Here is a 57671-nt window from a genome sequence, read left to right as displayed (position 1 = left end):
TATAGGCCGTTGGTCCTATTTTTTCTATCATATTATATATCATACTATATATAATGACACAGTCGTAGTCGAATTTTGTAGAATAATCAAAAAAATTTTAGTATTTGCAGAAAAAATCTTAGACTTAGGTTCCTTATTGAGATCTGTCTTGGTTTTCTATCTATCTGTTTCTTTAACCAACTATGATGGATGTTTATTGTCAGTGAAATATGTCTATATTGATGGGAGAGGGTTTGATATTCAAAAAATGACTGAATTTTTTGAACTCACAAGCTATAATAGTATTAGCAGGCATGAAATTGCAAAATGGGATCAATTCGTGAGAAATGATTCTCGCCAGAGATCGCCATAGATTCACACTTTCAAGTTTGCCTGCATAAAAAGGGGGTTTTTTATGACATATCCGAAATTGGAAATTCATCTTCCGAAACTTCACCATAATGCAAAAATGTTGGTAGAGATGTGCAGAAAAAAGGGGATAGAGATTGTTGCTGTCACTAAGGTTTTTCTAGGGGACCCTGAAATTGCCCGCACCCTTGTGGAAGCTGGGATTCCTATGCTTGCAGATTCGAGGATAAGCAATATAAAAAAGCTCAAGGAGATTCCTGTTCCGAAGATGATGCTCAGAATACCCATGCTCAGTGAGATTGAAGAAGTGATAGAATATGCAGATATAAGTATCAATTCTGAGATCGAGGTTATGGAAAGAATCTCTCAGACAGCACTAAAAAAGGGGTGCCAGCATCAAGTGATTTTAATGATAGATCTAGGGGATCTGCGGGAAGGAATTTGGGAAGATGAAGCAGATGAAATAATAGAAAAGATCATCGCCCTAAGGGGAATTCGGCTCGTTGGGCTGGGTGCAAACTTCGGATGCTACGGGGGCGTCATTCCTGAGAAGCATACATTGGAAAAATTGGTTGAAATGAAAAAGAGGATAGAACAGAGATACGGGATTCAAATCCTATATCTTTCCGGAGGAAATTCCAACAGTCTCCATTTAATTTGGGAGAATCAAATGCCGGAGGAAATTAATCAACTGCGGCTCGGAGAACCGATTGTGTTGGGGAAGGAAGACGTATATGATAAGACCATAGAAGGACTATATGATGACGCTTTTTGTCTTTTTGGAGAAATCGTTGAAATTAAGACCAAGCCCTCCGTGCCTATCGGAAAGAGGGGTGTGGATGCCTTTGGACATATACCCCAGTTCGTTGAAAAAGGCATGCGGAAGCGGGCTATTTTGGCATTGGGAAGGCAGGATATTCTATTGGACGGCATCAAGCCGAAGGATGCAAATGTTACGGTTTTGGGTGCCAGCAGCGATCATTTGATTTTAGATATTACAGATGCACAGGAGGCCTATCGGGTTGGGGATATTGTGGAGTTGAAGATGAATTACGGTGCACTCTTGGCTGCCATGACTTCTGCCTATGTAGCCAAGGAAATCATAAGGCAGCCGGATAAAAAAGAAAAAGGCAAATTCCAATAGAGATGCAATGGAAAAGGCCAGTTTTGATAGGGAGGATTTTTATATGGAAAAGGAGAAGTTTGTGCCGGAAATCACCACGGAACTTCGAAAAAACATCATACAGGTTCCCCAGGTCATTTACAAGGCAAGTGGAATTCGAATACTGGGGAAAAGAGTAAAATCCATTTTGTTTTCTACGGATGTGGCCATTATTAAAAATACTAACGCCGATGCAATTATAGCGGTCTACCCTTTCACGCCCCAACCCTCCATTACTCAGGCGATCATGGAAGTTGCTCCTGTTCCTGTGTTTACCGGTGTTGGCGGCGGATTGACCACCGGGCAGCGTTCAATTAACATCGCCCTCCATGCCGAGTTTCAAGGAGCCATTGGCGTGGTACTCAATGCACCTACGCCAAATGAGGTCATTGCCGAAATGAAGGAGAGGATTGATATTCCCATTGTGGTAACAGTAGTTTCGGAGGATGACGACATTGACGGACGAATCAGGGCCGGAACGAATATTTTTAATGTCTCAGGGGGTTCCAATACAGCAGAGATTGTGAAACGAATACGCAGGGATTATCCGCAATTTCCTATTATTGCTACGGGAGGACCCACCGATGCATCGATTACGAAAACAATTGAAGCAGGGGCCAATGCCATCACCTATACCCCTCCATCTACGGCAGAAATATTTAGCAAAATCATGAATAAATATCGTGGCATGGAGGATATGTGAAACGTCCAGTTTATTTTATCTTTTGCGATATAGGATGGCGTCGATATAATCTTTGTCGAATCTTTGGGTGTAAAGAAAGTTAATGAAAGTTTTATCGGGTACTCCGTTGGGATCAATGATTCCCCGTTTGATAAATTCAGATAAAAATTCTTGTACATTTGTTGGATAGATGCTTAAATCCATAGGATGCCCTCCTAAGATACGATATAAAAAATAGGATTCTATATTCTATATGAATAATATCTGAAGTACATTCAGAAAATATTCTTAGGGAATATTCAAAAAAAGAGTGGACAGGTGGATGCAAAATCCCTGCATGGGATAGAAATAGAAAAGCAGAAAGGATGGGTATATATGGAGGATCGCAAAACAGTGGAGGAAGTCATGCATCAGATGACGGGAATAGAAAAGAATAATTTTCGCAATATGGAGCATATCTCCGGGATAGATTTGCTGCTAACCTCTGATAATAACGGAACTGTAAAAGATGCACAAATCTCAAGCAAATTTAACGAGTTGAAAAAAAAGCTTCAAGAAACAAATCAATTGACCAAGGAATTTATGGCGATGTTAAAGCAAAATCATAAATGAATCCAACAAGATGCTAAAGGTTCTGAAGAGAGGAAAAATGTCCTCTCTTTTTTATTTTGGTTAATGGAAAAAGGGATAAAACCGTCGATAATTTATTGAAAACACAAAAAATATTTGACAATCCAATGAAAAAATGATATAATTTGAATACGTTATTTTAACCATTTCTATTCATCGATATGTGTATTTTTATACAATTATGTCATCCTGTGTCACATCTTATAAATTGCTGCTTTTATGAAGTTTTTGTTCAAATGTTTCTCCTGTTTCTATTGCATTTCTTTACAGGGTTACCAAGTGTTCAGGTTCCGAGGGGATCATTCATGGGATTTCATATTTAAATTTGTTCTCATATAGAAATTATTTTCAAAATATGCTCCGGTAGATCGCAAGGGGGAAGGGCGTAGTTTTGCTTTATCATGGCTTGGCTCAACCCGTTGTTGTTATACCTTCCTTCGATTTTCCCATCAAAGGAGCAAAACACTTGTGAGAAAGGAGTGATGAGGGATGCTGAAAAATGTAAAAAAAGAGGAATGGGCAGCAAATCTTCTACAACAGGTAAATACAACGGTTTTTCTGGACTACGAAATAAAAATGATTGGCAGGGAATTTATGGATGATGTGATGAATTTACAGCATATTGTCTATGAAAGCCTAGAGAACAAAGAAATTTTTCATCCCAATACATTAAAGGACAACGTAACGATTTTAGATGCAGGAGGGCATATCCTAGGGGTATTTTTTGAGAGGCAGTTGATTGCCTTCCGGATTGTGGACATACCGGGACTGGAAAGGCCCAATCTGGGACGAGATTTAAATTTTGATGAAGAGGAATTGAAGAAGGTTGCCATTTTTGATACAACGGTTGTACACCCTGACTTTAGGGGACACGGACTTCAAAAGAAAACTCTTTTAAAGAGCAGGGAGATTCTTTTAGATCAAAACTATAGGCATGGTCTTGCCACGGTTTCTCCTAACAATTTGTACAGCGTGAGAAATCTTTTGAAGGCAGGATTCGTGATCAGACAGTTAAAAAAGAAATATGGAGAAATTGATGATGAAATTGACGGCAAGTTAAGATATATCCTATATATGGATATGCAACAAACATTGCCGAAAAAATATAAGCATATTGTGCATATAAAAAATCATCAGGTGGAAAAACAGAAAATGTTTTTGAACAATGGATATGAAGGTTTTGAAATCCCCATTTATCGCGGGATCCATGATTTTACCGTGGCTTATGGAAAAGTATAGAGAGAAGAGGGTATGTCATAGATGGATTATTTTTCATCTATGACTTTTTTATGCAGAAAACAATTTATGGCAAAATAAATTTCTGCAATTGTTGCCATAATAACTATAAAAGCCGGGGAGGGAGTGGATTTGGATCATCGAATTTGGGATTTTGTTTACTCTGCAGGTGCCATACTGTCGGTTTGGATTCTTTTCTTTCAACTGGCCCATCGAAGAAGGTGGAGAGAATATTATGTTGCCTTTGGTTTTTCGGGGTTGATCGCCATGGTCATCTGCATCTGGGCCTATGTATATAAATATTGGTATTATCCTTCCGGTTTTTATGATGATTTTTTTTCTATGATGATCAAAGATGTTGCCTTTTTTTCAGTATTTGGCATGCTTTATACCCATTTTATGAGAAAGGAATTGCATAAAAATATTTTGCTAGTGGCTGCCATGGCCCTTGTGAATACCGGTTTCGAGGCTGCAACCTTAAATTTTACAAATCTGGTAGGATATTATGACAAAATGAACTATTATATTACCTTTATTACCTACTGCATAGGCTATCTGTTTGTCATGATCCATAATTATATTTTTGGCAATACAAATCTGAAAAAATAAAAGAATGAAAATTAAAAATTTTGTTCTTTAAGGAGCATATTTAATACTTTGATGATCATATCATAGGCAAAGCCCTTGCTTTGCAGAAAGCTTCCCAGCTTTCGATATTGGGCTTTCCTATCATCATTTTTATAGGTTGTTTCCAGTTTTTTTCTTCCAAGGGCCAGGGCTGTTTCCAATTCTTTTTCAGAATCCATGTGTTCTGCCATAACCTTGTGAATGATGTTTTTTTCCACCCCTTTTTGGGATAGCTCCTGTTTCATTCTTATTTTGCCTATTTTTCGGAATTGCATTTTATCTTTTATGAAAGATTTGGCAAAATCTTCGTCATTGATATAGTTATGTTCTTTCAGCACTGACAGTGTATTTTCAATGACGGAGTCTTCATAACCCTTTTCTTTCATTTTCTGTTGAAGTTCCTTGGCAGTTCTGGGGCGGTAGGACAATAGCTTTATGGCATAATTGTCGGCTTTATTTTGTTCTTCATGGGCAATAATCCTTCCGATGGATGTCAGATCGATTTCTTTTCCCTTCAGCAAGCGATATCTGACCAAAAGATCCTCCGATATGCCAAAGGCAAATTGATCGTCGATATAGACAGAATAACGTTTTTTATTTTTGATTTGCTGCTCAATCTTTGTGATTTTTCCTTTGTACTCTTTAGACATACAAATCACCTCCATTGGGAGCGGAAAATTTTTATCCGATAATAAAATTGTATTATATTTTCCGTGGTTAGGGAATAATTGAAAATAGAAATTGATTTCCGTTTCATAATCTGGTACAATACTTTCAAGCGAATATTTGGGCTGAGAAGGGAAGCAGTAAGCCTTCCGACTGTTTATAGAGAGCCATCGGGTGGTGGAAGATGGCAACAGAGGCGGCTGAACTCGTCCCGGAGCTATTAAGGCGAAAGATGAGTAGCCTTAATCGGTGAAACCCGTTATCGTTGTTTGAGGGGACAGTCTTGATGACTGTCAAATAGAGTGGTACCGCGAGCCTTTCGTCTCTATAGCAGATGAAGGGCTTTTGTTTTTTTATAAAATTTTAGAAGAGGATGTGATGAAAGATGAAGGAGTATAACCCAAAAGAGATTGAGAAGAAATGGCAGGACATTTGGGAGGAAAGAGGAACCTTTTATGCTTCTGACGATAAGACGAAACCTAAATATTATGCGCTGGTGGAATTCCCTTATCCTTCGGGACAGGGACTTCATGTAGGCCATCCCAGATCCTATACGGCCTTGGATATTGTAGCAAGAAAGAGAAGAATGCAAGGCTATAATGTACTATATCCTATGGGCTGGGATGCCTTTGGGCTGCCTACAGAGAACTATGCCATAAAAAATAAGATTCATCCCAGAATTGTTACGGAAAGGAACATTGCACGCTTCAAAGCCCAACTGAAATCCATTGGACTTTCCTTTGACTGGTCCAGGGAAGTGGATACCACAGACCCTAAATATTATAAGTGGACCCAATGGATTTTCCTGAAGCTCTTTGAAAAGGGCCTGGCATATAAAAAAGAGGCATCCATCAATTGGTGTACAGCGTGCAAAATAGGTCTGGCCAACGAAGAAGTGGTAAACGGAGTTTGTGAGCGTTGCGGTGGAGAGGTGGTCAGAAAAGTAAAAAATCAATGGATGTTGAAGATTACGGAATATGCTGAGCGCTTGATTCAGGATTTGCAACTGGTTGATTATATCGAGCGGGTAAAAATTCAGCAGGAAAATTGGATTGGCCGCTCCACAGGAATGGAAATTGATTTTGCCGTAACGGGAGGCAAACAAATCAAGGTTTATACCACAAGGCCCGATACCTTGTTTGGTGCTACTTATATGGTAATTGCGCCGGAGCACCCCTTGATCGATGAATTAAAAGATTTTGTTGCAAATTTGGATGAAATCGAGGCCTATAAGGAACAGGCCAACAAAAAGTCGGATTTTGAAAGAACAGAGCTGGCAAAGGAAAAAACAGGGGTTGAAATCAAAGGCATCAAAGCCGTGAATCCGGCAACAGAAAAAGAAATTCCTATTTTTGTATCAGATTATGTGCTGATGTCCTATGGAACAGGGGCCATTATGGCAGTACCTGGCCATGATACGAGGGACTGGGAGTTTGCAAAGAAATTCAATCTCCCCATTGTGGAAGTTGTTGCCGGCGGCAATATTGAAGAGGCAGCCTATACGGATACGGAAAATGGCATCATGGTGAATTCCGGCTTCCTGAACGGCTTGGAAGTAAAAGAAGCCAAGGAAAAAATCAGTGACTGGCTGGAAGAAAAGGGAATCGGCAAGAGAAAAGTCAACTTTAAACTGAGGGACTGGGTATTCTCCCGTCAAAGATATTGGGGCGAACCGATTCCATTGATTTACTGTGAAAAGTGCGGCTGGGTTCCTGTTCCCGAGGAAGAACTGCCTGTGGTATTGCCGGAGGTGGAAAGCTATGAACCCACCGATACGGGGGAATCACCTTTGGCCAACATCCGTGAATGGGTGGAGACCACCTGTCCGAAATGCGGAGGCAAGGGAGAAAGGGAAACGGATACCATGCCCCAGTGGGCGGGATCGTCCTGGTATTTCTTAAGATATACGGATCCTCACAATGATAAGGAATTGGCCAGCAAAGAAAATCTTGATTACTGGCTGCCCATCGACTGGTACAATGGCGGCATGGAGCATACCACCCTGCACCTGCTGTATTCGAGATTCTGGCATAAATTCCTGTATGATTGCGGTGTGGTGCCTACACCGGAGCCCTATCAGAAGAGAACTTCCCATGGTATGATTTTAGGGGAAAACAGTGAGAAAATGTCCAAATCCAGGGGCAATGTGGTAAATCCCGATGAGATCATTGAAGAATACGGTGCAGATACGTTAAGGGTATATGAAATGTTTATCGGAGACTTTGAAAAGAGTGTTCCCTGGTCACAAAACGGCATCAAGGGATGTCGAAGATTCTTGGACCGTGTATGGAAGCTGCAGAGTATCCTGACAGATGGGGATGCCTTCTCAAAGGAATTGGAAACCAGCCTCCACAAGACCATCAAAAAAGTTAGCGAAGACTTTGAAAATTTGAAGTTTAATACAGCCATCGCTGCTTTGATGTCTTTACTGAATGAATTCAACGACCGGGGTCAAATCCATCGGGCAGAGTTTAAGACATTTTTAATGTTGTTGAATCCCATTGCCCCCCATATCACGGAAGAACTCTGGCAAATCAACGGCTATGAAGGCATGATTGCAGAACAGTCATGGCCCCGGTGGGATGAAGAAAAGACAAAGGATGCCATGGTTGAAATTGCCGTTCAGGTAAACGGCAAGGTAAGGGCTGCCATTGTCATTCCTGCGGAAGCTTCCCAGGAAGATGTAAAGAAAAAGGCTTTGGAAGATGAAAAGATCATCTGCTTTATCCAAGGGAAAAATATTGTCAAGGAGATTTATGTACCCGGCAAGATTTATAATATTGTAGTAAAATAAATTGTTTTTCTATCATCTATTGCTTCGTCTGAAAAGACGGAGCTGTTTTTTTGTCTTTTTATTTTCTTTCGCTTTCAGCTGTACCAGCGATGGAGAACAATGATAGGAGGATATATCCTTGAATAATTTATTAAAAATCAGTCAATACTCTACCATGGACAGAGGACAGAAAACATATGAACTATAAGCAAAAAAATTCTAAAAAATTGCAGTTGTATTGTCTATGGAGGGGAGCCGTGTGAAAATAACTTTTCCCCATATGGGAAATGTATATATTGCCTTAAAGGCTGTGTTTGAGGATTTGGGCGTAGAGGTAGTACCTCCGCCGAGGTGCAGCAAAAATACCCTTGAACTGGGTACCCGCCATGCACCGGAGCAGATTTGCATTCCTTTTAAAATTACCCTGGGAAACTATATGGAAAGTATTCAAAAAGGGGCAGATACCCTCTTCATGTGGGGAGGATGCGATGCATGCCGCATTAGTTATTATCATATGCTGCAGGAGGAGATATTGCATCAGTTGGGCTATCCTGTACAAATGATCTGTGCAGAACCCTTTAAAAATTTTCGGGAGATTAGCCGTTTTCTAAAGAAGCTGAAGCTGGTGGCAGGGAACAATCATTATGGAAAAATTTTTACAGCTTTCCTAAAAGCCCTCAAGATCTTAAATCAAATTGATCAACTGGATGACATGGTTTGCAAGATAAGGCCCAGAGAAGTTTGTCCCGGGGAAACAGATCAGCTGTACCATCAATTCCAGGAGGCAGTAGACCGAGCCAGAGGTTCCCGTGAAACCATCAAGGTTATTGAACATGCAGCAGAAAGACTGCAAAATATTGAAACAGATCAGAAGAAAGCGGTGATAAAAATAGGGATTGTTGGAGAGATTTATACTGTAGTGGAGCCCTTTATTAACTTGAATATTATCAAAAAATTAGGGAATATGGGTGTGGAAGTTCATCGTTCCGTCATCCCCAGCGAGTTTATAAGGGAACAGTTGGATTTTCTTCCCTTCGTTCATTCAGAAAAGAAAGAAGTTTACGGGGCAGCAGCACCCTATTTGAATAAGGAGATTGGAGGCCACGCCCTGCATACCATAGGAAATACGGTGCGTTATCAGGAGAAAAATTTTGATGGTGTGATTCACTTGCTGCCCTTTACCTGCATGCCGGAAATCGTGGCCCAAAGTATATTATCGGCCATAGAGACAGAAAAGGACATGCCCGTACTAAAGCTCGTATTGGATGAGATGACAGGTGAAGCCGGTTACCAGACGAGAATAGAGGCCTTTGTTGAATTGTTGCGAAAGAGAAAGGAGAAAAGTGAATATGAAGAAGTGTTATCTTGGAATTGACGTAGGTTCAGTGAGTACCAACGTGGTTGTAATGGATGCCGATGAAAAAATATTAGAGAAATTATATATCAGAACCCAAGGCAAACCCATTCAGGCTTTGAAACAAGGACTGCAGACGATGAAAGAAAAATTGGCTGAGGATGTTGAGATCCTGGGGGTGGGGACTACAGGAAGTGGTAGACAGTTGGCGGCTGTCATGGTGGGAGCTGATGTGGTGAAAAATGAAATTACTGCCCATGGCATTGCAGCTTTGCATTGTGTACCAGATGTAAAAACAATTATTGAAATCGGGGGTCAAGATTCGAAAATTATTCTTCTGCGGGATGGTATCATCTATGATTTTGCCATGAATACCGTTTGTGCTGCAGGAACAGGCTCCTTTTTAGATCGACAGGCAGAAAGGCTGAATATTCCCATTGAGGAATTTGGGGCCATGGCGCTGCAATCCAAAACAACAGTGCGAATTGCAGGGCGTTGCGCCGTCTTTGCAGAATCGGATATGATCCATAAGCAACAGTTGGGACACAATCAGGAGGACATTATTAATGGATTATGCCAAGCCTTGGCAAGGAACTATTTGAATAACCTTGGGAAAGGAAAAGACATCAAACCCCCTGTGATATTCCAAGGAGGTGTAGCGGCCAATATTGGTATCCGAAGAGCCTTTGAGGAGATGTTGGGCTGTGAAATCATCGTACCGCCCCATGCCAATGTCATGGGTGCCATTGGTGCATGCCTGTTGGCAAAGGATGAAGTAAGAAAGGCAGGAAAAACAAACTTCTTGGGCTTTGATGTGGCTGAGAGCAATTTCCATGTGAACAGCTTCGAATGTGATGGCTGCGCCAATATGTGTGAAGTAGTAGGATTTCACCGGGATGGAGAGCTCGTTGCCCACTGGGGTGATAAATGCGGCCGCTGGAGCAATCTGATGATTCCGAAAAGAGAAAAATTGGCTTAGGCAAGAGAGAAATCCATAAAGTCACCGGACAACGGTGACTTTGTTGTTTGCGACGAAGCTAAAATCCAAAACCTTGTTGATTTTGTGTTAATATATAATTAGGCGAAAACAATATCCGCAAAAATATAAAATGAAAAATACGGCATATACTGATTTGCAGCAGGAGGAGAAGCATGATAGAAACATATTGGGAAATATTAGACGAGCAGCAGGAATTTCGTTGTGTACACGAGAAGATCCATCCCATAATTCAGAAAATATTAATTCACAAAGGCATTACAGATCCTAGGGAAATGGAGGAATTTCTTTCTCCTAAACCCCAAAAAACCTATGATCCCTTTCTGATGAAAAATATGGATCGAGCGGTGGATGTGATTATTGAGCATATCCGAGAAAACAAAAGCATATGGATCTATGGTGATTATGATGTGGACGGCATCGCCAGTATTGCGGTGCTGATGGATTTTCTCAAACCCTTTACAAAAAATCTTCACTATTATATTCCCCTTCGCGCAGAGGAGGGCTACGGGTTAAACTGCGAAGCCATTGAGGATATCAAAAGCCGGGGGGCCGATTTGATTATTACCGTTGACTGTGGTTCCACTTCGGTCAGGGAAGTGCAACTGGCGAAGGAATTGGGCATGGAAATTATCGTTACGGATCATCATAATCTTTCCGATAGGGTGCCCGATTGTCTCATATTGAATCCCAAGCAAGAGGACTGTCCTTATCCTTTTAAACTGCTCTGCGGCTGTGGGGTGGCTTTCAAATTAGTCCAAGGAATACAAAAAAGACTCAATGCTCCCAAAAGCTGTCTAAATGATTTGCTGGATGTGGTGGGCTTAGCTACGGTTGCTGACGTAGTTCCTTTGATTGAGGAAAACAGAACCATATTAAAATACGGACTTAAAAAAATAAACAATTGTACAAGACCCGGATTGAAAAGGCTAATAGAAGCGGTCGGGCTGGCAGGAAAAAATATTACTGCAGCCCATATCGGATTTATTCTGGCGCCCCACTTCAATGCCAGCGGAAGAATCGATGATGCCAGGGCAGGTGTTGAGCTGCTTTTAGAGGAGGATCCCGAAAAGATCGAAGAACTGGTGGGCCATCTGGTGGCTTGCAATGAGGAAAGAAAATCGCTCCAAGATAAGGGATTGGAACTTTGTAAAGAAAAGGTAGAACAATCCTATAAAGACCATCTGTTTTTCGTCATCGATTCCCAGGGAACCCATGAAGGTGTTATTGGAATTATTGCAGGAAAAATCAGAGATTTATACTACAAACCCACCCTGATCGTCACGGAATCCCATGAGAAAGGAATTTTGAAGGGAAGTGGGCGGAGCATAGACGGGATTGATATCTATGAGGAAATGAAAAAGTGTGCCGATCTGTTTATTAAATTCGGGGGACATAAAAATGCCTGTGGCTTTTCCATGGAAAAGGACAAACTGGATATCTTGAGAAGGCGATTGAATGCACAGGCGAGGGAGATCAAGGAAAGGGCACCGGAAACCTACGTAAAGACCATAAAGGTGTATGGGGAGCTAAAACCTGCAGATATTACGGAAAAGCTGCTGCAGGAGCTGGAGAAAATTGAACCCTATGGCATGGGGAATGAAAAACCACAGTTTCTGCTGAGCCAGCTAAGGATAGAAAATTCTCCTGAGGCCGTAGCCATGGGCAAAAACCAAGAGCACTTGAGATTCAAAGGTTTGTCCTGCAAATTTGGAGATCTTACACCTATTCAAGCCATTGGCTTTGGACTGGCTGAATTTTATATTAAGCATCTGGGATGTCCGGAAAAGGTGGACATCGTAGGATTTCCCAGGTTGAATGAGTGGAACGGGTACAAGAATATGCAGTTTCTTATTTGTGATATCAAACAGTCATTCTTATAGAAATAAAACAGCATACCCACAGGGCTTAAGGCACCTGTGGGTATATATATTTAAGCTCTTTCTTCGTCTGTATTGTAAGCAGGTTCCAGCAGCAGAGAACGGCCTGTCATTTCCTCAGGCTTTGGCAGTCCCATCATATGGAGCAGGGTTGGCGCAATGTCCGCCAATCGTCCTTCACCGATGCCGCAATCCTCTGGGGCGTTAATCAACAGCAGAGGAACAGGGTTTTTGGAATGGGCCGTAATGACATTGCCCTCTGCATCCAGCATCTCGTCGGAGTTGCCGTGATCAGCGGTAAGAAGAATTTGTCCTTTCTTTGCAAGGACGGCTTCTACCACCCTTCCCACACACGCATCCACAGCTTCTACAGCTTTGATGGCTGCTTCCATGGAACCAGTATGGCCTACCATATCAGCATTGGCATAGTTTACGATAATAACGTCATATAGGTCTTTTTGAATTTCCTCAACCAAACGGTCCGTTACTTCATAGGCACTCATCTCCGGCTTTAAATCATAGGTAGCTACCTTTGGAGAAGGGACAAGAATACGGGTCTCTCCTTCGTAGGGAGGTTCAATACCCCCATTAAAGAAGAAGGTGACATGGGCATATTTTTCTGTTTCAGCAATTCGAAGCTGTTTTAAGCCCAACTTGGAGATATATTCCCCGAAGGTATTGGATAAAACCTGAGGTGCATAAGCTACATGGACGTTGGGCATAGTAGCGTCATAACTGGTCATGCAGACGTAATGAATAGGGAAGAAGCCCCTAGGTCTTTCAAAATCTTTAAAATCCGGGTCTACAAAAGCCCTGGTGATTTCTCGGGCACGGTCTGGTCTGAAGTTGAACATGATGATAGAATCATTGGGATTGACTGTGGCCACGGGCCTGTTATTTTCTAAGATCACTGTGGGCTTTACAAACTCATCCACGATATCCTTTTGATAGGAGTTTTCTACGGCTTCCCTTGCGGAAGACGCCTTCTCGCCAATACCTAAAGTGATGGCATCATAGGCTAATTTTACCCTTTCCCATCGTTTGTCCCGATCCATGGCATAGTATCTGCCTGAGACAGTGGCAATCTTTCCGACACCGATTTCCTTTATGACTTCTTCTAATTCATCAATGTATTGCAAGGCGCTGGAAGGAGGAACATCCCTTCCGTCTAAAAAGCAGTGGACAAATACATGCTCAAGGCCCACATTCTTTGCCAACTGCAGCAGGGCATAAAGATGGGTGTTGTGGCTGTGGACGCCGCCGTCAGACAGCAATCCCCAAAGATGGAGGGCTCCATTGTTTTTCTTTACATTTTCTATGGCGTCTAGAAATACAGGGTTGTGGAAAAAATCACCGTCTTCGATAGCCTTTGTAATCCGGGTGAGCTCTTGGTAGACGATGCGACCGGCACCAATATTCAAATGGCCTACCTCCGAATTGCCCATTTGCCCCTTGGGAAGTCCCACATCCAAGCCGCTGGCGTGGGCCATATTGTGGGGATATGTTTCAAAATATTTATCCAGATTCGGTGTTTTTGCTTGTTTTACGGCGTTGCCATAACTGTTTTCGTTCAAACCAAAACCGTCTAATATGATTAAAACCGTCGGTTTTTTCATTTTTTTTTGCCTCCCCTTCCATAGATTTCATTGTGCTGCAGCGTACCATAATTTCAAAGGAAAACCTATCTGTGCACCCAACAGGAAATTCTTGATGACAGGTTCTTTGTTCCATTACTATATTACCATAAGATTAAATGAATCAAAACCTGAATATATCAAGGATAACGTTTGCTTCTAAAAAATATTTTTATGACCTATGGGGATCGATGCAATGAAGCAGTGATTGGATTAGAAAAATAAAAGGCATGATGGCTCCCATCATGCTGCATCATATGACTTCGATGGATTTAAGAAATAGGTCAATTTTTTTCTCATAGGCTTCAGGGGATTCCATAAAGGATTTTGCATGTCTTGCATTTTCTACTAGAAAAATATCTTTTACTCCTTCTTTATGCTGATACATTTTTATGCTCATTTCGGGGGGGATGTAACGATCCTCAAGGCCGTGAATAAACAGCACAGGGGCTGTGATTTCTTTTATGGTCCGGATTGGGGATATGTCTTGAAAAAAAGCCTTTGTTCTCAAATAGGTAATAAGGTTTGCCCCATGGAGAATGGGAAAGGGAGGAAGCTTGTACTCTTCCCAAAGACGGAACTGAAGAAGCTCGTATAAATCGGAAAAAGAACAGTCAGCGATGGAAAAAGCGATGCGATGATCCATGGCAGCATATTGCAGGGCTATGGCTGCACCCATGGACTCCCCATGGATTCCCACGATGGAATGGGGACCCGTTCTATTCCGAATCCAATCGACCCATGCTTTCAAATCATATTTTTCATAATAACCCAGGGTGGTATATTTGCCGCCACTTTTCCCATGACTTCTATGATCATAAACCAAGATATTGAAACCCCGACGGTAAAAAATATGGAAATATTTCATGGAGCCATAGAGATTCATGGTGATGCCATGACATAGGATCACTGTTTTTGTTGCACCATGATAAGGGAAAAACCATCCTCGCATCCTGTAGCCATAAGGGGATCCAAGCCAGATTTCTTCTTTTTGAAGAGATTGAAAGGATGTCAGATCGATCAGTCCCTTTTCTGCATAGTCATTCAATATATGAATATCATCCAAAGTTTTTGGATCAATCACCAGATTAGAAAAATGAAAGCTGAGAGCCAATAGTGGGATTCCTAATAGAACAATAAAAAGCAATAAAAGGAACATAAACCCATCTCCTTTTGTTTGTGATAGAAAATGAAAACTGTGGATGATTCTATTATATTATAAATTCATAGCACCTATAGAGTTGTTATGTTATCATGAGATTAAGAAGTGCAGAAAAAGAGGAGTGATTGAATACTGTAAAAGTACAGAATTTTTATAGAAAATCCTTATCCTGTTCAAATGGAGGAAGTGTTGATATGGGGAACAGTACAAAATAGAATGTGTAAATTGTAAATGATTTATAAGACCGATTTGTAAGCTAAATAAGTATTCAGGAGATGAATATATGGGTAAAAGAAGCAGTAGCCATTCGCTTCAACAGCTTGATGAATATATTGAAAGATGTAATAAGAAGCGCAAAAAATATGATATAATAACTATACTTGTTATACTTACTATTTCGATATACCTCAATTTAGGAATGAAAATATATAGTTTTGCAATAGCATATCTAACTTATCGTCTAGTAAAGCATATATTGGTTCTAAGGAAAGAAAAACGATCAGAGAATTAAAGTATAATGATACCAGAAAACAAGACATATAAAAGGCCTAAAATAAGTTAGAATGGAGTCATGGAAAAGAGAATATGAAAACGAAAACCTTGGGGCTCTGCCCCAAACCCCGTCCTCGCCGGAAGGCAACCGGCCTGTCATAACAGACCGAAAAACAAAAGATATAATGAACCCAGGGAGTTGGACACAAAAAGTTGAAAAATAAGTTATAATAAGAATATGAAAAGACGACATTTTACCCCGGAAGAAAAATCAAAAATAGTATTAGAACTGCTGAGAGTAGAAAAAACCTCATCAGAAATTGCTCAAGCGTATCAGATCCATCCTAACATGCTATCAAGGTGGAAAAGTGAATTTCTAGCAAACATGCATACCGTATTTGCAAAAGAAAATTCTAGTACTGAAAAACGGTATATGGGGGAAATGGGGATATATGTAATCTATCCAGGACCGAATTTAAGCAAAAGAAACAAGGCTCATAAGGTATACCCCTATTTGTTAAGAAATCTACCCATTACAAGGGCTAATCAAGTGTGGGGTGTGGATATTACCTATGTCTCTATGCCAAAGGGCTGGATGTACTTATTCGTCATCATCGATTGGTATTCAAGATGTATCATAGACCATGAGCTTTCAAACACGATGGAAACTGGTTTTATGATAGAGATCCTTCAACGAGCATTTAAAAAAGCTATACCAGAGATTATGAACAGTGATCAAGGTAGTCAATTTACTAGTAACGAATATATTGATTTACTTAAGGAAAACCATGTTAGGATCCGTATGGATAGTAAGGGACGAGCAACAGACAATGCAATAACAGAGGGATTCTTTCGCAACATAAAGCAAGAAAAACTCTATATTTTTGAATATAGTACGCCAAGAAAATTAAGAAGTCTAATTAACGAATACATTCATTTTTACAATTTTAATCCTTGGATTATGAGTATCCGTATAAGCTCTATACGGCTGCTTAGAATACAAAAAAACATATTGTAGAGAAGGAGATCAAGATAACTTAAAAATTTTAATTTTAAATTTTAATTTTAGTGTCTTGATAACGGGGTGCATTATACTGCCAGCGGTAGCGGCGGAATGGAGGTTTATATGAATTTTGCAAAAGTGTCTTTAATTTTATTAGTATATTTAATTTTAATACACCTATTAAATATTAAGTTAAAAATAACGGTAAGGCTATCAAACATGTTTAATAGTAAGAACACATACAGACTTTGTATGTTTACCATCTATTGTTGTTTGTTTTTAATTCTATCTTATTCTGGTTTAAATTATCAAAAAAAATTATTTGCAAATTCATTGTCACTATATGATATGCTTACCGTAACACTTATATATATTCTTCTAATATATTAAGGGAGTCTTAGACTCCCTTAATATATTAGAACTGTGTAAGTGTTGTAGTACACAGTTTTACCGGATTCATTAGTGGGACATAATTTGCATTAAAATAGTGCAAATAACATTCTATTCTGTCATAATACTGATACTCCCTTACTTTAACAATATAGCCTTCTTGTGGTAATTGACTTAGAGGTGCCTCGAGCATAATTCTGGCACCGATAAAGGCCCCTAGGAGTTTTGTAGCAGTCGCTTTATCTTTTAAGAATCTAATCTGCAATCCTGCATAAGCAATAATAGTTGAAATAATAAAATCAACCGTTAGGCCAGTAGATCCGCCAATAAGGGCTATATCATTTTTAGTAAATGTATGACTTAAAGTATCAATACCTTGACCGACGGTAGCAATTGCTACGAGTACTGTTTTTGTTGTTGAAATATTGCCGAGACTATCTTTCATATAAACTTTGTACCATCCAAAAGCATCAACATTAAAAATGCGAGTGATGTCTGTACCATTACTTGTAAAGGTATAGCTCCATTTTTTGCCGTCTACGCTTTGACAAATTACATTAACAGATTGACCAGAACTTAAGCCACTGATGTCAAACACTGCTTTGATTTCATGCTTTCCAAGATAAGTTTGTGATACTACTTTTAAATTCATCGTTGCCATAACATTATCTCCTTGTTATTTTGAGATTTTGTAATATTTGTACTTTCTTTTTAGATTACGCTGCATAAGAAGATCTAAAGGAAAAATAATTTATTACAAAAATAAATTTCTATATACGTGGCAATCATGACTCTATGCCATTAAATAAAACATGGATAGATTTATAAAAGAATAACTTTACCAAAGTAAACTTTGATTTTTCATATTTCTGAGATCAAATGGAAGAGCTTGATTGCCACGTATATGGCAGGCTTTAGTAAATATATGGGTAACCGAAATAAGGTCTCCTAAAGAAAGGTCTGCGCCAAATTGCTGTCAAAAGTAAAAACCAAAGAAGCAAGCTGGAACCGGTCCAGAATTGGGTTTCTATTCCCGCTTGTTGTTGGGATTTGGGTTGAGAAACTTTTGTTTCTGAGGCCAGTATTCTTTTTACCATATCAATTCTTTGTTGATGGTAATCTGTGACAAAGCCTTCTAGCTTTGAAAGGGAATCCAGACGCTTGACATGCTGCTGCAACATATCGCTTGAAACTTCATTTTTTACCCTTGCAATCTCCCTAAAAATATATTTGTCTGGCAGGTTTCCATACTGTTTTACAAATTCGTTAAACTGCTCCATTTTATCATTGGGCAAAATTACTAAATCCAAGGCATAGGTATTTTGACCCTGATTATTTTTCATAATCCTTTACACCCCCTTTCAAATTCTATCCCCTTGCGATAATATAATATGTCCAACAAATAAAATGGTTACAAGCTATAGGGATAGTCCTTCGTTCATGCTTCCTGTTCGATAACCCGCTAAATCCAGGGTAACATAAGCAAATCCTAATTTTTTAAAAGATTGTCCTACAAAATCCATCAATGGCAAATCAAAGAATTTCTCCCTTTCTTCTGGCCCTACTTCTATTCTGGCAATTTCCCCATGATGTCTTACCCTGACTTGACGAAATCCCATATCCAACAGTATCTGCTCCGCCGCTTCTACCATTTTTAATTTTTCTTCTGTAATCTCATGGCCATAGGGAAATCTGGAGGACAGACAGGCAAAGGAAGGTTTATTCCATGTAGGAATATTCATTTGCTTGGATAATGCTCGGATATCATTTTTTGTGAAACCGGCTTCTTTTAAGGGGCTGATTACATGCAATTCCTTAGCAGCCTCCATACCGGGTCTATAGTCCCCTAGGTCGTCAAAGTTGGAACCGTCCAGAACATGCTTTAGGCCGTGCTGGTCGGCCACATCCCGGATTTTAGAGAAAAGCTCACGCTTGCAATAATAGCAGCGATTCACGGGATTTTGAGAAAAACCTTCTATTTCTAATTCTTCAGAAATAATAATGACATGCTTTACGCCTATTCCTTCAGCATATGCCTTTGCCCCATGGAATTCCCTTTCAGGATAAGTAGAGGATCTGGCTGTTACGGCGATAACGTTGTCACCGAGAACATCATGGGCAACCTTTAGGAGAAAGGTGCTGTCGACACCACCGGAAAAAGCAATTGCAGCACTTTTCAGTTGCAGCAACAAGGCCTTTAGATTTTCGTATTTTTTTTGCAGATTCATCATAAAGCAAAACCTCCTTATTATGTTGGAAAAAAGAGGACCAGTGGGAAGATCACTGGCCCGTAGCATATTTTTAAAAGGATTGTCAAGAATAATCTTTTATTTTAAGTCGAAAGGTTTTAAAAATACATCGAATTCCTTGTCCATATCTTCTACCTTGGTAAATATCCAACCAGTTACTTTTGTAGGATCGACACCTGCTTTAATCAGGGGTTGGGGATTCAGTACAAAGACAATGTCCTTATCATTTTTTGCCATATCCTTTGCCCATTCAAATTTATGATCATCCCCAACTTTTATACCATAATGATCCAGTTTTACATGATACCCGATGAAATTTCTATGTTTGTCTACAATGAGGCTAAAGGAAGCAGAAGGGGTAGGCTCACCGGAATAAATGAATTTTTCTCCGCTGATTTCTGAAAGTATATAGAGCTTGCCGGAAATAGCATCATATTTGTACTGTTCTTGTGGAAGCTTTGACACGTCCAAGCCGGCATCGATAAAGGGTTTCCCATTGATTTCAAAGGCTACGTCAGGGTTTGTTGCGCTAAAATCTCTGCTCCATAAAAATTTTTCACCATCGGGGGACGCTATGGACCAGCTTTGCCATTTGTCGTCGAAGAAAACCATGTCTTTGTTCTCTTCTACCAGTGTTTGAAAGGACGATTTGGCGAATTTACCTACTACATCCGTTGATGCACATGCAGAGATTGCCATGGCCAAGAAAACGAACAACCCTGTGAACAATAATTTTTTCCTTTTCATTGTCTGATCCTCCTGAATTCAAATATAACTTCATAAAAAGTTTTTTATTTTTGAACATTCCTTTGCTATCAACCTCCCATCGACATAAGAAAAGATCGTATTCCATAAAATCTATCGAGCAAGCTTTATGCCAAAATTTACAATTGTCTTTTTAAAGGATGCAAGATATGTGATGAAAGCCAAATTTTTATAACACACAGGAAATTATGTACTTTTATAAATTGTGGATCAATCATAATTTCCATCATGTGTTTCAACAAAGTCTTCCTTTACATCTTCCAACGGAAGACTTTTTTTATTATTTGTGGGAAATGACACACTGAATAAGGCTTTTGCTACACTGGGACCTTTCTACTGTAAAATTAGGAAAATTACTAAGCGATTAGCCCTAGTAAAGATAGACTATCCTAAGAAATATAGCCTTTGTATAAATTCCATTCTAGCCTTGTAAATCCATAAAATATGAAGAATCTTTTATTTATTTGTAGCAGGTAGATGGTTTATTTAATACTATATTATAGAGAGAAGCTGATGCATAAAAATAGCGAATGGTATGAAGGGGGCCCGATCGCATGAGTAAAAAACAAGATCTGCCGGCTGTTTTGGAGAGCCAATCTCCCACAAAAGAGATATTCCCAGGCTTAGGTTTTGATATATTCTTCTGGATCATCATCATCTTTTTTCTCTTTGGCGGTTTTCCGATTTTTGGCTTAGGCATAAACGAGAAAAAGTAGATAAAATATTGGCACAGAAATTGCTGTACAATCCTATAACAAAATCATTTAAAGGTTCCCCCCTTTAAGTGATAACTGTAGCTAGTGGACTATCCACTAGCTATATTTATATGGTATAATACTTATGTTTAAGGAGGTTGGAAGTATGGACAGATATGCCAAACAGATTATTTTTGAACAGATCGGTATAGATGGTCAGGAAAAATTACAGCAATCAAAGGTGGTTATCATAGGATGTGGTGCCTTGGGTACGGTATCGGCAAACAATTTGGCAAGGGCAGGTGTTGGATACATCAAGCTGGTAGACCGGGATTATATCGAACGATCCAATCTGCAAAGACAAATTCTTTTCGACGAAGAAGATATTGAAAATAATCTGCCAAAGGCAGTTGCCGCGGCCTATAAGCTTAGGAAAATAAATTCGGAGATAACCGTTGAAAGTGTGGTTGCAGATGTCAATACACGCAATATCATCGATATCTGTCGGGGGATGGACTTGATTTTGGATGCAACGGATAATTTTCATATACGCTACTTGATCAATGACGTGTCCGTAAAATTAGAAATTCCCTGGATTTATGGGGGTGCCATCGGCAGTATGGGCATGACCCATACCATGATTCCCGGAGAGACCCCATGTTTCCGTTGCATTATGCCGGACATGCCGCCGGCAGGTTCCGTAGACACCTGTGATCAGGTAGGGGTTTTAAACGGCATTACCAATATCATTGCTTCACTGCAGTCAACGGAGGCAATGAAACTGCTTATTGGAAAAAAAGATGCATTGATCAGAGGTATACGTTTTATAGATATATGGAACAATGATTTTGAGGTGGTGGAAAAGAGAAAAAAAGAAAATTGTCCTGCCTGCGGCAAGAAAAACTACGACTTTTTGCATCGTGACTCGGAAGAAGCCGTGTATCTTTGCGGAAAAGACAGCGTGCAGATCAATCCGATGAACAGCGAAATTTCCGTAGATCAGCTGATGGACAAACTGCAGGGAATTGGCATAGAAGCAAAGAAAAATCCATTTTATTTAAAGTTTCAGGCAGAAAATGTGCAGTTTACTCTTTTTTATGATGGCAGGGCGATCTTAAAGAATATTTCAGACATCAATCAGGCCAAATCCCTATACGCAAGATATATAGGTTTTTAGGGAAATATATGCATTGTAAAAATGTTATGGGGTGCCTACGCTAGGTCTAGAGAAAGGGAATTTGTTTTGGATATAACCAACGGGAGGTAAAAATGAAAGGATTGAAAGCACAGTTAGCTGTCGGCGTTGTATGTATTGTTTTAGGGCTGGCCCTTGCCTTGCAATTCAGAAGTGTGCAAGAAAACTATTATGGTGGCGTCGCCCCTACACAAAAGGCAAAAGAGTTGGCAGAAGAGTTAAAAAACGCAAAAGAAGAAAAGCAGCAGCTGTTAAGTGAAATTAACAAAATGGAAGAACAAATTAAGGAAATTGAAGAAGCAGAGTCAAAACAGGATGCATTGGCAAAAACGATCCGGGCGGATATTGAAAAATATAAGCTAATCTCCGGATTTAAGGCTGTAAAAGGACCAGGGGTTGTGGTAGTGGTGGATGATCCGCCGGCAGATCCGGATTTTTCTTCTGACAGAAGTGTCATCATGTCTAATTATGATTTGCTGTTAAGTTTGGTCAATAAGCTGAATGACGCTGGGGCAGAAGCCATTGCTATCAATGAGCAGCGGATTGTATCCCGTACGGAAATTAGCCTTGCTGGCAATAATGTAAACATTAATTCGATTCCCACGGCACCTCCTTTCATCATAAAGGCCATTGGAAACCCGGACGCATTGGAGGCTACATTAAATATAAGGTATGGGATTATTTGGGAAATGAAGGAACGATTTAATCTCCAGGTCGCCGTAAAAAAGCAGGATGAAGTAGTGATTCCAGGGTACAATGGCGTAGTGAAACTGCGCTATGCCAAACCTGCCAATGAGAAGGCTCAGTAGCCGAGGTGATGATATGAAATACAATGTATGGAAGTTGAATATCCTATTATTTTCCATCCTTGTGGGATTTGCCATTTCCTTGCAGGCAAAAAATGTAAAAGGAGAATACCTTTATGTTCCCCTAAAGGTCATTCATGATTACAAGGTGGCCATCGAGAGTGAAAGAAAGGAAATGGAAAATCTGCAGAAAATGATCTTGGAGAAGAAAAAACAAATGGAGGAATACAAAAAAATAAAACAAGAGGGTGGCGTCATCAAGGAGGCAATGCAGAAGGAATTGGAAGAGCAAAAGCTTATTGGCGGTTTTGTTGATGTGGAGGGACCCGGCATCATACTGGTTGTCAATGATGGAACAAGGGAGTTATACGAAGGAGAAGATCCCAATAATGTACTGGTCCATGATATTGATGTACTGAATCTGGTGAATGATCTTAAAGTTGCCGGTGCGGAGGCTATATCCATCAATGGTCAAAGGCTATTGGCTACTTCCGAGATGAGCTGTGCCGGATATACCATCAGAATTAACAACCAGGTATTTGCACAACCTTTTGTCATCAAAGCCATTGGAGATCCTAAAACATTGGAAGCTGCTTTGAATGCACCCGGCACCTATGCACGGTTTCTAAAGGAAATCGTAGGTTTATATATAGAAGTAAATACTGTATTAAATATAAAAATACCGAAGTATTCTGAAGAAATAGATTTTCAGTATTTAAAACCGGCAGAAGAAGGTGTATAAATTGGTTATTATCTTGATTGGATTGCTCATCGGTGTTCTGTTAGGCATGTACTTGCCGATCACATATCCCACATCCTATTCTTTATATATGTCTGTGGCCATATTGGCAGCTTTAGATTCAGTGTTCGGAGCGATCCGGGCACATATGGAAAAAAAGTTCAATACGGCCATATTTGTGTCCGGTTTTTTTGGCAATGCTGTTTTGGCTGGTATTCTGGCATATATTGGTGACAGATTGGGTGTACCCTTATATTATGCTGCTATTTTTGCCTTTGGGGACAGATTATTTCAAAATTTTGCAATTATTCGAAGGCATTTGCTTGAGGGATTTATGAAAAAATAATGTAGAGGGTAGAAAAGCATGGCCTCCAAAATCATAAAGGATCTGCAAGGAAATAGGCTCTGGGAGAATCTGGGGCCTAAAATTTTTCTGTGATCCAGGCCTTTTCTTAGGCATTTTGGCCTTATTATTGCAACAATACAGATTCTAGGGAAAAATGATATGAGAATGGATGAAAGGGTCGAGGCATGGCCTTAGGGAGACATAATATAATTATTCTAAAAATGCGGCATGTTTTTTGCAAAAATAGTTGGCAGATATAGCGTTTGCTATCAACGGGTTTTTGGGCATATATCATCCAAATGATATAAAAAGGAGAGGATAAAGAAATGGACGACCTTACCGAAAAAATAAGGAGAAGATATGACAGGGTATCGGCCCTGTATGATCTATTGGAAAAACCGATGGAGGTTATGGCTTTAAGGGAATGGCGTCTGGCAGTGATGCAGGAACTAAAGGGAAAGGTTCTAGAGGTAGGTGTGGGCACGGGGAAGAATATTGAATACTATCCTGATGAACTCGATATTACAGCCATTGATTTTAGCGAAAAGATGCTGGAAAAGGCAAAAAAGAAGGCGCAAAAACTTAATAAAAAGGTACATTTGATTCATATGGATGTCCAGGCGATGAATTTTCCAGATCATTCCTTTGATACCATATTCACCACCTGTGTTTTTTGTTCTGTACCTGATCCTATCAAAGGTTTAAAGGAAATGAAAAGAGTATGCAAGCCTGGCGGAAAAATTATAATGATTGAGCATGTGAGAAGCGAAAAGAAGGTATTAGGTCTTATCATGGATGTATTGAATCCCCTGGTGGTCAATGTATATGGTGCCAATATCAATCGAAGGACAGTGGAAAATGTATATAAGACAGGTTTTTCCAAGGTTGAGGTTACGAATCTTTATGGAGATATTGTAAAGAAAATTGTCGTTTATGCTTGATAGGGAAGTTCCATGTTTGGATGGAGAGATTTGACCCAATGAAGGCGAGAGGGTGAAGAAATGAAGTCAAAAAGAAAATATATCTGGTGGATAGCCATGAGCATTGCTGTCATTACGTTGCTCCATTATTTTACTACATCCTATATCTGGGGATTTCATGATTTCTACCGCAGATTATATTATATTCCCATTATATTGGCTGCATTTAAATTCGGACTAAAGGGTGCCATGCTTTCTACATTGGCAGTGGTGGTGCTGTATGCACCCCATTTGCTGATCTATTTTGGAAGAATTAATATTGAGGTGATCAATCAGTTTTTAGAAATTTCCATGTTCTTGATTGTGGGGGCCATTACAGGGGCATTGGTAGAATCAGAATCAAAGGTAAGGCGGCTTTTGGAAGTCCAGATTATGAGGCTGACGGATTTGGAAAATTATACACAAAATATACTGGATAGTATATTGAACGGGGTCGTCGCTATTGATAAAAATATGTTGATTCATTCTATCAATCGGGAAGGGAAATCCCTGCTAAATATAAAGGGGGAGGCAGAGCGTACCTATATCTATGATTATTTTGAAAATCCCGGCGAAATAAAAAATGTGATGGCAGAGGCCATCGGAAAGGAAACAACCATACAGGGATATGAGACAAGAATCCTGAAGGAGCAAGAAAAGAAAACCATCATAAAAATTCACGGATACCCTTTGAAGAACATTCTAAATCGTATGGAGGGAATGGTCATTGTAATGGAGGATATTACGGAGGTAAAGCGCCTGGAAAATCAGATCAGAAGGGTTGAAAAACTGTCAGCCGTAGGAGAATTGGCCTCGGGGATTGCCCATGAAATCCGAAATCCTTTGGGGATTATCAAAACCATATGCCAGATCATGCGTAAAGATGCAGTTGATGCCGATACCAGGGAGGGATTGGAAATCATTGAAGCAGAGGTTGATCGGGCGAACCGTGTGATTCAAGAATTGTTGGACTTTGCCAAACCCAGTGTGTTTCACTATAGGCTCCAAAGCATGGATCGGATCATCATGGATGTGCTGCGGATTACCAAAAAATATGCGGAACAATATAAGGTAAAGGTTGATTATCAATGCATGGATGATTCGATGGTCTATGTAGATGCCGATAAATTGAAACAGGCCTTTGTCAATATCATTATCAATGATATCCAGGCGATGCCCGAGGGGGGGAATCTGTGCATCAAGCTGCAGGTCGAAGAAGATTGGATAAAAATTTCTTTCATTGACGAAGGGATAGGCATTGAGAAAGAAAAATTGGAAAAAATATTTGAGCCATTCTATACAAATAAAGAAAAGGGTACGGGCTTAGGGCTTGCCATCACCCATAGAATTATCGAGGAGCATAAAGGATATATAGAAATTGAAAGTGAAATCCATCGGGGTACCCAAATTGATATATTTTTGCCAAAACATCCAAGAGGAGGAGCGGAAGATGTCAAAAAAAATCTTGATTGCAGATGATGAGAAAAATATGATTTGGGCTATGAAAAAGGCCCTCAAGAATGAAGGATATAGGATCATTACGGCAGGGGATGGGGTTGAAGCGGTAGAAATGACCCGGCAGGAGGAACCCGACCTTATCCTGTTGGATTTGAAGATGCCGAAAAAGGATGGAATGGAGGCCTTAAAGGAGATAAAAAGCTTGAATGGAAAGGTACCCGTTATCATGATTACAGCCCATGGCACTATGGAAAGTGCCATTGAAGCCATGAAGCTGGGAGCCTTAGATTATATATCAAAACCCTTTGATCTTGAGGAATTAAAGGTTGTTATCGAGAAGGCCCTCAATGTAGGAAATATGCAAGAGCAAATCGAATTTCTGACAGAGGAATTAAATAAAAACACCGGGAAAGTCATTATCGGAGAAAGCGAGAAAATCCGGGAAGTGTTGCAAATCGTCAGCCGAGTTGCCAATAGCAGTGCCACTGTTTTAATTACGGGGGAAAGCGGGACAGGAAAAGAATTGATTGCCAATGCCATTCACTTTAACAGCAATCGAAAGCATAAGCCATACATCAAAGTAAACTGTGGGGCTTTGCCGGAGACTCTGTTGGAAAGTGAGCTCTTCGGCCATGAAAAGGGAGCCTTTACAGGTGCCATCGCAAAAAAAGCCGGCAGATTTGAACGTGCCGACGGGGGAACAATTTTTCTCGACGAAGTGGGAGAATTAAGCCCGGCGATTCAAGTAAAACTTTTAAGGGTATTGCAGGAAAAGGAATTTGAGCGGGTCGGTGGAACGGAGACGATAAAAGTAGATGTGAGGATTGTGGCTGCAACCAATAGGAATTTAAGAGAAATGGTAGAAAAGGGAGAGTTTCGGGAGGACTTATTTTACCGGCTAAATGTAATTCCCATTGAACTGCCCCCCCTGCGGGAAAGAAAGGAGGACATTCCTAAACTAATTGAATTTTTTACGGAGAAATACTGTGCAGAAATCGGGAGGGACAAATTGTTCTTTGATAAAGAAGCTATGGAGGCTTTGACCCATTATCCTTGGAAGGGAAATATCCGGGAACTGGAGAACGTCATTGAAAGAATCGTTATTCTCAATCATGGAGAAAAAGTGACGAAGGATGTGCTACCGAAAGAGATTCTGTTTTACAACAGCGAAATTCCTGCCTTCCTGCTGCCAGAGGAGGGTATTGATTTGGAGAAGGTTGAGAAAAGTTTGATTGAACAGGCCTTAAAGAGGACAGACTATAATCAGACCCATGCAGCAAAATTGCTAGGTATTACAAGACATACTCTAATTTATCGGATGGAGAAATACAACATAAAGTAAAAGGGGATTTTGCTTGAGGTGGTTTTAAGGAGTTTTTGTATTAACGGCTATTGCCATTGCAACCTGCATATGATATATTAGTATTCGTTGGAGATATGCTAAAAGGGAGTAGCTGTGGCCATGGGTCATAAATAGGATCAACATGCTGGTGAAATACCTGGTCCTATTTGCTTCAGAACAAGTTTCTAAAGGGGCGAGACTTTTAGCTTAATGGAGCTGTTTTTGAAATAGCTTTATTAAGTTAAGAGTGTCGCCTTTTATTTCACATGCAGGGAGGTCTTTTTCCATGTTTCAGGAATTTATCCGATCTTTATTTTTAATTTTCATGGCGGAGATGGGGGACAAGACCCAAATCTTAGCGATGGCTTTTGCTACCCAGTTTCCTGTGCAAAAGGTGCTGTTGGGGGTATTAGTAGGGTCTCTTCTCAATCATGGGATTGCCGTTGTATTAGGTTCTTATCTTTCTAGCATTATCCCCATGAATACTATACAGATGATCGCAGGTATTTCTTTTGTAGGTTTTGCTTTGTGGACATTAAAAAGCGAGAAGGGGGAAGAGGAAGAGGAGGATGTTAAGGGAAGGTTCGGGCCTGTTCTGACGGTGGCGATGGCCTTTTTTATAGGGGAACTGGGGGATAAGACCCAGTTGACGGCTATTACCCTATCGGTAGACGCCAATGATCCCTTGTTCGTGCTGATAGGAACCGTTACAGGAATGATCCTAACCAGTGGATTAGGTATCTTCGTAGGCAGCAAAATTGGCGACCGGGTACCGGAATTCACCATGAAAATTGCCTCTGCATTCATTTTCATGTTTTTTGGTGTCACCAAATTATATGCCACAGTGCCAAAAACTTTTATAAATCCATCTTATCTCGGCATCTTTTCCATTATCGTTGGTATCGTCGCCTATACAATTTTAAAACCTTCCTTGGAACTGAGGAAGCGGGGAGAATTGTCTGCCTTTCGGGAAGCAGCCCTAACCCTTTACGAATATACCCACCGAATTAAAGGGGCAGTGAATGAAATCTGTTTAGGAGAAAGATACTGCGGGAAATGCCAGGGAAGAAACTGTATTATCGGCTATGCCAAAGCCCTAATGGATCGCATTGTGGAAAACGGGAAATATGGTGATGTAGAAGTGTGGAAAGGCTTTTCGGAAAGCCTAAAGAAAAATTTTGAAGAAGGAAAAGTTGTGGAAAGTTTGAGCATGACATTGGTTGCCATCGAAAATTATCCCGATGAGGATGAAAGTCAAATACTGCACCAGGTAAGACAATCTTTGGAAATGATTTTATTTGGAAATAAACTGCCCTTTGATGGAGATATGAAAAAATATTTCCAACGGCTCAAGAGCAAGGAACCGAAAATTGCCCAAAGGATTATGAAAAGGGTGAATATGTTGAAATCTATGTAATTTCCCTATTCTATGAAAGATGGGTATCATAGAATATATAGAAAAAATTTATGCTTTTCATTTTGATCATGAATATGATAAAGTGAAATATATGAAAAAATATTAGGGGAAATGCATAATTAAGCTTACGGTAAAATGAAAAATACTGGAGGGAAGGAGTTCTGTCCAATGATAGTGGATATTTTAAAATGTCATGGAACGGGCAATGATTTTGTGCTGATTGATGAAATCAATGACTTTTATGATTTTACGGAAGAGCAAAGAGTATTATTGGCGAGGGAAATTTGTGATCGCAAAGGACCTGTTGGAGCCGATGGTATTCTATTTGTTCAGAAGAGTACTTTTGCTGACGGAAAGATGAGAATCTTTAATGCTGATGGTTCCGAGCCTGAGATGTGCGGCAATGGTTTGCGGTGTGTAGGCCGCTATGTGATTGAAATATCCGGAAAGGATTCCGTTGAAATTGAAACAATGAAAGGGAAATACATGGTAAAGAAAGCAGAGGATATTTATGAGGGTATTACTACCATTCAAATTACCATCGATACCATTTCTTTTGATATAAAGACGCTGCCCATGAACGGTCCGGCAGACCGGCATCTGTTCCAAAAGATAGAGTCCTTATCGAATACAGTAGAATTTAGTGCTTTAAGCATATCCAATCCCCATATTGTGTCCATTGTGGACCATATTGATGAGAGGGTATTAAAGGAAATTGGAGAAAAGGCAAACAACATAAAAGAAGTGTTTCCTAAGGGAGTCAATGTGAACTTCGTAAAGATTCTGGATGAACAAAGCATTTATGTAAAGACCTATGAACGAGGGGTTGGTTTGACTCAATCCTGTGGCACAGGGATGACTGCCTCCAGCATCATCGTCTGTTGCCATGATTCCAAAAGATTGGGAAGAGAAGTCAAAGTCTTTAATGATGGCGGGATGATTCAGTGTATTGTCCATAAAGACGCTGTAGAAAAGTATAAGGTTGAATTTATCGGCAATGCATCCTATATCTATCAGGGGAAGGTTTGTTTTGATTTTGAGGAAACAAAAACATATAAACTGATAGAGCAGGAAATGTATGCAACGGAGATAGCAAATTATGAAGCATTTCTAAGATATGTAAAAAAAAGTCTGGAAACTATATAGACAAATCAGAACAGGTGCTGGGGGCCTGTCAATTTATACAACAACACCGTTCCCGATGAAAAGGAAACGGTGTTGTTTCATTTTTTATAAAATTAAATTAAGCTTGTTTGGCATCTGACGGTGGTGTGAAAGTTCTCTGGGCCAGTTCCCCATCCAGCATATAAAGGGCATTGGGATTGTCTGCGATTCTTTCAAGTTTCTTTACCAAACCGTTAAACATAGACTCTTCTTCTACTTGTTCATCAACAAACCACTTTAGGAAACTGATGGTCGCATGTTCCCTTTCCTCCATGGCTAAGTCTGTCAGGTGGTAAATTCTCTTGGTTACAAATTGTTCATGGGTGTAGGCTTGTCTGAATGCATCCAAGATGGAAGCAAAATTATTTTTTGGTTCATCAATTGCTGGAATTCTTGCCCTTCCATTCATCTCTATGATATAGTCAAAAAATTTCATAGCGTGGAATCTTTCTTCTTCTGCTTGGACTCTAAAGAAATTGGCAAAGCCCATTAGATCTTCTTCGGCACAATAGGCGGCCATGGCCAGATAAAGATTGGAAGAAAAAAGTTCATGCTTTAGTTGTTCATTCAATTCGCTCATTAGTTTTTCACTGATCATATGAAATCCTCCCCTTACTGTCTTATGTATTACATACCACAAAATAAGTATATAAAACAAAAACATTTTCTTCAATTGCCTATATTTTTTCATGTTTATGCAGCCAATAGATGAGGATAAATCCCAAAACAATAAAAGAAAAAGTCAGAACGGCTTGCAGCCACAGGCGCATAAGGGTCTACCTCCCGCATAAAAATCTCAAAACTGTATCACATTATTAGTATGATTGGAAAAAGAGAATTTATCCGGAGGAAGGAAAAAGATGAAGGCGATTATTGAAGTTTTTTTGCAGACAATACTGGCTTTCTTTACAATTTTGTTTATCACGAGAATATTAGGTCGGCAACAGGTGGCACAGCTAACTTTATTCGACTATATTAACGGCATTACCTTTGGTTCCATTGCAGCAACCTTGGCTACGGATCTAAATCAGAGGACTTGGCATCATTTGATCGGTTTGGTGCTGTTTGGCGGACTCACTTATTTCATGGCATATATCAGCACAAAAAACAGAAAGATTTCAAAAATTATTCAAGGGGAGCCGGTTATTGTAATTCGGAATGGAAAGATTTTAGAAAAGAACCTGGCAAGGTTTCATTATTCCGTAGATGAACTGACCCATTTGCTGAGGAAAAAGGATGTGTTTGATGTTGCCTGTGTAAAATACGGTATTCTGGAGACTACAGGGGAGATCAGCGTTATGAAAATAGCCTCCAAAGAATATGTAAAGGCGGAAGACCTAAGTCTTCAAACAAAACAAGAAGAAATGCCTACGGAGGTTATCGTTACGGGAAATATCATTTACGAGAACCTGAAACAGAGGGGTTTAACTGTCAAGTGGCTGCTGGATCAGCTGAAAATGATGAATGTACGGGATATAAAAGAGGTTTTCTATGCCACCGTAGATTCTGCCAACCGCATCTATCTTGATAAACAGGAGGATCATTTTCATCAAGATGAGGATATCACAGAAGAACAAAATTAAAATATTATTATGCAGCATGTATCAGGAAATAGGATTGAAAATCATTGAAGTATGAAAGATTTTATGCTTATCAAAAGGAAAAAAGGATATCAAGATAGAATGAATAAAACAAATGATGATAGAGGTGATAGGATGCAATTTTACGAAGTGTTAAGCGGTGTCTATGATATTGTTTTTCCAAGGGATGATGAGACCTTGCATTTTCTAAGAAAGGGCTTAAGGCCTGGATCGAAAGTATTGGATATGGCCTGTGGTACAGGAAATTATTCTATACCTTTGGCTGCAGAAGGCCATAAGGTAGACGGCATTGATCTGGATGGGGCCATGATTCAGCTGGCCAAGGCCAAGGGAAAAGATGTCGCTATCCGTTTTGTCCAAGGAGACATGACCAAAATAAAGGAAATTTTTGCAGGAGAACAATATGACTTGATTTTTTGCATCGGCAATTCCATTGTCCATTTAGACAACAAGGAGACCATAGAAAGGTTGATAAAGGATGCCTATGCCATGCTTTCGGATGACGGGAAGCTGGTGCTTCAGATCATCAATTATGACAGAATTATAAAATACCATATTGACAGCTTGCCTACCATAGACAGAAAGGACAAGGGAGTAACCTTTATTCGGAAATATTCTTATAAAGAGCAAGAAGAAAAGGTGGATTTTCATACAGAACTGGTGATTCGCGAGAATGGAGAGGAGAAAAGATACCAAAATGCAATTCCTTTGATTGCATTGAAAAGCAAAGAAATGACAGAAATGTTGGAAAAGGCTGGATTCAGAAAGATTGAGATCTATGGAGGTTTTGAAGAAGAAGAATATACGGAGCAGTCCTATGCGACCGTTGTCAAGGCCACAAAATAAGGAGGAAAACGTCATGTCTTATAAATTCTATCAAAATAAAGCCTGTGAATATTTTCCATGCCACCCGGTAGAAGGGGAGGAAAAATTTAACTGTTTGTTTTGTTATTGTCCTCTATATCTGCTGAAAAAAGATTGCGGCGGCAATTTCAGATATTCCCATAACATAAAAGACTGCAGCTTTTGTTTGATTCCCCATGGTGAAAAAGGATATGATTATATCATGTCTAAAATGGAAGAAGTGATGAAACGTTCAGCAGAGTAAAACATAAATGGTAGAAACAAGTCCTTTTGGATTTGTTGTTTTATTGATACAATAATGTTGTTAAAAAATATAGAAGAGGAGAATCAACATTGGATAAAAAAAGGATAGAAAAAGCGATCAGAGAAATATTAGAGGCTATAGGAGAAAATCCTGACAGGGAGGGATTGATCGATACGCCCAAACGAATTGCCAATATGTATGAAGAGATATTTTCCGGTTTAAAGGAAGACCCCCAGGAACATTTGGAAGTATATTTCCAGCAAGAGCAGCATGAGGAACTGGTTTTGGTGAAGGATATACCTTTTTATTCCATGTGTGAGCATCATCTAGTACCCTTCTTTGGCAAATGTCATGTAGGATATATTCCTAAAAAAGGAAAACTGACGGGGCTTAGCAAACTGGCAAGAGTTGTAGAAACTGTAGCAAGAAGACCCCAGCTGCAAGAAAGATTGACGACGATGATTGCCGATGCAATCATGGAAAAATTATCTCCCCATGGTGTCATTGTTGTGGTGGAGGCAGAACATATGTGTATGACCATGAGGGGCGTGAAAAAGCCGGGGTCCCAAACGATTACTTCTGCCGTAAGGGGATTGTTCAACAAAGATGCCAAGGCAAGGGCAGAAGCCATGGCTTTAATCAACTTGGGAAAATAGCAATGGGAGGTGCGTATGAGAAACATAGGATATCATCTTCACAGGAAAGTAAACATCCGATGCGGAAAGCATGATTTTTGTTTTGGAACGAGAACCTTCATCATGGGGATATTGAACGTGACCCCTGATTCTTTTTCTGATGGAGGAGATTTTTTCGACATCGATGCAGCTGTGGAACACGCGAAAAAAATGGTTGAAGAAGGAGCCGATATCATCGATGTGGGGGGGGAATCCACCAGACCGGGATCCCAGGAGGTATCGGCAGAGGCGGAAATGGAAAGAATTTTGCCGGTTGTGAGTAGATTGGTGGCAGAGGTGGATGTACCTATATCCGTGGACACTTATAAGGCTGCCGTTGCGGAAAAGGTGTTGGGGGCAGGGGCCCATATGATCAATGATGTGTGGGGGCTTCAGCGGGATCCCCATATGGCATCGGTGGTTGCCAAATATGGAGTGCCCTTGATCATCATGCACAATCAGGCGGGGACAACCTATGAAAGGGATATTATGGAGGAAATCTGCCGGTTCTTTCAAAATTCTATCGATATTGCCATAGGCGCAGGCATCAAACCTCAAAATATAATATTGGACCCAGGCATAGGATTTGGAAAGACCCCTGAACAGAATATGGTGGTCATGTCCAGGCTGGGTGAACTGAATGATTTGGGATATCCCCTGCTTTTGGGAACATCCAGAAAATCCATGATAGGGAAGATATTGGACTTGCCTCCCAAGGAAAGGGTAGAGGGAACCCTGGCCACGACTGTGATGGGGATTCTTCAAGGAATTGATATTGTCAGGGTTCATGACGTAAAGGAAAATGTAAGGGCTGCAAAGGTAACCGATAGCATCGTGAGGGGTATGGTATAATGGATAAGATCATCATGAAAAATTTAGCTTTCTACGGATATCACGGGGTTTTAAAGGAAGAAAACATGCTGGGGCAAAAATTTTATGTAGATATTGAAATGTATTTGGACCTCAAGGAAGCAGGGATGACGGATCATGTGAGGGATACGGTCAATTATGCAGAAGCTTATGGTTTGGTAAAAGAGATTGTAACGAAGAAATGTTTTTGTCTGATAGAAGCCCTTGGGGAGGATATTGCCCAATCCATTTTAAGCCGGTTTGACCGGGTAGATGAAATCAAGGTGCAGATCCGAAAACCGGAGGCGCCCGTTGAAGGAATCTATGATTATTTTGGGATTGAAATCAGGAGAAGGAAAAATGGCTAGGGCATACTTGGGATTGGGAAGCAACATGGGAGACAAATATGAAAACATCCACAGGGCCATAAACATGTTGAGGGAACATGGGAAAATCAAAGTATTAAAGATTTCCTCCTGGTATGAAACGGAGCCTGTGGGATATCAAGATCAGGATTGGTTTGTCAATGTGGTGCTCCAAATTGATACTTCTCTGGAGCCCTATCCTTTGTTGGAGTATTGTCATTGGATTGAGGAGAGATTAAAAAGGGAGCGAAAAATAAGGTGGGGGCCTAGAACCATAGATGTGGATATACTTCTTTATGAAGATTATGTTTCCGATGAAGAAAAACTAATTCTCCCTCATCCCCGTATGACGGAGCGTGCCTTCGTGATGGTTCCTCTTTATGAAATTGCACCCGATCTAAAGATCAAAGGGGAACCGATTGGACAAATTGTCCGTAGGCTGAAGGGAGAAAAGATTCGGATTGTACCTGCCCGCCCTCGGTAATTGTCAAGGGCAACCTTCTCAATAAAAGAGCACAGGATGTCTACCGTCGGTAAAGTGTTTGCACTGGTTGATGGCCGGGCATTGGCTGCAGAGACGGGATATTTTGTCGCTTTCATATAGTATAGCGCCCAGATCTGTGGTTTGCGGCACGGCGATCCGGTGGGTTTTTATGGCTTCCGATATGAGATTTTTTTCATCTTCGGAAAAGCCGCAATCCATCAATATCTCTGATGCCAGTTCAGCCCCCGCAACGGCATGGTCAATGCCCTCTTGATATTCTTTCCACCGGCCTATATCATGGAGCAATGCGGCTGCATAAATGATATCCTTCTGAAGGACAAGCTTTTTTTCTAAGGCAAGGATATAGGCAACCCTGGCAACGTCAATGGCATGGGGAAGATCGTGACGGCAGAAGACCCGGTCTGCTTCAGCCTGGGCATTTCGTGCCAAATACTCTATATATTGTGGATGGTTCAGGATTTTATTGATTCTTTCCATGGAAAAATGCCCCCTATTTTTTCCTTTGCATGGGAAATTTTTTCTGTTGCTTAGTTCTATTGTACCATGAATCCTATTTTAGAGAATATGATATAAAATAGAAAGAGACAAATTTCTATGTCTAAATTCACAGAATTGTAGAGGTGTTTTATGCTGAAGACGATCTTATGGTTTATTTATTTTGTTTTTTCTTTGCTCTATACGATTCCAGCACTGCTCAAAGTGCAGTTTTTGAACAGACAGAACAGAATCAACGAGCGGGATGAAATCACCCATCGGACGGCCCAAAGGTGGGCTCGAATGTTGGTGAATCTCAGCGGGTCACAGATCAAGGTGATGGGGGAGGAAAACGTACCCAAAGAGGGAGCCGTCCTCTTTGTCAGCAATCATCAAAGCAATTTTGATATTCCCATCCTTTTGGGATTCATCCATAAACCCAAGTCCTTTATCGCCAAGAAGGAGCTTAGCAGGATCCCCATTCTCAGCACTTGGATGAAATATATGCAATGTGTATTCATTGATAGGGAAGATGCAAGGCAATCCTTAAAGGCTATCAACAGGGGTGCAGAACTGCTCAAGGAAGGATATTCCCAAGTCATTTTTCCCGAGGGAACGAGAAGCGCCGACGGGCGGTTGGGAGAATTTAAACCGGGGAGTTTGAAGTTGGCATTAAAGGCCAATGTGCCCATTGTACCTGTTACGATCAAAGGGGCTTATCATATTATGCCAAAGGGACAATTAAAGATCCAGCCTGCCCAGGTAGAGGTAATCATTTCCCCTCCCATACAGGTGGGTAACATTTCGGCCAAGGAATCCGGCGAACTGGCAGAGAAAGTCAGAAAGGTGATCGGAGAAAAATTATGAAAGATGGGCTAATGCATTGATAACAAAAAAGGGGGCACAGAGCAATGATGAGAGTGAAAGGGATTGCATGGTTGATAGGGATTTTATTTTTGTTGGCAGGATGCAGCCCGGGACAGGATACTTTGATTTATAAGGGTACAGGGGGAGATTGGAGCATAGCGCTGCCGAAAACCTTTCAAAAAGAAAAGGAAGACAAGAATGACTTGCTGCAGATGGATCTGGTGATATTCAAAGATGATGAAGGAAGAATCTTAAACATCGGCGAAATCAGGGATCCCCATATGGAAGTAAGCGAAGAGGCATTAAAGGCTGAAATCGCATTGGATTCCTATCTTCATTTGGAACGGACGGAAACCATTGATGTAAAAGGCATTGGCAAGATTTACGGTGCATTGATCGAAGACCATTCCACAGCCAGAACCATGCTTTATTACAAAGTAAGACTGGGAGAAAAAGTCCTAACCTTTATTCTTTACCAAAAGGACGAGTTTACCTTGGAGGAGGAAGCCCAGGTCAAGGGTATGATCACGACCCTGAAAAAATTAAAGTAGCATAACTTTCCTAGAAGAGATTGCAGGAGACCCTTTGCCGTTATCGGTAGAGGGTTTTTCCCGTGTAGGAAAATGGTTTTCAGGTGAATGATTCTAGCCTCCATGATATAATGGTGAAAGGATAAAAAAAGGGGGTGGGATTTTGAGCATTCGATATGTCTTTGGACGATCGGGCAGAGGAAAAACCCATTTTGTATTGCAGGAAATCAAGGAAAGGCTGAAAACCTATCCTGAACATCCGTTGATTTTAATTGTACCGGAACAGTTTACTTTACAGGCAGAGCGGGATTTGATAGAAAAATTGAATCTTCCCGGTATATTGAAGGTGGAGGTCCTAAGCTTTACCCGATTGGCCCACCGGGTACTCAATGAGGTGGGTGGAATTGCCAGAATCTATCTTGATGACCAGGGAAAAAGCATGGTGCTGCGAAAAATCATAGACGAAGCCGAAAAAGATTTGACCATCTACAAGAAGGCTTCAAGGCAAGAGGGATTTGTAGCCAAATTTTGCCGATTGCTGGGGGAAATGAAGCGGCATGATATTTTGCCCTGGGACCTGGCTGCCAAAGGGGAAGAGCTGGAGGAAAACAGTATTCTCCGCAGCAAGCTCCAAGATATTGCCCATATCTATGGACAGTTTCATCAATATCTTCAGGGAAGTTATATGGATACGGAAGACTATATCAACCTGCTGGCAGAAAAAATTGGACATGCTCAGTTTTTAAAGGATGCAGAAATTTGGATTGACGGTTTTCAAAGCTTTACTCCACAGATTTGTCGGATACTGGAAAAATTGATGGTGGCAGCCAGAAAGATAACCATTACCTTTCCCATGGATTTTATGGGGCGGGAGAGGGATGGAGATTTGTTCAAAATTCCTGAGCTTGCCTATAGAAAAGTCCATGAAATTGCCGTGAGACTGGGATTGCCGGGGCAGATCATTGACTTAGAACAACAACAGGGAGCCTGTCCTAAAAAAGCACCGGAAATCCTTCATATGGAACAAGAATTATATGCCTATCCCTACAGGGCCTATGAAGGAGAAATACGGAATTTGGATGTTTTTGCAGGGATCAATCTTCACACGGAGATAGAAAATGTGGCAGCTCAAATCCTAGCCCTGGTAAGGGACCGATCTTATCGGTGGAGTGATATTGCCGTCGTATGTGGAGATCTGGAAAATTACGGAACTTTGATCAGGCGGGTTTTTGAAGAGTATGAAATCCCCTATTTCCTAGACCAAAAAAGGTCTGTTGCCAATAATCCCTTGATTCTATTTTTGCTGTCTGCTCTGGAAGTGATCCGGAGGGGTTACCGCTATGAGGATGTCTTCCGTTGTTTTAAAACAGGGTTTGGGGGACTATCGGGAGATGAATATGAGGAGCTGGAAAATTATGTGCTGCGGTATGGCATAGAAGGAGTCAAATGGAAGGAAGATTTTCCGTGGGGAGAACCGGAGACGCTGGAACGGATGAACCAATATCGCATAAAATTTATGGAGCCTATGGAGAGGCTGGAAAAGAAAGTAAAGGGCAAAAAGTCGGTGGAAGCCATGACCCGGGCTTTATACGATTATTTGGAGGATATGAAGACCCATGAAAAACTGCTGGCCTGGATTGAGGAACTCCGCCGAAAGGGGCAGTACGAGCATGTCAATGAAAATACGCAGATTTGGAATATCATCATGGATACCTTCGATCAGTTGGTGGAGATATTGGGGCAGCAAAAGATGACCTTGAAGGAGTACATACGGATTTTAGATTCCGGTTTTTCTTCTCTGGAGGTGGGGATTATTCCTACGACCGTTGACCAGGTATTGGTGGGAAATATACAAAGATCCAAAAGCCATGACATCAAGGCATTGTTCGTGATTGGAGTTAATGATGGCATACTGCCTTCCGGAAAAGATGAGGAAGGGATTTTGTCCGATGAAGAAAAAAACCTCATGAAGGAAAAGGGTTTGACCATAGGTTTTGACAGCGAAGGAAAGAATTATGAGGAAAAATTTAATATTTACTCGGCTTTTAGCAAGCCCAGTGAATATTTATGGATCAGTTATGCTTTGGCAGATCAAGAGGGAAAAGCCATGCGGCCTTCCATTTTAATTGATCGGGTGAAAAAAATATTCAAGGGAATCCAAGTGAAAAGCGATGTGGTCCATGATGTGGAACGACAGCTCCATCTTATTGCCACGAAGAACAGTACTTTCAAATATCTGGTGGAAAATTTGCGGCTTGCCGCTGATGGCAAGCCCATGGCACCCTTGTGGTGGGATGTATATCGATGGTACTATGCCCAGGAGGAATGGAAACCGAGGAGGGAGGCCATCATTGAGGGTTTTTTCCATCAAAATCAAGTGGCCAGCTTGGGCACCCATAGGGCCAAAGCCCTCTATGAAACGCCCATTCGTTCCAGCGTGTCCCGATTAGAGCAGTTTGCAAACTGTCCCTTTGCTCATTTTGTGAGATATGGTCTAAGGCCCAAGGAAAGGGAGATGTTTCGGATGGAATCCCCCGATATGGGAGAGCTTTTTCATCAATCCATGGAATCTTTTACAAAGACCTTGAGGACCCATGGACTGGATTGGCGTGAGCTAACGAGAGAACAATGCGATGAAATTGTGGACCGGGTGATTGATGAAGTAGTCCAGGGCTATAACAATGGCGTGTTGTTTAGTACCCACCGCTACAAGTATTTGGTCAATCGTCTGAAGCGAATCAGCCGCAGGGCTGTATGGACCCTGACGGAACATTTAAAAAGGAGCGGTTTTGAGCCCATGGGCTATGAGGTGAGTTTCGGCCGGGATGGGTACTATCCTCCCATTGAAATCGAGCTGGCTGATGGAGAAAAGATATACCTGGAGGGGCGAATTGACCGGGTAGATATCCTGGAGGATGGGGAAGAAAGCTATGTGAAGATTGTGGATTATAAGTCGGGGGACAAGGATTTTTGCTTGTCCGATGTATACTACGGATTGGAGCTCCAGTTGATGATTTATTTGGATGCGGTATTGTCCCACAGGCGGAATTTGGATAAAAAAACTGTGAAACCGGCAGGCATTTTCTATTTTAAAATTGATGATCCTTTGGTGAAAAGCGACGAAAGGGTGGCAGATGTCATTGAAAAGGAAATACGTAGAAAATTAAAATTAAAGGGTTTGGTGTTGAAGGATGTAAGGATTGTCCGGGAGTTAGATCGGGAGATCGACGGACATTCCGATATCATTCCTGTGGCTTTGAACAAAAACGGTGAATTCTATAAAAATTCGTCTGCTTTGGATGAGGAAGCATTTATTGCTTTACTGGACCATGTTCGGAAACATGTAAGGGATATTACTGATGAAATCATAAAGGGGAATATTCGTATTGAACCCGCCAAGAGCAACAAGCAGATTGCCTGTGAATACTGCTCCTATAAAGGCATCTGTCAGTTTGATCAACTGTTTGAGGACAATCAATATAGAAATGTGGTTCCGTTGGATGATGAGGAAGTTCTAAAAAGAATAAGGGAGAGCAAGGGGGGAGAAGACAGTGGTAAGATGGACCAATGACCAGAGGGATGCCATCGATGCTAGGGGAAACAACTTGCTGGTGGCAGCGGCGGCCGGTTCGGGGAAAACGGCGGTATTGGTGGAACGGATTATCCAATTGATTATCAAAGACAAGATAGATATTGATAGGATGTTGATTGTGACATTTACCAATGCTGCAGCGGGAGAAATGCGGGAGAGAATCGGTGCTGCCCTTCTGCAGGAGATGGAAAAAAAGAACGAAAATGAAACCCATCTTAGGAGACAGATGAATTTGCTGAGCAGGGCCTCCATCAGTACTCTCCACTCTTTTTGTATCGATGTGGTGCGAAAATATTTCCATCTGATCCATATTGACCCTAATTTTCGGATCGGCGACGGAACAGAAACTGCCATCATGAAAATGGAGAGTGTCGAGGAACTGTTTGAGCAGGAATATGGGAAGGCTGACGAACGGTTTTACGGCTTGATTGAGCGTTTTGGAGCCAGCAAACATGACTTGCCTTTGCAGGAACTAGTGTTGCGGCTTTATGAATTCATCCAGAGCCAATCCTACCCCTTGAAATGGCTGAGGGAAAAGATAGAGGATTTTCATATGGATTTGCCTCAATTTGAAGGGAGTCTCTGGCATCGAACCATTGCAGACCAAATCGAAATTGAATTGTTAGGAGCAAAGGAATTTTTTCTTCAGGCCAAGGCTATCTGTGAAAAGCCGGGGGGACCGGAGGGCTACAGAGAGGCCATTGCAGACGATCTGTTGCTGACAGAGGAGTTGCTGGCCAGTATCAAAACCGGTATTGCCAATTTTTACCCCCGATTGCGTGACGTGAACCATAAAAGATTGGGCAGAGTATCCAAGGATGTACGGGAAAGCTTGAAGGAAGAAGTCAAAGATTTGCGGGAAAGGGGCAAGGACATCCTGAAGGGAATTCAGGAAAATATTCTGAGCAAAAGCCCGGAAGACTACATAAAGGACTTGAACGGGCTGTACCCTTATATGGACTATTTGCTTCATCTGGTCAGCAGCTTCGATGCTTTGTATAAGGAAAAAAAGATGGAAAAGGGGATACTGGACTTTCATGATCTGGAGCATTATGCCCTGGAAATTCTGGAGCATGAAGAGGCAGCCAGGGAATATCAGAAAAAATTTGAGTATATTTTTGTGGATGAGTACCAAGACAGCAATATCGTACAGGAGACAATTTTAAACTTCATTAAAAAAGACAACAATCTTTTCCTGGTGGGGGATGTAAAGCAGAGCATTTATCGCTTTCGTTTGGCGGACCCTTCTCTGTTCATAGAAAAGTATGAAAGATTTGAAAATCATGAAGCGGCAAGGAACCGCCGCATCGATCTTAGCCAAAACTTTAGGAGCAGAGAACAGATCATTGATGGGACTAATTTCATATTTAGGCATATCATGTCCAAAGGGTTTGGGGAAATTAATTATGATGAAAGGGCCTACCTCTACAAGGGAGCCGATGTTCAGCCTTTGGAAGATCCTGCCGTTGAATTATATCTATTGGAGAAGGATACAAGGCCGGAGGGTATGGAGGGAGCTATGGAAGAATTGGAGGAGATGGAAGATGTAGAAATAGAGGCAAGGGTCGTGGCCAAAAGGATCAAAGAGCTGATCCATACCCGGATCTATGACCCTAGGATCCAGGGGTATCGGCAAGTAGATTACAGGGATATGGTAATCCTCCTGCGAACGACCAAAAACTGGGCACAAGGGTTTTTGCAGACTTTTATGACAGAGGGAATCCCTGCCTATGCCGATGTGAATTCGGGCTACTTCGAAGCCGTCGAAGTCAACATCTTTATGAATCTGCTGAAGTTAATCGATAACAAAAGGCAGGATATTCCCCTGCTCAGCGTCATGCGCTCACCCATTGGAGGATTTACCACGGAGGAATTGATTCAGATTAGAATTCGCAGTAGGGAAAAGACATACTATGAGGCCATTCAAAATTACATAGCCAATGCTTCGGACCCCTTAAAGGACAAACTTCAAAAATTTATGGAGAAGTTAAGCATCTGGCAAGAGGAGTCCCGATATATTCATGTGGATGAATTCATATGGAAGCTGTTGATTGACACGGGCTACTACTATTATGTAGGGTCCATGCCGGGGGGGATTCAGCGTCAGGCCAATTTAAGGGTTTTCTTTGACAGGGCCCGACAGTTTCAAAAGACTTCCATCAAGGGATTATTTCATTTTATTCAATTTATAGAAAAGCTCCAAAACAGCAGCGGTGACATGGGAACGGCCAAGATACTGGGAGAAAATGATAATGTGGTGCGCATTATGAGTATCCACAAGAGCAAGGGGCTGGAATTCCCCATTGTATTTGTAGCAGGCATGGGGAAACAGTTTAACCTTACGGACATGAATGCGCCGGTGTTGTTTCATAAAGAACTGGGCATTGGACCCAAATATGTAGATCCTGATTTAAGATACTATGCCGATACCATAGCCAAAATAGCCATGAAAAACCGAATCAAGCTGGAAACCCTGTCGGAGGAAATGCGGATACTCTATGTGGCTTTTACAAGGCCAAAGGATAAGCTGATTCTGGTGGGTTCAGCAAGAAATATGCAAAATGCCGCCAAGGGGTGGACGAAGACCATTACCCCCTTCCATCTTTCCAAGGCAAAAAGCTACCTGGACTGGATTTGCCCGGTTTTGCTAAGACATAAGGACGGAGAAGCCTTGAGAAACTTGGCTCATGGCCATTGGAAAGAGGAGCAGTTGTTAGAGGATCCTTCTGTTTGGAGGATTACTATTTTCGATCGATATGATATCCGTAAGGCAGAAGAGGAGAAACAAATCCAAAAAAAGGAATTCCAGGATATGCTGCAAAATTTCCGCATGGAAGCGGCTTCCGATTTGGGAGAAATCATAGAGAAAAGATTACATTGGGCATATCCCCATAGTATCGCTCCCAAAATCCCTTCGAAACTGTCTGTTTCGGAAATCAAAAAACTATCGGCAAAGGGCCTGGAACCCATGGAGATGAATATACCCTCCCTTACCAGGATGCCCAAGTTCATGGAAGGCAAGAAGCAGTTTTCTGGGATAGAAAAGGGGATCATCGTGCACTTCGTGATGCAGCATCTGGATCTAAGGCGGGTGAAGGATTTAGAGGAAATTGCCATACAAATAGAGGAGATGGTAGAGAAGGAGCTGCTGAAGCGAGAAGAGGCAGAGGCAGTGGATATTTCTAAAATCCTGAAATTTTTCCATACGTCCATTGGTCAACGCATTGTCCGGGCAGCAAGGGTTTACCGGGAAATTCCGTTCAATTATGTAAAAAAAGCCTTCGAGGTAATTCCCGGGCTGGAAGGCTGTGAAGAAAATCTTTTGATTCAAGGGGTCATTGACTGTTATTTTGAAGAGGAAGACGGAATTGTACTGGTGGATTATAAGACGGATTCTGTGGGCCTTGGAGAAACGGAAGGCCTCATAGAGCAGTACCGGGTCCAAATTGATCTGTATAAGGAGGCTTTGGAAGCGATTTTAAGCAAGAAAGTAAAAGAGGCGTATTTATACCTGTTCCATTTAGACAAAGAGGTGAAACTATGAAAATGATTCATACGTCTGACTGGCATCTGGGGAGACTCTTTCATGGAATCCATTTGACGGAGGACCAGGCTTACATACTGGATCAGCTGATAGATTTGATCCGGGAAGAAAAACCCCATGTGATTTTGGTTTCAGGAGATATTTTCGACAGATCGGTGCCACCTACGGAAGCCGTCAATTTGCTGGATGATGTGGTATCCAAAATACTGATGGATTATCATGTGCCGATGATTATGATCGCCGGGAATCATGACAGTCCCGATCGGCTGGGATTCGGCTGTCGTCTGATGCAGGAAAAGGGGTTGCATCTGGTTGGAAAATTGAGCAGGGAATTGAATCCCATCGTCATCCATGATGCCCATGGACCCGTCTATTTCCATGCCTTGCCCTATGTGGAGCCGGCCATGGTGAGGGATCAACTGGGGGACGAAAGTATTCATGTTCATGATGAATCTATGATGAAGTTGCTGCATCATGTGAAGGGCAAAATGGATCCCCAAAAAAGACATGTACTGGTAGCCCATGCCTTTGTGGTAGGGGGGCAGGAGAGTGAATCGGAGCGTCCCCTTTCTGTGGGAGGTTCAGGAGCAGTAAATCCTTCTTATTTTAGGGATTTTCACTATGTAGCCCTGGGGCATCTCCATAGGCCCCAGCGGGTGGGCGGAGAAAATATAAGGTATTCCGGTTCCCTGATGAAATATTCCTTTTCAGAGGCAAATCACCGGAAGCATATTTCCATGATTGAAATGGACCCGGAGGGCAAAATTAAAGTACAGCACATAGAACTGAAACCCAAAAGGGATTTGCGGTGCATTGAAGGATACCTGGAGGAAATTCTGAAGGGGCCAAAGGCAGGGGAAAACCGGGAAGATTATCTCATGGTTACCTTGAAGGATGAGGGAGCTTTATTGGACCCCATGGGCAAATTAAAAAAGGTATACCCTAATGTTTTACATATCGAAAGGCCTCAGCTGTTGACGGGGGGCAAAGGAATAAGGCCGGAAGGGAATTTCAGGAAAATGGGAGAGGAAGATTTATTTGCTTCCTTTCTAAAACAAGTTACAGGGCAGGAAATCACGGAAAGGCAGAAGGACATATTTGCCAAGATTTTGGATCAATACTACAGCATGATGAGGGAGGGATAGGCATTGAAACCGATAAAACTTTCCATGGCAGCCTTTGGTCCCTATGCGGCAGTACAGGAGATCGATTTTCGGGAATTGGGAAATCGGAATCTATTTTTGATCCATGGCCCTACGGGAGCGGGGAAAACAACGATCCTGGATGGCATTTGTTTTGCCCTTTACGGGGATACCAGCGGGGCCGAAAGAAACGGGAAAAATATGAGGAGCCATCATGCCGATCCTGATCAACGGACGGAGGTCACCTTTGAATTTGAAATCAGAACAGAAAGATATCGTGTCCAACGAATTCCTGAACAGGAGAGACCGAAAAGGTCCGGTAGCGGGACAACGCTGCAAAATGCCGATGCCACCCTATGGAAATTGAAAGGGGAAGGGAATGAGAAAGAAAACGAGGTCTTGCTAAAAACGGGATGGAAGAATGTGACAGAAGAGATTGAAAGGCTCCTTGGCTTTAAGAGCAGTCAGTTCAGACAGGTGATCATGCTCCCCCAAGGGCAGTTTCGCAAGCTGCTGACGGCCGATTCCCTGGAGAGGCAAAACATTTTGGAAAAGCTATTTCATACGGAACTTTATAGGATCATAGAAGAACTACTGAAAAAGAATGCCAAGGAGTTAAAGGATGAAATCAAGAGGTTGGAGGATCAGCAGAATACAATCTTCATCCAGACAGGATGCGAAAATATGGAAGATTTGGAAAAATTGATTGTTGGAAATGAAGAAAGGCTTGGAAAATTGAGGGAAGCTTTGCATGAAAAAACAGAAGCTTTGAAAAAGGCCAAGGAAGATTTCTTAAAAGGAAAAGAAGCCAATGAGAAACTTCGGGAGAAGGAACTGGCGGAAAAGGAATTGGAGCACCTGCAGGAGCTGGTGCCAAGCTATGAAGAAAAAAAGGAGATATTCAACCGTGCCAGGAAGGCAGCTACCCTGGAGGAGACGGAGAAAACCACCCGATTGAGAAGTCAAGATAAGGAGAGCTGCGAAAAGAATTTGGAATTGAAGAAGAAGGAACTGGAGGAAATCTTTAAAAAATACGGGATCGCAGAGGAAAAATTAAAATTCCAAAATCAACAGGAGGCTCTTCGGGAGGAAGCCAAAAAAAGGGTAATGCAGTTGGAAGAGCTTACAGAAAAGGTCCATGCACTGGAAAAACAAAAAGGAATGCTGGTTCAAGTGAAGGATGCCCTTGACCACAAGATGAAAGAAAAGGCAGCTTGGGAGCAGGAACTTCAACAACTGGAAGAAAGGATGGAAAAGGAAAATATTCTTTTGGAGGAGTTGAAAGAATACGGTCATAAACTCCCCCTGCTGGAGGCGGCCTATCGGGAGGCAGAAAAAATTTATCAGAAAAAGATGGTCTTGATCCAGCATTACCAAGATCGAATGTATATTGCAAAAGCCTACGGAGAAACATGGAAAGAATATGAACGGATAGAGGTTGCCTACGGAAAAGCCAAGGAGGAGTATTTCAGGTTGCAGGAAGCATGGAACAAAGGACAGGCAGCCATCCTGGCAGAACAAATGGAAGAAGGGGAACCTTGTCCCGTGTGCGGGTCTATCCATCACCCCAAGCCGGCAGAAAGGGAAGCCTGGATGCCTATGGAGGCCGAAGTCAAAGAAAAGCGGCTGGAAGTAGAAAAATTGGAAAAACAAAAAGACAAGATAAAGGACGTGCTGGCACAGAAGCATGCTGCCAAGGAAAAAGTAGAGAATATCATCAAAATGACGGAAGATGAATTGGGCGAAAAGAAGGACGAAGCCACCGATACCTTGAAGAAGGCTCTAGAGGATGGGAAAAATCAATGGGAAAGGGCCAGAGAAAAATGGAGCCGGCAGGAAAGTGTACATAAAAATATATTGGATATGCGGGAGAAGGCCCATAAAATTCGGGAGATGCTTCAAAAGGCGGAGGAAGAAATCAGGGAAAAAAATGGGACATATCAAAACCAAGTGGGAGCCCTCAAGGAAATGGAAAATTCCATTCCGGAAGAAGTCAGGAGCCCTGAGGCACTCAAAAAGGCTCAAACAGAGGCCAGTGCTCTTTACAACAGCTTGAGGGAAGAGTTTGAGAAAGCCCAGAAGGACTTTGAAGCTATGGACAAGGCCTTGGCCATAGCGCAAAATTCTTTGAACAGTGCTGAAAAAGCCCTGGAGGAAGCTAACGAAAAATATAGGATGGAAAGACAAAATTTTATTTACAGCATGAACCGGGCCGGCTTTGAAAAATATGGGGACTATGCCAGTGCCAAAAAAAAGGAAGAAGATATTCATCGTCTGGAAAAAGAAATCAAAGATTTTGAAGGAAAATTTCGCGTGGCAAAGGAGCACTATGAAAAGACAAAGAAAGCTGTAGAAGGGATGGCACAGGTGGATTTGGATAAACTTCAGGCCCAATGGAGTGCAATGGAAAAGGAAAAGGAAGAAATCATTAAGTTAGAAGGGAATTTGCTGCAGAAAATAGAAAATGACAAAAAGTTGCTGGAAGAAATTCAAAAACTGGATAGATGGATCAAGAACAAAGAAAAGGAATATGAGACTGTAGGGTATTTATCGGACATTAGCAATGGCAATAATGCCCATGGGTTGACTTTGCAGCGTTTTGTATTGGGAGCCCTTTTGGATGATATTACCGACGCTGCCACCCAACGCCTAAAGTTGATGAGCAAGGGGAGATATCACCTGAAGCGGACCATGGACAGGGCCAGGAAAAATGCGGCAGGGGGCTTGGAACTAGAAATATTTGATACCTATACAGGAATGGAAAGACCGGTCACTACCCTATCGGGAGGAGAGACTTTTTTGGCGTCTCTGTCTTTGGCCTTAGGACTTGCCGATGTGGTGCAGTCCTATTCGGGAGGAATCAGTTTGGATACCATTTTCGTGGATGAGGGGTTCGGAACATTGGATCCTGAAGCCTTGGATTTTGCCATGAGAACATTGATCGATCTTCAGCAGGGGGGCAGATTGGTGGGTATCATCTCCCACGTGCCGGAATTGAAAGAGCGGATTGATGCAAGATTGGAAGTGGTGCCTGCTCAAAAAGGAAGCTGTGCATATTTTATGGTGCACGGAAAATAACCAACAAGCAATAACGTCCCATAGATGCAAACAATGGGACGTTATTGCTTGTCAGGTTTTGCTATATTGGGGAAAACTAGGAGGAATAATTGGATATATAATGATTGTAAACTTCTTCAAAGGTAAGACCGAAGGCCTTTCCCAGACTGATATATCTCGAAAATAGCCGGATGTATATCGAAAGGGCATCCACATAATTTCCAATCTGTATGGCATGCCGCAAAGCCGCGATGTCATCATAAATAAATGAAAATAATGTGATGGGATGCAATTCTTCCATCATCAGTATCAGGGCACTGTCATCAATGATATTGAAATTATGGGTATTTCCAATGGAAAGCAAAAACTTCATCCCGTCTATATATCTGAATATCAGTTTGTCCTTTGGAATCTCCTTATTCCCATTGGAATATTTATAGCATTTCGTCAGATTGGCAATCTCCCCTAATTTTACCTGAAAGGCCAAGAATCTTAAGTGAAAGGTATTTTCTTTACCTAGGGCGTTCTCATCTATATCCACATAATTTTTTATCTTATTTTCTAAAATATCTTGTATTTTGAACAGTTGATGAAGTTCCATATAAATCCCCCTTTAAACATAATACTTGATAATAGTACCTGATACTAGTATTACATATAATATTATATACCATATTCAAAATCAGGTAAAGAGATGTAAAGAGAAGTTGCATGATAAATTATTTTCTTAGTAAAAAATTATTTTATATGCTTGACGCATATTCGTAAGTGTGATAGACTAAACAAGTATTAAATATTACTTTCAGATTTTAGGAGGTTTTTCAGTGAAAAAAGGTACAGTAAAGTGGTTTAACGCAGAAAAAGGTTTTGGATTCATTACAGTTGAAGGTGGAAGCGATGTATTCGTACATTATTCAGCAATCCAAGGCGACGGTTACAAAAGTTTAGAAGAAGGTCAGGCAGTGGAGTTCGAAGTTGTAAAAGGTGACCGAGGTCCTCAAGCTGCAAATGTAGTGAAGTTATAATTGGAAATTTGCATATTGGTGCATAATATAGATCGATTATAACAATGACACCCTTCATGAGGAATGAAGGGTGTTTTTCTTTGTTTTTTTAAGATTTTAAACAATACCTTGGGCCATCATGGCATCAGCAACTTTCAAGAAACCTGCGATGTTTGCACCAGCCACATAGTTGCCAGGCATGCCGTATTTCTCCGCAGCTTCTTTTGCTGATTTGAAGATATTTACCATGATTCCTTCCAGTTTTGCATCTACTTCTTCAAAGGTCCATGATAATCTCATGCTGTTTTGTGACATCTCTAGTGCGGAAGTAGCCACTCCGCCGGCATTGGCAGCCTTCGCAGGAGCCAGCAGAACGCCTTTTTCTAAGAACAGCTTAATTGCATCGTTTGTAGTAGGCATATTTGCACCTTCGCCTACGGCGATAACGCCATTCTTAATCAGCATTTCAGCCTGTGGCACGTCGATGTCGTTTTGTGTTGCGCATGGAAGGGCGATGTCGCATTTGATGGACCAGATGTTGCTGAAGCCTTCATGATATTCGGCTTCTGGATGATATTTCACATATTCGCTGATTCTCTTTCTTTCCACTTCCTTAAGTCTCTTTACTGTATCCAGCTTGATGCCGTCCTTGTCGTAGATATATCCATTAGAGTCGGACATGGCAACTACTTTTGCGCCATAGGATTGAGCTTTTTCGCAAGCATAGATCGCAACGTTACCGGAACCAGAAATAACAACGGTCTTGCCTTCATAGCTGTGGCCATGGGCTGCCAGCATTTCTCTTACAAAGTAAACCAAACCATACCCGGTAGCTTCTTTCCTTGCCAAAGAACCGCCATATGTAAGTCCTTTACCAGTTAAAACACCGGCTTCATAAGCGCCTCGGATTCTTTTGTATTGTCCATACATGTAACCGATTTCTCTTGCGCCAACACCGATATCTCCCGCAGGGACATCGATATCTTGTCCAATATGTCTATATAACTCAGTGATAAAGCTTTGGCAGAATCTCATGATTTCAGCATCTGATTTGCCTTTAGGATCGAAGTCAGAACCGCCTTTGCCGCCACCGATAGGAAGACCGGTTAATGAGTTTTTGAAGATTTGCTCAAATCCTAAAAATTTGATGATTCCAAGATACACAGAAGGATGGAATCTCAAACCTCCTTTGTAAGGTCCGATGGCACTGTTGAATTGTACTCTGAATCCTCTGTTTACTTGCACCTTGCCTTGATCGTCTACCCAAGGTACTCTGAAGATAATTTGTCTTTCTGGCTCAACAATTCTTTCAAGGATCCCTGCTTCTACATATTCGGGATGTTTTTCGATAACAGGTTCAAGTGAAAGTAGTACCTCTTCTACGGCTTGGTGAAACTCAACTTCGCCAGGATTTCTTTTTTTCACTTGTTCCAAAACATTTTGAACAACTGACATCTGATCATCTCCTTTATTAATTTATTTTACAACACATGGAAAATTATGCATAATATTCGCATAACTTTTCTTTTGTGCTTAAATCCCCACCATAAGGAAAAGGATTTCCCTTATTGAAAAATAATTCCTACGATTTAAATTATACAACTTCTCCTATAATTTTCAACCAAAAATTTATAGTTAATTATTTATCAATTATTCCGGATAAATGGGGATGGCTTTTCTTAAAGTCCAATCCCTAGTATTGCCCAAAAACTTATTTTTTATAGCAACCATAAAGTTCAAATTTTTTCTTTGTGATGTCAGCTTCTTTTGTATTGCAAAGGAATATGTTACAATGATGGAGGCAATCAAAAAGAATAGAGGATGGTAATGATGGAGATATATTATATTGATAGAAAAACAGGGAAAAAGCAAAAAGAGAAGGTAGCAGGGCATCGATTTCTGCAGTGGATCTATCATACAAATGTAGGAGACAGTCTATTGGAAATGATTGTAAAGCGAAAGATTTTTTCTTCAATTTATGGGAAATTGCAGGATCTTCCATTCAGCAAGAAAAAAATTTGGGCTTTTATTGAAGAATTGGATATTGATATGGCTGAAGCGGAGCGGGAATCGGCAGAAGACTACAGACACTTTAATGATTTTTTTGCCAGAAAACTAAAGAAAGATGCCAGACCCATCTGTAGGGATGAGGGAAGCCTTGTATCACCGGCCGATGGCCGTGTACTGGCTTATGAACAGATTGATATTGATCGGGTAGTGCAAATAAAAAATCTTCATTATCGATTGGAAGATTTGCTGGGAGATAGAGAATTGGCCATGACCTATCAGGGCGGGACCTGCATCGTGATCCGTCTGTGTCCGGCAGATTATCACCGCTTTCATTTTCCGGACAGTGGAGTTCCCGGTCCCTACAAGGGGATGAAAGGACAGTATTACTCTGTAAATCCCATAGCCCTAAAAAAAATCCCAGAGATATATATCCGGAACAAGAGGGAAATCACATTGTTTGTATCAGACCATTTTGGTCAGATTGTCATGATTGAGGTAGGAGCAACCTGTGTAGGTTCTATTGTGCAAACCTATCGTGCAGGAGAAAAGGTTGAAAAGGGTCAGGAAAAGGGCTACTTCAAATTTGGAGGTTCCACGGTCATTTTGTTTCTAAAACCGGACACCATCGCAGTGGACCAAGATTTATTGCAAAACACCCGGGAAGGATTTGAAACAAAGGTAAATATGGGAGAGAGATTGGGAAAGGTGATACAGCATAGGCAGCTATAGTTATTTGTCGTTGCCAAAAGAAAGGATGGGGGTTTATGTTTGACTATCATGTGCATACGTCATTTTCCAATGATTCCACCATGGCAATGGAGGCAGCCGTAGAGAGGGCCATTGCTTTGGGAATCCGAGAAATTGCTTTTACTGATCATGCAGAATTGAATGTATGGAGACCTGAGGATCTGATTATGGATGACATGTTTGATATCGATGTCTATATGGCAAAGCTGGAAGAAATGCAGGCAAAATACAGAAACAGGATTCATATTAAGATTGGCGTGGAATTGGGCTTGCAGTTGGAAGAAAGAGAGCGGATTGAGCAATTAGCCTTTTCCCACCCCTTTGATTTTATTATCGGCTCCAGCCATACCATTGGCAGATATGACTTGTTCTATAAATATTTGTTCAAAGAAAAAACAAAAGAAGAGGCCTATGAACGTTATTTTACGGAAGTGCTGAACATTGTCAAAGAAATGGACTGCTACAGTGTTTACGGTCATTTGGATTTAGTAAGAAGATATGCCTTGGGAGAATATGAAAACATTGATTTTAATGGTGATGAAAAGGCAATGATTCGAGATATCTTAAAGATCATTATTGAAAAAGGAAAGGGCATCGAAGTGAATACTTCGGGATTTCGATACGGATTAAACGCTACCAATCCAACAAAGGAAGTTTTGGAAATGTATAAATCCTTGGGGGGAGAGATTATTACCGTCGGTTCTGATGCCCATAAATTGGAGCATATAGGCTATAGAATTGTAGAAACTTATGAACTGCTAAAAGACTTGGGATTTCGATATATCACCCTATTTCATAAAAGAGAGCCGAAATTTATTAAGTTATAAATTTCGGCTCTCTTTTATGAAAAGTTCTATGGGAGATTTTATTCTTCGAAAGTAGTGGCTACTTCCTGCATGCTGTATTTTTGGTAAATATTCCAAACAATCTCATTGAATACACGAATAATTTTAGGATCAAACTGAATACCGGCCATTTTATTCATTTCTGCCAAGGCATAGTCAAAGGAAAGGGCTTTTCTGTAGGGTCTATGGCTCGTCATGGCATCAAAGGCATCTGCAACAGCAATAATCCGGGCACCGATGGGGATATCCTCGCCGGATAGTCCGTGGGGATAGCCTTTTCCATTATACCATTCATGGTGATAACGAATCATATATTTAATTTCATGGAAGTCATCGATAATATCCAAAATTCTGTAGCCTTTTTCAGGATGTTCTTGAATGACGGACAATTCCTCCGGTGTCAGTTTGGTATGCTTGTTCAATATGTACTCCGGGATGCCGATTTTTCCGATATCATGCATGAGGGCTGCCGCTTGAATGCTGTTGACATCCTGTACACCCAAGGCGGAGGCAATGGCCGCACTGTAATCGGCAACCCTTTGGGAATGTCCCATGGTATATTGATCTTTTACTTCAATAGCGGCACTGAGGGTTTCAATGGTTTTTAGATAATTTTCCTGCATTTGTACCGTTTTGTGATGGATATTGGAGGATAATTTATTAATACTTTGGGAAAGAATTTTTAATTCGTATGTTTGATATTCCTCTAATTTTTGATTATAATCGCCGTCGGCGATGTGGCGAATGGCATCTACCACATGCTCAAACTGATTGGAAAGCTTCTTTGCAACCCTGTAGACGATCAAAGAACAAAGGAGTACGGAAAAACCAACAATCCAAGTGATATTTCGAAACAATATATATCTCAGTCTGTAGAAGCGGCCCATATCGATGGTTACTTGATAGGACTTGATAGGACGTTCCTCAAAATCATAGATGGTATGATAAAATGAGATAAGGCGTTCATTGTCTTTGATATGATGGACCCTTTCCGATGGATGGGTGGAGATTTCTTGAATGGACACATTGTCCCCGATATAATCCAATAAAGGATTCAGCACCTCTCGGCTCATCTTTCTTCCCATGAGCAGAAAACCCTGGGGTGCCAAAGTTCCCGTGTTATTTTTTATGGGAGAGACAGCGACCATGTAAAGCTGCCCATCCAAAGAAATAAAGTCCAAAGAGGGGTCATCTGTTTCTTTGGCTCTTTGAAGAAGATTTATATTTTTGACCTGCTCCAATGGGGGACCATCGGAATAAAAATCATAAAAATTGTATATGTCGGAGGTTAGATAAACCAAATCGATGTGAAAAGGCGAATGGAAAAGATATTCTGTTACATTCTCCTTAATCCAAGGAATATTGCCAACGCTAAGGGCAGCAATGAGATCATCCCAATAGGCATATTCTACAGCTTTTGCGGTCAGATTCTTAATGCTGTTCTGAAAAAAGACGTCAATGGTGTGATTTTTTTCATTGACAAGATAGTCAATCGTATCTGCTTCGAAAGTGCTTAAAGGAATGAAAATGCCGAGCAAGGTAATCAATGCAGACAGCAGAATGCTAAGAATCGTTCCTATCAAATATTGCTGGGTTAAGCGCACGTAGGATACACCTCATTTCCTAAAAACTTATATTCTGTCAAAATTTCTCATAGCAGCCAACCGGTAAGTATTAATTATACCATATTTTTCAACAAAAGAATATGCGGTTCATGCCAATATTTCGAAAATCTTGTAATAATAGATTGATAAAAGTCGTATTATGGGAAACAAAGCATCCATAAAAAATACTCTGTATAGGCAAGTTGAAATCTGTTTTTTGTGTGTATCTATTAGGACAGGAATAATGAAGGCACGAAAGGAAACAGGGGCGAATACGATGCTGAGGCGAGAAAGTCTTCTGGTTTTAGATGTGAGTACAGGACGCATTGGAAAAAATTCAATCAGGAGGATACCTTTCACTGCTGGTGGTGGAGATTGAATAAGGGATTACAATTCTTTTGAATATGGGACTTCTGTCCTATGAAGAAAAGAATCGTTGTATTACGATTACTATGATAATATAATATTTCTATAGAATGGTGTACAACACGGGAGAGGAGTAGGCTTCATGGCAAAAGAACTGGAACTGGAAGAAAGAATTATCAGAAGGAATAAAATACCAATTCTCCCTTTTGATCCAGAATGGAAAGCTAATTTTCAAGAGCATATGACAAAGGACATGAAAAAGATAGTCCAAGAACTCACCGATAAGGTAGCGGAGGAGAAACAGGCCATCCATGAATTAAAAATTTGCAAAAAGGAGAAAAAATATTTGATGGAGAAGATATTGCAATGGTCCGATGAAGCAAATACCAACAACAACGACCAGGCTTTAATTCAACTGGAAGCTGCCAAAGAAGAAATACTCAAAATCAATGACAACATCGATGCATTGCAGTTTAGACTGGAAAAGCTGCCAAAGGAAATTGAGCAGTTGAATTTCCGGCTTTTGAAAGAAACCATCCGCCTCGCCTATGAAGACATCCGGCAGGGTAGTGAAAGGACCAAGACATTGACGGAAGAAATACTGGAACTAAGGAAGCGGCTTACGGAAAAATGGGATGAAAAGATCCATGTGGAAAATCGAGTCCAGGGGTTGTATTCCTATTTGCATAATATCCTTGGTCATGAGGAAACAGATAAATTAGACAAGTTGTTTTTATAAAAAAAAGTGCATAGCCTTCCTATGCACTTTTTTTATTGTCTGCAAAGGGTTTCTTTGTTCCCTAAACGGTATTTTCGTGATAGGATGTTGTCATAAAGGAAATGGAACAGGAAGGATGGAGAAAGGGGGGGACCCAGTGGATTATGAATTTCTTTTAGAATCTATATTAAAACATTTAGATGAAGGAATTTTGGTGGTGGATACCAATGCCAATGTGACGTTCTATAATGAACCGGCCACCAATATTGCAGGGATAACACCGGAAATTGCCATCGGTAAAAATATTCTGGATATATTTCCGGATTTGACTCCTGAAACCAGTACCTTCTATAGGGTACTGAAAAGGAAAGAACCTATGGTTGATCATGTGCAAACGTATATGAATTTTCAAGGCAAAAAGGTCGCTACCGTAACATCGACGATTCCTTTGATCAAAAATGGAGAATTGATAGGGGCCTTGGAAATATATAGGGATCTGACCCAAGTGAAAGAATTGTCGGAGAAAATATCGAATTTGCAGCTGCAGCTATTCAAGGGTAGAAGAGGGGAAAAAACATGTCAAGGCAATGGGACGGTTTATACATTGGATGACATCATTGGGGTGAGCCCTGCCATCAAAGACCTGAAAGAAAAGGCCCTCCGGATAGGGGACAGCAGCTCTCCCGTATTGGTTTACGGTGAAACGGGAACGGGAAAGGAATTACTGGTGCAGGCCATTCACAATGCCGGCCGATTGAGGAAAAACAAGCCTTTTATTGCCCAAAACTGTGCGGCCCTGCCCAAAAGTTTGCTGGAAAGCATTTTGTTTGGGACGGCTGCCGGAAGTTTTACGGGTGCAAAGGATAAACCGGGATTGTTCGAACTGGCGGATGGGGGAACGCTTTTCCTGGATGAGATCAATTCCATGGATGTGGAACTTCAGGGAAAATTGTTGCGAGTATTGCAGGACGGAATTATTCGAAGGGTTGGCGGGACAAAGACCATCACGGTGGATGTAAGAATCATGGCTTCCACCAACGAGGAACCCTTAAAAGCAGTGGAAAAAAAGCTTTTGAGACAAGACCTATACTACAGACTGAATGTCATTCATCTGAATATGCCGCCCTTAAGGGAGCGAAAGGAAGACATTCCTGTGCTGATAGATTTTTTTATCGAAATGTATAATAGAAAATTACATAAAAAGGTAAAGGAGATTTCGCCAAAAACCATGGAATGTTTATGGGATTATCCTTGGCCGGGAAACGTAAGAGAGTTGAAGTATGCCATAGAAAGTGCCATGAATTTCATAGAGAAGGATAGGATTGATTTGGAGGATATGCCGCAGCATATCTTGAATTACGTGGGGCAGCCCAAAAGGATTTCTGCTGAATCCGTGGAATCAGAGGATATTCCTCCCCTGTCTGAAGCCTTGGACAGATATGAAAAGGAGATCATCCAAAGGGCCATTGAGAAGGCAAACGGAAATTGTGCTTACGCAGCCAGACTTTTAAAAATCCCGAGGCAAACTTTGCACAACAAAATTAAAAAATATCAAATCAAATGGCAAACCAAAGTGCGATAAGCGTACCAAAATTGGGTCAACATAACAGATTTCGTCGCAAACCGTCCCAAATTTGGTACGGTTTTATTTGTCTAGAGATCGTTGCGAAGGAAAAGATTGATTTTTCATACTATTCTTAACTTCAAACCATTGGCATGGAAGTTGCACAATCTATCAATATCTAATTTTATGGGCTTTTTTAGATCTTTCCACCACTTTACAAGTAATGTAGTGATTTAAAAATAATTCCATAAAATAACAAAATCAGACACCTAAATCCTAGGAATACTAATCTTATGACAAACCAACACCCTAGGAGGCGTCTGATATGATTAGT

51 protein-coding genes and 1 other annotated feature are annotated in these 57671 nt (G+C 41.0%); of the genes, 38 read left to right on the top strand and 13 right to left on the bottom strand.

All coding sequences use genetic code 11. The features are described from left to right. Positions 1-394: 394 nt before the first annotated feature. On the top strand, positions 395-1492 hold the full coding sequence (gene orr / locus AN619_RS09940; protein ID WP_068556547.1) for an ornithine racemase Orr: 1098 nt from the start codon (positions 395-397) through the stop codon (positions 1490-1492). A 43-nt stretch (positions 1493-1535) separates the two neighbouring features. After that, entirely contained in the window at positions 1536-2213 is a 678-nt protein-coding gene (locus AN619_RS09935; protein WP_068556546.1) for a hydrolase, read from the top strand. Positions 2214-2228: 15 nt separating this feature from the next. Here AN619_RS09935 and AN619_RS15975 read toward each other — a convergent pair whose 3' ends face one another. Further along, the gene (locus AN619_RS15975) at positions 2229-2396 is read right to left on the bottom strand and encodes a hypothetical protein (RefSeq protein WP_157064977.1); all 168 of its coding nucleotides are present in this window, start codon (positions 2394-2396) and stop codon (positions 2229-2231) included. A gap of 171 nt (positions 2397-2567) precedes the next feature. On the opposite strand from AN619_RS15975, the gene AN619_RS09930 reads away from it, so the two are divergent. The 3 genes from AN619_RS09930 (at position 2568) to AN619_RS09920 (ending at position 4667) form a co-directional block, all read left to right on the top strand. Continuing rightward, positions 2568-2804, top strand: coding sequence for a hypothetical protein (locus AN619_RS09930; RefSeq protein ID WP_157064976.1), 237 nt, complete (start codon positions 2568-2570; stop codon positions 2802-2804). A gap of 507 nt (positions 2805-3311) precedes the next feature. Then, positions 3312-4061 (top strand): GNAT family N-acetyltransferase, encoded by a 750-nt coding sequence (locus AN619_RS09925; RefSeq protein WP_068556544.1) that lies wholly within the window; start codon positions 3312-3314, stop codon positions 4059-4061. Between the two features lie 129 nt (positions 4062-4190). Next, complete coding sequence (locus AN619_RS09920; RefSeq protein ID WP_068556543.1) at positions 4191-4667, top strand: CBO0543 family protein; 477 nt, start codon at positions 4191-4193, stop codon at positions 4665-4667. 11 nt (positions 4668-4678) lie between these two features. Here AN619_RS09920 and AN619_RS09915 read toward each other — a convergent pair whose 3' ends face one another. After that, positions 4679-5335: a RecX family transcriptional regulator gene (locus AN619_RS09915; RefSeq protein WP_068556542.1), complete on the bottom strand. Its 657-nt coding sequence runs from the start codon at positions 5333-5335 to the stop codon at positions 4679-4681. A 134-nt stretch (positions 5336-5469) separates the two neighbouring features. Further along, positions 5470-5681, top strand: a binding site (T-box leader). A gap of 55 nt (positions 5682-5736) precedes the next feature. Between AN619_RS09915 and leuS the strand changes: the two genes are divergently transcribed. From leuS to recJ, 4 genes are all read left to right on the top strand, one after another. Continuing rightward, positions 5737-8145, top strand: coding sequence for a leucine--tRNA ligase (leuS, locus tag AN619_RS09910; protein ID WP_068556541.1), 2409 nt, complete (start codon positions 5737-5739; stop codon positions 8143-8145). A gap of 238 nt (positions 8146-8383) precedes the next feature. Continuing rightward, entirely contained in the window at positions 8384-9499 is a 1116-nt protein-coding gene (locus tag AN619_RS09905) for an acyl-CoA dehydratase activase-related protein (RefSeq protein ID WP_068556540.1), read from the top strand. Next, a complete protein-coding gene (locus AN619_RS09900) occupies positions 9474-10457 on the top strand; it encodes an acyl-CoA dehydratase activase (RefSeq protein ID WP_068556539.1) in 984 nt (327 codons plus the stop codon). The genes AN619_RS09905 and AN619_RS09900 overlap by 26 nt, the downstream gene beginning before the upstream one ends. Before the next feature lie 173 nt (positions 10458-10630). Beyond that, entirely contained in the window at positions 10631-12358 is a 1728-nt protein-coding gene (recJ, locus tag AN619_RS09895) for a single-stranded-DNA-specific exonuclease RecJ (RefSeq protein ID WP_068556538.1), read from the top strand. Positions 12359-12408: 50 nt separating this feature from the next. On the opposite strand, the gene gpmI is transcribed toward recJ, so the two are convergent. Further along, the gene (gpmI, locus tag AN619_RS09890) at positions 12409-13971 is read right to left on the bottom strand and encodes a 2,3-bisphosphoglycerate-independent phosphoglycerate mutase (RefSeq protein WP_068556537.1); all 1563 of its coding nucleotides are present in this window, start codon (positions 13969-13971) and stop codon (positions 12409-12411) included. A gap of 271 nt (positions 13972-14242) precedes the next feature. Continuing rightward, positions 14243-15148 (bottom strand): alpha/beta hydrolase, encoded by a 906-nt coding sequence (locus AN619_RS09885; protein ID WP_068556536.1) that lies wholly within the window; start codon positions 15146-15148, stop codon positions 14243-14245. Between the two features lie 733 nt (positions 15149-15881). Between AN619_RS09885 and AN619_RS09875 the strand changes: the two genes are divergently transcribed. Further along, the gene (locus AN619_RS09875; RefSeq protein WP_068556534.1) at positions 15882-16661 is read left to right on the top strand and encodes an IS3 family transposase; all 780 of its coding nucleotides are present in this window, start codon (positions 15882-15884) and stop codon (positions 16659-16661) included. 400 nt (positions 16662-17061) lie between these two features. Here the strand turns inward: AN619_RS09875 and AN619_RS09870 are convergent, their stop codons facing one another. The 4 genes from AN619_RS09870 to AN619_RS09855 all read right to left on the bottom strand — a co-directional run bounded on the left by AN619_RS09870 (position 17062) and on the right by AN619_RS09855 (position 20032). Next, the gene (locus tag AN619_RS09870) at positions 17062-17697 is read right to left on the bottom strand and encodes a hypothetical protein (protein ID WP_068556533.1); all 636 of its coding nucleotides are present in this window, start codon (positions 17695-17697) and stop codon (positions 17062-17064) included. A 253-nt stretch (positions 17698-17950) separates the two neighbouring features. Next, entirely contained in the window at positions 17951-18379 is a 429-nt protein-coding gene (locus AN619_RS09865) for a hypothetical protein (protein WP_068556532.1), read from the bottom strand. Positions 18380-18454: 75 nt separating this feature from the next. Further along, positions 18455-19267, bottom strand: coding sequence for an ATP-dependent sacrificial sulfur transferase LarE (larE, locus tag AN619_RS09860; protein ID WP_330382067.1), 813 nt, complete (start codon positions 19265-19267; stop codon positions 18455-18457). A 96-nt stretch (positions 19268-19363) separates the two neighbouring features. Next, a complete protein-coding gene (locus tag AN619_RS09855; RefSeq protein WP_068556531.1) occupies positions 19364-20032 on the bottom strand; it encodes a hypothetical protein in 669 nt (222 codons plus the stop codon). A gap of 572 nt (positions 20033-20604) precedes the next feature. On the opposite strand from AN619_RS09855, the gene AN619_RS15970 reads away from it, so the two are divergent. The 10 genes from AN619_RS15970 to dapF all read left to right on the top strand — a co-directional run bounded on the left by AN619_RS15970 (position 20605) and on the right by dapF (position 30153). After that, on the top strand, positions 20605-20766 hold the full coding sequence (locus tag AN619_RS15970; protein WP_157064975.1) for a hypothetical protein: 162 nt from the start codon (positions 20605-20607) through the stop codon (positions 20764-20766). Between the two features lie 145 nt (positions 20767-20911). After that, complete coding sequence (locus AN619_RS09850) at positions 20912-21922, top strand: ThiF family adenylyltransferase (protein ID WP_068556530.1); 1011 nt, start codon at positions 20912-20914, stop codon at positions 21920-21922. A 92-nt stretch (positions 21923-22014) separates the two neighbouring features. After that, positions 22015-22749, top strand: coding sequence for a DUF881 domain-containing protein (locus tag AN619_RS09845; protein ID WP_068556529.1), 735 nt, complete (start codon positions 22015-22017; stop codon positions 22747-22749). 13 nt (positions 22750-22762) lie between these two features. Beyond that, positions 22763-23488 (top strand): DUF881 domain-containing protein, encoded by a 726-nt coding sequence (locus AN619_RS09840; protein WP_068556528.1) that lies wholly within the window; start codon positions 22763-22765, stop codon positions 23486-23488. Next, on the top strand, positions 23481-23831 hold the full coding sequence (locus tag AN619_RS09835; RefSeq protein ID WP_456300646.1) for a small basic family protein: 351 nt from the start codon (positions 23481-23483) through the stop codon (positions 23829-23831). The genes AN619_RS09840 and AN619_RS09835 overlap by 8 nt, the downstream gene beginning before the upstream one ends. 326 nt (positions 23832-24157) lie before the next feature. Next, complete coding sequence (locus AN619_RS09830; RefSeq protein ID WP_068556527.1) at positions 24158-24772, top strand: class I SAM-dependent methyltransferase; 615 nt, start codon at positions 24158-24160, stop codon at positions 24770-24772. Positions 24773-24832: 60 nt separating this feature from the next. Continuing rightward, positions 24833-26269 carry an ATP-binding protein gene (locus AN619_RS09825; protein WP_068556526.1) on the top strand — a complete coding sequence of 479 codons (1437 nt, stop codon included), beginning with the start codon at positions 24833-24835 and terminating at the stop codon, positions 26267-26269. After that, positions 26241-27590 (top strand): sigma-54-dependent transcriptional regulator, encoded by a 1350-nt coding sequence (locus AN619_RS09820; RefSeq protein WP_068556525.1) that lies wholly within the window; start codon positions 26241-26243, stop codon positions 27588-27590. The genes AN619_RS09825 and AN619_RS09820 overlap by 29 nt, the downstream gene beginning before the upstream one ends. Positions 27591-27876: 286 nt before the next feature. Then, positions 27877-29007 carry a TMEM165/GDT1 family protein gene (locus AN619_RS09815; RefSeq protein WP_068556524.1) on the top strand — a complete coding sequence of 377 codons (1131 nt, stop codon included), beginning with the start codon at positions 27877-27879 and terminating at the stop codon, positions 29005-29007. 168 nt (positions 29008-29175) lie between these two features. Further along, on the top strand, positions 29176-30153 hold the full coding sequence (gene dapF, locus AN619_RS09810; RefSeq protein WP_083525071.1) for a diaminopimelate epimerase: 978 nt from the start codon (positions 29176-29178) through the stop codon (positions 30151-30153). Positions 30154-30250: 97 nt separating this feature from the next. Here dapF and AN619_RS09805 read toward each other — a convergent pair whose 3' ends face one another. Continuing rightward, positions 30251-30769, bottom strand: coding sequence for a ferritin (locus AN619_RS09805; RefSeq protein WP_068556522.1), 519 nt, complete (start codon positions 30767-30769; stop codon positions 30251-30253). Positions 30770-31031: 262 nt separating this feature from the next. On the opposite strand from AN619_RS09805, the gene AN619_RS09800 reads away from it, so the two are divergent. From AN619_RS09800 to folK, 7 genes are all read left to right on the top strand, one after another. Beyond that, positions 31032-31754: a DUF421 domain-containing protein gene (locus AN619_RS09800; protein ID WP_068556521.1), complete on the top strand. Its 723-nt coding sequence runs from the start codon at positions 31032-31034 to the stop codon at positions 31752-31754. A 132-nt stretch (positions 31755-31886) separates the two neighbouring features. After that, entirely contained in the window at positions 31887-32618 is a 732-nt protein-coding gene (locus AN619_RS09795) for a class I SAM-dependent methyltransferase (RefSeq protein WP_198153279.1), read from the top strand. Between the two features lie 13 nt (positions 32619-32631). Next, positions 32632-32880 carry a cysteine-rich small domain-containing protein gene (locus AN619_RS09790; RefSeq protein WP_068556519.1) on the top strand — a complete coding sequence of 83 codons (249 nt, stop codon included), beginning with the start codon at positions 32632-32634 and terminating at the stop codon, positions 32878-32880. Positions 32881-32969: 89 nt separating this feature from the next. After that, positions 32970-33536 (top strand): GTP cyclohydrolase I FolE, encoded by a 567-nt coding sequence (folE, locus tag AN619_RS09785; RefSeq protein WP_068556518.1) that lies wholly within the window; start codon positions 32970-32972, stop codon positions 33534-33536. 15 nt (positions 33537-33551) lie between these two features. After that, positions 33552-34406, top strand: coding sequence for a dihydropteroate synthase (gene folP / locus AN619_RS09780; protein ID WP_068556517.1), 855 nt, complete (start codon positions 33552-33554; stop codon positions 34404-34406). Then, the gene (folB, locus tag AN619_RS09775) at positions 34406-34771 is read left to right on the top strand and encodes a dihydroneopterin aldolase (RefSeq protein WP_068556516.1); all 366 of its coding nucleotides are present in this window, start codon (positions 34406-34408) and stop codon (positions 34769-34771) included. Before folP ends, folB begins: the two co-directional genes overlap by 1 nt. Continuing rightward, positions 34764-35252, top strand: a complete 489-nt coding sequence (gene folK / locus AN619_RS09770) for a 2-amino-4-hydroxy-6-hydroxymethyldihydropteridine diphosphokinase (RefSeq protein ID WP_068556515.1) — start codon at positions 34764-34766, stop codon at positions 35250-35252. Before folB ends, folK begins: the two co-directional genes overlap by 8 nt. Before the next feature lie 18 nt (positions 35253-35270). Here the strand turns inward: folK and AN619_RS09765 are convergent, their stop codons facing one another. Beyond that, positions 35271-35750, bottom strand: a complete 480-nt coding sequence (locus AN619_RS09765) for an HD domain-containing protein (RefSeq protein WP_068556514.1) — start codon at positions 35748-35750, stop codon at positions 35271-35273. Positions 35751-35900: 150 nt separating this feature from the next. On the opposite strand from AN619_RS09765, the gene AN619_RS09760 reads away from it, so the two are divergent. From AN619_RS09760 to AN619_RS09735, 6 genes are all read left to right on the top strand, one after another. Continuing rightward, complete coding sequence (locus AN619_RS09760; RefSeq protein ID WP_068556513.1) at positions 35901-36614, top strand: lysophospholipid acyltransferase family protein; 714 nt, start codon at positions 35901-35903, stop codon at positions 36612-36614. 44 nt (positions 36615-36658) lie between these two features. After that, entirely contained in the window at positions 36659-37165 is a 507-nt protein-coding gene (locus AN619_RS09755) for a hypothetical protein (protein WP_068556512.1), read from the top strand. Between the two features lie 142 nt (positions 37166-37307). After that, entirely contained in the window at positions 37308-40715 is a 3408-nt protein-coding gene (addB, locus tag AN619_RS09750; protein WP_068556511.1) for a helicase-exonuclease AddAB subunit AddB, read from the top strand. Beyond that, positions 40696-44280 carry a helicase-exonuclease AddAB subunit AddA gene (gene addA / locus AN619_RS09745; protein ID WP_068556510.1) on the top strand — a complete coding sequence of 1195 codons (3585 nt, stop codon included), beginning with the start codon at positions 40696-40698 and terminating at the stop codon, positions 44278-44280. Before addB ends, addA begins: the two co-directional genes overlap by 20 nt. Then, positions 44277-45425 (top strand): exonuclease SbcCD subunit D, encoded by a 1149-nt coding sequence (locus tag AN619_RS09740; RefSeq protein ID WP_068556509.1) that lies wholly within the window; start codon positions 44277-44279, stop codon positions 45423-45425. The genes addA and AN619_RS09740 overlap by 4 nt, the downstream gene beginning before the upstream one ends. A gap of 3 nt (positions 45426-45428) precedes the next feature. Continuing rightward, positions 45429-48500, top strand: coding sequence for an AAA family ATPase (locus AN619_RS09735; RefSeq protein ID WP_068556508.1), 3072 nt, complete (start codon positions 45429-45431; stop codon positions 48498-48500). Positions 48501-48576: 76 nt separating this feature from the next. On the opposite strand, the gene AN619_RS09730 is transcribed toward AN619_RS09735, so the two are convergent. Beyond that, positions 48577-49080 carry a dUTP diphosphatase gene (locus tag AN619_RS09730; RefSeq protein ID WP_068556507.1) on the bottom strand — a complete coding sequence of 168 codons (504 nt, stop codon included), beginning with the start codon at positions 49078-49080 and terminating at the stop codon, positions 48577-48579. A gap of 223 nt (positions 49081-49303) precedes the next feature. Between AN619_RS09730 and AN619_RS09725 the strand changes: the two genes are divergently transcribed. Further along, positions 49304-49504: a cold-shock protein gene (locus tag AN619_RS09725; protein ID WP_068556506.1), complete on the top strand. Its 201-nt coding sequence runs from the start codon at positions 49304-49306 to the stop codon at positions 49502-49504. A gap of 96 nt (positions 49505-49600) precedes the next feature. Here AN619_RS09725 and gdhA read toward each other — a convergent pair whose 3' ends face one another. Further along, complete coding sequence (gdhA, locus tag AN619_RS09720; RefSeq protein ID WP_068556505.1) at positions 49601-50938, bottom strand: NADP-specific glutamate dehydrogenase; 1338 nt, start codon at positions 50936-50938, stop codon at positions 49601-49603. 375 nt (positions 50939-51313) lie between these two features. Here gdhA and AN619_RS09715 point away from each other — a divergent pair, with 375 nt between their 5' ends. Both AN619_RS09715 and AN619_RS09710 read left to right on the top strand, forming a co-directional pair. Next, the gene (locus tag AN619_RS09715; protein WP_157064974.1) at positions 51314-52222 is read left to right on the top strand and encodes a phosphatidylserine decarboxylase; all 909 of its coding nucleotides are present in this window, start codon (positions 51314-51316) and stop codon (positions 52220-52222) included. A 35-nt stretch (positions 52223-52257) separates the two neighbouring features. Continuing rightward, positions 52258-53067: a histidinol-phosphatase HisJ family protein gene (locus AN619_RS09710; protein WP_068556504.1), complete on the top strand. Its 810-nt coding sequence runs from the start codon at positions 52258-52260 to the stop codon at positions 53065-53067. Between the two features lie 38 nt (positions 53068-53105). Here the strand turns inward: AN619_RS09710 and AN619_RS09705 are convergent, their stop codons facing one another. After that, entirely contained in the window at positions 53106-54689 is a 1584-nt protein-coding gene (locus AN619_RS09705; protein ID WP_068556503.1) for an HD domain-containing phosphohydrolase, read from the bottom strand. Between the two features lie 508 nt (positions 54690-55197). Between AN619_RS09705 and AN619_RS09695 the strand changes: the two genes are divergently transcribed. Together AN619_RS09695 and AN619_RS09690 are read left to right on the top strand one after the other, a co-directional pair. Beyond that, positions 55198-55794 carry a coiled-coil domain-containing protein gene (locus tag AN619_RS09695; RefSeq protein ID WP_068556501.1) on the top strand — a complete coding sequence of 199 codons (597 nt, stop codon included), beginning with the start codon at positions 55198-55200 and terminating at the stop codon, positions 55792-55794. A gap of 136 nt (positions 55795-55930) precedes the next feature. Then, on the top strand, positions 55931-57355 hold the full coding sequence (locus AN619_RS09690) for a sigma-54 interaction domain-containing protein (protein WP_242867379.1): 1425 nt from the start codon (positions 55931-55933) through the stop codon (positions 57353-57355). Positions 57356-57671 lie beyond the last annotated feature (316 nt).

This window comes from Thermotalea metallivorans, from assembly GCF_001562415.1.
Classification (GTDB): Bacteria; Bacillota; Clostridia; order Peptostreptococcales; family Thermotaleaceae; genus Thermotalea; species Thermotalea metallivorans.
This window is presented reverse-complemented; position numbering and strand designations above follow the sequence as displayed.

Excerpts from the sequence above, each read along its gene's own strand:
- folK (WP_068556515.1), top strand. The coding sequence starts at position 34,764 with ATGGCTAGGGCATACTTGGGATTGGGAAGCAACATGGGAGACAAATAT.
- AN619_RS09825 (WP_068556526.1), top strand. The coding sequence starts at position 24,833 with ATGAAGTCAAAAAGAAAATATATCTGGTGGATAGCCATGAGCATTGCT.
- AN619_RS09900 (WP_068556539.1), top strand. The coding sequence starts at position 9,474 with ATGAAGAAGTGTTATCTTGGAATTGACGTAGGTTCAGTGAGTACCAAC.
- AN619_RS09715 (WP_157064974.1), top strand. The coding sequence starts at position 51,314 with ATGGAGATATATTATATTGATAGAAAAACAGGGAAAAAGCAAAAAGAG.
- AN619_RS09830 (WP_068556527.1), top strand. The coding sequence starts at position 24,158 with ATGGACGACCTTACCGAAAAAATAAGGAGAAGATATGACAGGGTATCG.
- AN619_RS09760 (WP_068556513.1), top strand. The coding sequence starts at position 35,901 with ATGCTGAAGACGATCTTATGGTTTATTTATTTTGTTTTTTCTTTGCTC.
- AN619_RS09805 (WP_068556522.1), bottom strand. The coding sequence starts at position 30,769 with ATGATCAGTGAAAAACTAATGAGCGAATTGAATGAACAACTAAAGCAT.
- folP (WP_068556517.1), top strand. The coding sequence starts at position 33,552 with ATGAGAAACATAGGATATCATCTTCACAGGAAAGTAAACATCCGATGC.
- folB (WP_068556516.1), top strand. The coding sequence starts at position 34,406 with ATGGATAAGATCATCATGAAAAATTTAGCTTTCTACGGATATCACGGG.
- AN619_RS09795 (WP_198153279.1), top strand. The coding sequence starts at position 31,887 with ATGCAATTTTACGAAGTGTTAAGCGGTGTCTATGATATTGTTTTTCCA.
- AN619_RS09885 (WP_068556536.1), bottom strand. The coding sequence starts at position 15,148 with ATGTTCCTTTTATTGCTTTTTATTGTTCTATTAGGAATCCCACTATTG.
- AN619_RS09790 (WP_068556519.1), top strand. The coding sequence starts at position 32,632 with ATGTCTTATAAATTCTATCAAAATAAAGCCTGTGAATATTTTCCATGC.
- AN619_RS09800 (WP_068556521.1), top strand. The coding sequence starts at position 31,032 with ATGAAGGCGATTATTGAAGTTTTTTTGCAGACAATACTGGCTTTCTTT.
- AN619_RS09935 (WP_068556546.1), top strand. The coding sequence starts at position 1,536 with ATGGAAAAGGAGAAGTTTGTGCCGGAAATCACCACGGAACTTCGAAAA.
- AN619_RS09840 (WP_068556528.1), top strand. The coding sequence starts at position 22,763 with ATGAAATACAATGTATGGAAGTTGAATATCCTATTATTTTCCATCCTT.
- AN619_RS09765 (WP_068556514.1), bottom strand. The coding sequence starts at position 35,750 with ATGGAAAGAATCAATAAAATCCTGAACCATCCACAATATATAGAGTAT.
- AN619_RS09870 (WP_068556533.1), bottom strand. The coding sequence starts at position 17,697 with ATGGCAACGATGAATTTAAAAGTAGTATCACAAACTTATCTTGGAAAG.
- AN619_RS09865 (WP_068556532.1), bottom strand. The coding sequence starts at position 18,379 with ATGAAAAATAATCAGGGTCAAAATACCTATGCCTTGGATTTAGTAATT.
- AN619_RS09930 (WP_157064976.1), top strand. The coding sequence starts at position 2,568 with ATGGAGGATCGCAAAACAGTGGAGGAAGTCATGCATCAGATGACGGGA.
- AN619_RS15975 (WP_157064977.1), bottom strand. The coding sequence starts at position 2,396 with ATGGATTTAAGCATCTATCCAACAAATGTACAAGAATTTTTATCTGAA.
- AN619_RS09850 (WP_068556530.1), top strand. The coding sequence starts at position 20,912 with ATGGACAGATATGCCAAACAGATTATTTTTGAACAGATCGGTATAGAT.
- AN619_RS09740 (WP_068556509.1), top strand. The coding sequence starts at position 44,277 with ATGAAAATGATTCATACGTCTGACTGGCATCTGGGGAGACTCTTTCAT.
- AN619_RS09695 (WP_068556501.1), top strand. The coding sequence starts at position 55,198 with ATGGCAAAAGAACTGGAACTGGAAGAAAGAATTATCAGAAGGAATAAA.
- AN619_RS09845 (WP_068556529.1), top strand. The coding sequence starts at position 22,015 with ATGAAAGGATTGAAAGCACAGTTAGCTGTCGGCGTTGTATGTATTGTT.
- orr (WP_068556547.1), top strand. The coding sequence starts at position 395 with ATGACATATCCGAAATTGGAAATTCATCTTCCGAAACTTCACCATAAT.
- dapF (WP_083525071.1), top strand. The coding sequence starts at position 29,176 with ATGATAGTGGATATTTTAAAATGTCATGGAACGGGCAATGATTTTGTG.
- AN619_RS09815 (WP_068556524.1), top strand. The coding sequence starts at position 27,877 with ATGTTTCAGGAATTTATCCGATCTTTATTTTTAATTTTCATGGCGGAG.
- recJ (WP_068556538.1), top strand. The coding sequence starts at position 10,631 with ATGATAGAAACATATTGGGAAATATTAGACGAGCAGCAGGAATTTCGT.
- AN619_RS09915 (WP_068556542.1), bottom strand. The coding sequence starts at position 5,335 with ATGTCTAAAGAGTACAAAGGAAAAATCACAAAGATTGAGCAGCAAATC.
- leuS (WP_068556541.1), top strand. The coding sequence starts at position 5,737 with ATGAAGGAGTATAACCCAAAAGAGATTGAGAAGAAATGGCAGGACATT.
- AN619_RS09755 (WP_068556512.1), top strand. The coding sequence starts at position 36,659 with ATGATGAGAGTGAAAGGGATTGCATGGTTGATAGGGATTTTATTTTTG.
- AN619_RS09730 (WP_068556507.1), bottom strand. The coding sequence starts at position 49,080 with ATGGAACTTCATCAACTGTTCAAAATACAAGATATTTTAGAAAATAAG.
- larE (WP_330382067.1), bottom strand. The coding sequence starts at position 19,267 with ATGATGAATCTGCAAAAAAAATACGAAAATCTAAAGGCCTTGTTGCTG.
- gpmI (WP_068556537.1), bottom strand. The coding sequence starts at position 13,971 with ATGAAAAAACCGACGGTTTTAATCATATTAGACGGTTTTGGTTTGAAC.
- AN619_RS09710 (WP_068556504.1), top strand. The coding sequence starts at position 52,258 with ATGTTTGACTATCATGTGCATACGTCATTTTCCAATGATTCCACCATG.
- AN619_RS09875 (WP_068556534.1), top strand. The coding sequence starts at position 15,882 with ATGAAAAGACGACATTTTACCCCGGAAGAAAAATCAAAAATAGTATTA.
- AN619_RS09925 (WP_068556544.1), top strand. The coding sequence starts at position 3,312 with ATGCTGAAAAATGTAAAAAAAGAGGAATGGGCAGCAAATCTTCTACAA.
- AN619_RS09820 (WP_068556525.1), top strand. The coding sequence starts at position 26,241 with ATGTCAAAAAAAATCTTGATTGCAGATGATGAGAAAAATATGATTTGG.
- gdhA (WP_068556505.1), bottom strand. The coding sequence starts at position 50,938 with ATGTCAGTTGTTCAAAATGTTTTGGAACAAGTGAAAAAAAGAAATCCT.
- AN619_RS09855 (WP_068556531.1), bottom strand. The coding sequence starts at position 20,032 with ATGAAAAGGAAAAAATTATTGTTCACAGGGTTGTTCGTTTTCTTGGCC.
- AN619_RS15970 (WP_157064975.1), top strand. The coding sequence starts at position 20,605 with ATGAGTAAAAAACAAGATCTGCCGGCTGTTTTGGAGAGCCAATCTCCC.